Raw genomic sequence first — 56,702 nt, 5'->3', positions numbered from 1 at the left:
GATACATCAGCGCCAAATCCGCATCAATCACCTGTTGAATATTCGGGCGAATGACCTTCAACACCACTTCTTGCCCCGCCAACGGCTGTGAAGCATTGAATTTTGCCGTGTGTACTTGGGCAATAGAGGCGGATGCCAGGGCGTTCTCGTCAAAGTCATCAAACCAAGTTTCTAATTGACCGCCTAACGCCCATTCAATTTCGGCGCGTGCCAGTTTGCCATCAAAGGGATCTACCTGATCTTGCAATAATGCCAGTTCATCTGCGATTTCCGGCGGGAACAAATCCCGTCGGGTGGAGAGCATTTGCCCCAGCTTAATCCACACAGGCCCAAGTTCCTGCAGAGCCAAACGCAAACGTACACCAAAGGCAAGCCCCTTGTGTTGATTGCGTAGCCAAAATAGCGTTTTACGCCAACAGCGCAACGGGCGGGTGTAACCATTATGTGGCAACACCTCGTCAAGACCATAGACGAGAAAGGTATGAATAATTTTGTACAATCGTTTCAGATTTGCCAAATTCATTTGGATTCCGTTAATTGATTTATTTTTTGTTCTAAAAGTGCGGTCTGTTTTTCCAACGTTTTTACTTCATCGGCAAAGTCCGCAAGGGCTAAGGCGGGAGAAATCAGCTGCCATTCTTCTGTTAGGCGTTCGCCCCAATAGCGTTGGCTTTGGCTCAATTTCTGCCGACCGATAGCGGTAATTTTGCGTAAAAAATTGACCGCACTTTGCGCCGCAATGTCGCCCACATAAGGAGATAACAGTTCGGCAGGATCTTTTTCCAAAAATTCCACCAACGCGGCAAAATCCTGCAATACCTGCAAATCGCCTTCCAAAACAATAGATTTATCATTAATCCATTGGCTGATTTGCGATTTTTTTAATGGCGTAAATAACAACTTCAAACTGACGGTAACGGCGCAATCTGGCGTGGCTTCGTATTGCTGTAATATATCGACGCGGCTTTCAGAAAATAGAAAGAACAGCGTGATATCCATGTTTTTTACGTTAACTTGTAAACTTTTACCTGACAGTTTACGTAAATATGGTGCACAATAGGCGGTTCGACCGATGAGATAATTTAACACCGACTCCAAACCGCTATTGAGTAATTGGGGCAACATCCATTGTTGTTTTAGTCCCGCAATGTCTAAATTCATAGCTTTTCCTTAGAATTTATAACCGCGATGTAACGCCACAATGCCGGCGGTGAGGTTGTAATAGCTGACTTCCTCAAAACCTGCTTGAAGCATCATCTCTTTTAGCGGTTCTTGTGCGGGATGCATACGAATAGATTCCGCCAAATAGCGATAACTTTCGCCGTCATTCACTACCATTTCGCCGATTTTCGGCAGAATATTGAAAGAGTAAAAATTGTAGGCTTTGCTGAGCGGGTCTAAAATCGGCTTGGAAAATTCCAAAACTAACAAGCGACCGCCCGGTTTTAACACGCGATACATGGAGCGCAGGGCTTTGTCTTTATCCGTCACGTTGCGTAAGCCAAAGCTGATAATGACACAATCGAAAGTATTGTCGGGAAACGGCAGAGCTTCCGCATTGGCTTGCACATAATTCACATTGCCTACCACACCGAGATTGCGCAATTTCTCACGCCCTACCTGCAACATGGAGTCGTTAATGTCTGCCAACACCACTTCACCGCTTGGGCCCACTAAACGGGAAAATTTCGCCGTAAAATCCCCTGTACCACCTGCCAAATCCAACACTTTTTGTCCTTTGCGCACACCGCTACAATCAATAGTAAAGCGTTTCCACAGGCGATGAATGCCGAAAGAAAGCAAGTCATTCATTAAATCGTATTTGCCGGCCACCGAATGAAACACATTCGCCACCAGTTTTTGCTTGTCTTCTTTCGCCACGGTTTTGAACCCGAAGTGGGTCGTTTCCTGCTGATCGGCTGGGTTAAAGTGCGGTTGATTTTCAGCGTGTTTTTCTGAAGGTTGTGAATCGGAGATGTGTTCGGTCATGGTCGGCTCGGGTAAGTTAAAAATAAGACCTAGCATAGCAAAAAAAGCGCAAGCTTTCTTGGGGAATTTGGGTAAATAATGGGAATGTTAAAAATTCATTGGATTTATTGGCGTCTTCGGCGCTGTTGGCAAAGCAGACTTTCAAAATCCTTCAGATTTTGTGACCGCACTTTTTATACTTAACTAAAACTTGCCGTGCCGCTTAAAGATTCGATAAGAGGTCTTATTACCTTTTACTTTTAAATAGTTACCCGTATACTTTCTAAACAGTGTAGTCATTTTAGCCGATAAAAAGCAGATATGATGTTGCCTGACTTTTTATTTTTCCAAACATTCTTCATCGCGAGTTGTTAGTTGAATCAAGTAAAAAAATAGAGGAGTTACTATGGAAGATCTGAAATACCTTGTTGCCATTGTGGGGTTGGTAGCAACAATTTATCTATTAATTAAAAAATATGAAACCCGAACCGTGCTGATTGGGATGGGGTTGCTGATGGCAATACTGACGTTAAATCCAATGGGGGCATTGGATGCATTTGCTAAAAGTATGACTACAGGTGGTTTGATTATGGCAATCTGTTCCAGTATGGGGTTTGCCTACGTGATGAAATTCACCAAATGCGATTCTCATTTAGTTCACTTACTGACCAAGCCTATGAGTGGCTTAAAATTTCTGCTCATCCCTATCGCTACCATTTTGACTTTTTTTATTAATATTGCCATTCCTTCGGCGGCCGGTTGTGCCGCTGCCGTGGGCGCAACATTAATACCTGTTTTACGCGGTGCGGGTGTTCGTCCGGCAATGGCGGGGGCAGCAATTTTAGCCGGTACTTTCGGTTCCTTAATGAGCCCGGGTTCATCCCATCCTGCGATGATCAGTGAAATGTCCGGTTTAACCGTGACCGAAATTAACTTTATGCATGCGCCTTACACCATGACCGCCGCCTCAATCGGTGTTGTTATTTTGACGTTGTTGGCGCTTTTTCTGAAAGATTATGGGGAAGAACATCGACAAGCTTATTTAGCCGAACAAAGTACGGCTGAGGGAAAAACGAATGTAAATGTATTGTATGCATTAGCGCCGTTAATTCCGCTGATTATCTTGATTATCGGAGGCACATCTTTGCAAAAAACGGCAGGCTTGGAATGGACAAAAATGGGTGTTCCCCAAGCTATGTTAATTGGTGCAATTTACAGCATTATTGTCACCAGAGTCTCTCCCGTGAAAATCACGGAAGAGTTTTTTAATGGAATGGGAAATTCGTATGCCAATGTGCTCGGTATTATTATTGCCGCCAGTGTTTTTGTGGCGGGTTTAAATGCCACGGGAGCAGTCAATTCCGCCATTGAATTTCTTAAACATTCTAATGAATATGTACGCTGGGGAGCCACTATCGGTCCGTTCTTAATGGGGGTTATTACCGGTTCGGGCGATGCGGCGGCAATAGCCTTTAATACGGCAGTGACTCCGCATGCGGCAGAACTCGGTTATACCCAAGTGAATTTAGGCATGGGCGCCGCGATTGCCGGTGCGTTGGGCAGAACAGCTTCTCCGATTGCCGGCGTAGCTATTGTCTGTGCGGGTTTGACAATGGTCAGTCCGGTAGAAATTGTTAAACGCACCGCACCGGGTATGATTTTCGCTCTCTTATTTCTTGCCTTGTTTATGTTGTAAAACGTTATCAAAAGGGACCGCACTTTTTCTGATTGTTTGTATAAAAGTGCGGTGGGTTTTCAGACTGTTTTTTCTTAATGAAGGAGTTCATCATGATATTGGATTATGCTCAGTTAGTGAAATGGCGTCGTGAGTTCCATCGTTTCCCGGAGGAAGGTTGGACTGAATTTTGGACCACCACCCGTATTGCAGATTATCTTGAAAGCATGGGATTTGAGATTTTATTGGGGAGTCAAATTATTCATCGGGACTTTGTGCGCGGACGCAATAACATTTTGGTAGAAAAGGCACTGGTGCGCGCCATAGAATATGGTGCCAATCAAAAATGGTTGGATAAAATGGAGCAGTACACCGGTTGTGTTGCCCTTCTTGATACAGGACGACCGGGCAAAACCGTGGCATTACGCTTTGATATTGACTGCGTTAATGTAGACGAAAGCAAATCGCCTGATCATCTTCCGAATAAAGAGGGATTCGCATCGTTAAATGAAGGCCTCATGCACGCCTGCGGACACGACAGTCATATTACTATCGGTTTAGGTGTCGCCTTATGGGCTGCACAGAATAAAGATAAACTGAACGGTAAAATTAAAATCGTCTTTCAGCCTGCGGAAGAAGGTGTGCGGGGTGCCGCGGCTATCGCTGCCAGTGGCATAGTAGATGATGCGGATTATTTCCTTAGTTCACATATTGGTTTTTGTGCTGATAGCGGAACCGTTGTTTCTAATCCGCGCAATTTTCTTTCTACGTCAAAAATCGACATTCGCTATCAAGGTAAACCGGCTCATGCCGGTGCTGCGCCCCATCTTGGTCGTAACGCACTTTTGGCTGCAGCGCATGCGGTGACGCAATTACATGGTATCGCCCGCCATGGAGATGGGATGTCCCGTATTAACGTAGGTGTATTACAAGCCGGTGAAGGGCGGAATGTGATTCCAAGTTTTGCCCGACTTCAATTGGAAGTACGCGGTGAAAATAAAGCGATTAATGAGTATATGACCCAACAGGTTATACAAATTGCTAAGGGGATAGCCATCGGTTTTGATGTAGCGTATGAAACGGAAATCACGGGTGAGGCCGTGGATATGGTAAATGATCTTGAATTAGTGAAATTGGTTGAGGAGATTGCGTTACAACAGCCACAGGTACACGAAGTGAAAGATGATTACCCATTCAATGCAAGTGAAGATGCAACGGTGTTAGGTCGTCGAGTACAGGAGCATGGAGGCAAAGCTATTTATTTTATCCTTGGTGCTGATCGTACTGCGGGACATCATCAGGCAGAATTTGATTTTGACGAGAAACAATTACTTACCGGGGTAAATATTTATGTCGGCATGATGCAACGCTTATTAAGCCATTAATTGGTTTATGACATAAACCAAAAAGCGACCTTATCAGGTCGCTTTCTTTTTAAATTCCGGAAGCGGATTCTTTCAACTTCGCAATCGCTTCTTTATTGAATAAATAATGGGTGCCGCAGCATTCGCATTGCATATCGATGCTGCCATTGTGTTCTGCAAGGATTTGTTCGATTTCTTCGTCGGAAATGAGCAATAACGCTGCGCCGGAACGGTCTTGGGAGCAACCGCAATAGAAATGAACTGCTTGTGCCGGGAAGAGTTCGACGATTTCTTCGTGGTATAAGCGATAAAGCAGTTCTTCGGCGGTTAAGCCAAAAATTTCTTCGTCTTTGATCGTGGCAGTTAAGGTTGCCAAATGCTCAAAATCTTCCGGTGAGCCGGAACCATCCGGTACGATTTGTAATAGCATGCCTGCCGCTACCGGTTGGCCTTGGTATTCGCCGGTGCGAATGATAAGTTGGGTTTGTAGTTGTTCGGAGCGGATAAAATACTCTTCCAAACATTCGGTAATGGTCGGTTTATCTAAAGGCACAACTCCTTGATAACGCTCGCCTTCTTGTGGGGCGATGGTTATGACTAAAACACCTTTGCCGATCATTTCATGTAGGCTCATGCCGTCTTGGATATCACCTTGCAGACGGGCAAGGGCGCGTATGCGTTGTTGGTCGTCGCCGTTGACGAGAGCGAGTTTTAACGGGCCATCGCCTTGAATTTGCACGGTAATGTTGCCGTTAAATTTTAAGGTGGCAGTGAGTAGGCTGGTGGCGACCATCATTTCGCCCAATAAATTGCGTACGGCTTGTGGATAATGATGGGTGTTTAACGTGTCGTTGAAGGCCTGGTTCAGGCGAACCCATTCACCGCGCACGGCGCGACCTTTAAAGAGATAACGATAAAGTTGGTCATTGTCTTGTGTGTAATTTGTCATCATGTTGTTCCTAATGAATATTGTTCGCTCAAATATAAGGGCGTTTGCGGCCATTACAAGGCGTGCGGTTAATCTTGCTGTTGATGTTTAAATTTGAGTAAATCGCGACGTTCTTTTTTGTCGGGGCGACGATCGGGATGCGGCATCGAAAGGGCGTTCATTTTACGCGCCATTGCAAGTTTTTCACGATTGGTAAGGCTTTGTTCCGTTTCGCGATAAAGCAACTGGGCTTCAGGTGCGCCACGACGTTGGGCGGATAAGGCTAAAATCACCACTTCTTTTTCCTCGTTGCCTTGGCGTAATTTGAGGGTGGCACCTACTTCCACTATTTTGTTCGGTTTGGTACGTTGCCCGTTGTAATGCACTTTGCCGCCGTCAATCATCTCTTTAGCGAGCGTACGGGTTTTGTAAAAACGCGCCGCCCAGAGCCATTTGTCTAGACGAACCGGGTCTTTTTCTTCAGTGGGTTGATGTTTTGCCATGTATGCCGTTCCGTTAAATCAAAGTGCGGTAGTTTTTTACCGAGAAATGACGGGCGAAGGTTTTATCTGATAATGTGCTGTCGGGGTTTTCTACGCCGATGGTATAAGCGATGCCGAATTGTTTGGCGCTGTCCAACACGGGTTCCGTATCGTCAATAAATAAGGTGCGTTGCGGATCAAACGGCGAGAATTGTTGCAAGCTGTGCCACAGGGATTGCTCCACTTTCGGCGCGTTAAACTGATGGCTGGAAAGCAACAAGTCAAAGTGTGGTGCTAAATCGCAGTGTTTTAATTTTTCTTCTAAACTGAACGGGTGACTGTCGGTCAGCAGAATTAATTTTTTGCGGCGCTCGCGGGCGGCTTGTAAAAACGGATAAACATCCGACCGCACTTTGATGTATTCACGCTGTTGTTGCATCAATTCCCGCAAGGGTAAATTCAGGCTTTCTTCCCAAAAATCAATGCAATACCATTGCATGCTGAATTCCACTTGTTGATAACGATGGTGAATTAGTTCGCGACTTTGTTCCACCGAGAGATTAAATTTTTGTGCATAGGCCTGTGGCACCACGTTTTTCCAAAAACGATGGTCGAAATAAAGATCAATTAGCGTACCGTCTAAGTCCAAAATTACGGTATCAATTGCCTGCCAATTTAATTTTTTTCGATTCATTCGTGCCGTTCCTTTTCTTTGTGCAAATAGTGGGGTATGGTATCGCCATTTTAGACGTTTGTAAAATCAGGAATGTAGTATGAGCGACTTAATAAAACCGCAGCTTTTAAATATAAAAACCATAGCAAAATCAACTATTTTTGAGATTCAATCGGTAGATTTAAAATTCGCCAATGGCGAGTGTCGTACTTATGAACGATTTCGTCCCGGTAAGTACGCGGCAGTGATGGTGGTTGCCATTGATGGTGACGATTTATTGCTGGTACGTGAATATGCCGTAGGGACGGAAAATTATGAACTGGGTTTTGTAAAAGGGAGAATGGATGCGGGCGAAACGCCGGAGCAAAGCGCCAATCGGGAATTGCAGGAAGAAATTGGGTTGGGCGCAAGAAAATGGGTGCATTTACGTACTATTAATACGTCTGTCAGTTTTATGAATAACCCGATGCATATTTTACTTGCCACGGATTTTTATCCGAGCAAATTGGAGGGTGATGAGCCGGAACCCTTGCAATTAGTGCGTTTCCCTGTAGCGAAAATAGACGAATTAATTGCCGACTCCACGTTTAATGAAGCGAGAAATCTGACCGCACTTTATTGCCTCAGAGATTATTTGCAACGAAAAGCGTGAGTTAACAAATAAATCGGTGGTTATATTAATCGGTATTTCCCTGGGGAAATGCCGTAATACGATTTGAAGACTTTGGTAAAGTGGGTGTCTGATTGGTAGCCTACCTCCGAGGCAATCACGCTAATCGGTTTTTTCGTGTTTTTTAGCAACATTCCTGCCATGTTCATTCGCATTATAGTCAGAAATTTACCGGGCAAAATCCCGGTTTTTTGTTTAAACGCACGAATAAAATTGGCGCGGGACATGGCGCAACTTTCTGCTAAGACTTCCATGCTCCAGCTTTCTTCAGGATTGGCTATGATGGCGTTCACGGCATTTTTTAAGCGCTTGTCCTGTAATGCGCCGAGAATGCCTTGATTAACCTGATGGTGTTGAAGGTAATCTCTGATCAAATAAGTGAAAAGAATGTTGCATAAAGCATCGACGACAACTTCATTGCCGAGGTTATCTTCTGTTTCTTTGCGCAATAACTTCAGTAAGGCCATGATGGAGTCGTTATTTCCGGCAAGATGCCAGTGCGGTAAATTAAACAGTAAACTTTGCGCAACGTTTAAATAACGGAAATAACCGCAAAACATTTCAAAATCACCGGATTCGTTTGAACTATTGCGATGCAATGTGAAAACACCTTGTGTGGTTTCTGTAATTTGTGTTTCTGTGTCGGCACCATGATAAATAATATGTTCTTCTCCGTAGGGCAGGAAGACGACATCGCCCGGTTTGAGATGGTAGGTTTGATCTTTCAGCCGAATTTGACATGTACCTTGTGACACAATATGAAATCTGCCGATTAAATTCGGTTCCTGTTTATGATGGATTAGCCAGTCACCTTGAAAACGACAGAGGATATTGATTTTTCCCTCAATACCTGACTGTCGGACAAGCTGATCTAAATAATCCATGTTCTATTTTCTCCTGATTAAAATAACAAGCTAAGAAGCCTATCACAGAGTGATAAGCTTCATATAGGCTTTTTAATTAGACGGATGTTTTATATTTTAAGTAGCGATTCGCACATTCGGCAGCGGCAACTAATCCCCCCGCCATCATAATAATATCTTTAATAATCAGCCGTCCCGCAGCGGATAAATATGGAAAGCCGTAATTTGGTGTAGGCAAATCGCCGCCTAAATTAGGCACCCAAGTTTCCGGCGTGAAAATGAGGAACGACAAGGTCACGATGGACATACCGAACGTTAGCAAACCGCCGAATAGCCCTAAGGTTGGAGACCAGATCCCTGCCAATGTTAATAACCCGATGGTCACAATCATAGCGCCGATAATATAAGATGCAGTATAGGTGCCGTTAGCTTTATGCCACTCAATATTTTTCGCCACCATTTTACCTTCGGGATTTTTATAAAGGGTATATTCTTTTACTAATTCGCCTTTATCATTTTGTACTAAATTCGGTCCGTTTTTATAGAGGAAACTTAAAAATGGATTATTCGAAACAAAATGAGCAATACCGTCTGCTTCATATTGACAGACTTTTAACCCGCCAATCCATACCATAACGATACAAATGGCGATGCGTATAAAGTTAATAAATTGGCGTTGCATTGGGGCAACAATTTTTGCGAGTAATTCAACTAATGCGTTCATTTCTTAGCCTCATAGAACTTCATAATTAAGCAGATGATACAAAACCTTGAGTGGTTATTTACCTAAATGGATAGGTCGGCGAACTATATCGGATATTAAAAATAAATAATTTGATAGGATTCGCTATTTTTTATGATTGAGACTAAATCAGATAAATTTGAGATTATAACGACGTTAGGAAGATAGCTTTGCTATTCAATAGTCTGTAATAAAGCGGATTAGCATTGTAAACGGTTTAAAAATACGATTGATATTTAAATAAAATCCAATTTAAGCAAAATAAACCGAATGAATCTTGATTATTCAGCGATTTTTTGCCATGGTAGCGCAGTTTTAATGAAAATATAGGTAATGTTATGCAATCCACAAACTTAAAAGAATTGACCTTTCGGGGGATGTTGCTCGGGGCGTTGATTACGGTGTTGTTTACCGCATCTAACGTTTATTTAGGTCTAAAAGTCGGTATGACCTTTGCGTCTTCCATTCCTGCCGCTGTGATTTCAATGGCGATTCTCAAATTTTTCCATGGTTCCAATATTCTTGAAAATAACATGGTGCAAACGCAGGCTTCTTCTGCGGGGACGCTATCTTCAGTGATTTTTGTCTTACCGGGTTTATTGATGATGGGCTATTGGCAAGATTTCCCATTCTGGCAAACCATGTTGATTTGTGCCGCGGGCGGTACGTTGGGCGTGTTATTTACCATTCCGTTGCGTCGAGCAATGGTGGTAAACAGCGATTTGCCTTATCCGGAGGGCGTTGCAGCTGCGGAAATTTTAAAAGCCGGTAATCATACCGATGGCGACAGTGGCGTCAAAGATATTGCTTATGGTGGCGTATTGGCCGGTTCGGTGGCTTTCTTAACTAATGGTTTACGCGTTATGGCAGATGGCGCTAGCGCGTGGTTTACCGGCATCGGCGGCAAAGCGGTCTTCCAAATTCCGATGGGCTTTTCTTTAGCATTATTAGGTGCCGGTTACTTAATCGGTATCGTGGGCGGTATTGCGATGTTGTTGGGTACCTTTTTCGCTTGGGGCTTAGCTGTGCCGTTCTTTACCATGTCCGGTGATATACCGACCGATGCGACTATCGTCAGCTATGCCATGAGTATGTGGAAAACGAAAGTGCGTTTTATCGGCGTAGGAACGATCGGGATTGCAGCAATTTGGACCTTATTGATTTTGATGAAACCAATGGTACAAGGCATGGTGCATTCCTTCCGTATGTTGAAAGGTACACAAGAGGCTTCGGAACATCGTATTGATATTGACCTTTCACCAAAAACCATGATTTACATTTTAATTGCCACCGTGGCGTTAATCGTCATTTCGTTACATCACTTTATTGCCGCTGCTCCGGTTTCTCCTGAATTGGCGTTATTGTTGGTCGTGGTTTGTACTTTCTTAGCGGTGTTTATCGGTTTCTTCGTGGCGGCAGCTTCCGGTTATATGGCGGGACTTGTAGGTTCTTCCTCCAGTCCGATTTCCGGAATCGGGATTATTTCCGTCATCGTAATTTCCTTGGTGTTGGTTTCTATCGGGAATGCTTCCGGGTTATTTGAAACCGCCGATGGACAGAAATTTTTGACCGCACTTACCTTGTTTACCGCATCTATCGTGTTAACTACGGCAACGATTTCTAACGATAACCTGCAAGACTTAAAAACCGGTTTATTGGTGGAAGCTACTCCTTGGCGTCAACAGGTTGCATTGATTATCGGTTGTTTCGTGGGGGCGTTAGTGATTGCGCCGGTATTGGAAATCCTTTACCACGCATACGGCTTCACCGGTGCGTTACCGCGCCCGGATATGGATCCGTCACAAGCGTTGTCCGCACCGCAAGCGACGTTGATGACCACTATTTCACAAGGGATTTTCTCCAATAAATTGGAATGGACTTACATCTTAACCGGCGTAGGTTTGGGGGCCGTGTTAATTATCATCGACAGCTTCTTGAAAAAAGTGAGTAACAAAAGTTTCGCTTTACCGGTGCTTGCCGTAGGGATTGGTATCTACTTACCGCCGTCCATTAATATGCCGGTAGTGACCGGGGCATTCTTGGCTTGGTTGGTTAATCGCCATATTGCCAAATACGCCGCCCGCACCGGAGATCATGGCGTTAGCAAACGGGCAGAACGCTTCGGAACACTATTCTCCGCGGGGTTAATTGTCGGTGAGAGCTTAATGGGGGTTATTTTAGCCTTTATTATCGCCGCCTCTGTTACCTCAGGCGGTTCTGAAGCACCGTTAGCCTTGAATTTGGAAAACTGGGGCACGATTGGTGAAGTGCTTGGTTTGGTCGTCTTCATTGTTGGCGTACTGATTTTCACCTCTCGCGTGTTGAGAGCAAAAAAATCTGCTTAATCTCGTAATTTCATCTAAAATAGGCTATCTTTTGATAGCCTATTTTTTACTTTGGAAAATTATGCAGTCTAATTACCCTTATCTAAAAGCATTAATTATATTTCCTTTAATCATGCAAATTCTGGGAACCATCATTGCGGTTTGTATTAGCGACAATACTGACGAGATGTTTGGTGTTGTGGATTTGGTGCTATTCCATATGTATGTCACTTTTTTTGTCGCTACCATTCCGGCATTTCTGATTGCATTGTGGGCAAAAGCATATCGTTATATTCGTTACAATGTATTTGCCATTGTTCTGATTTCGGCGATTATCGCGTTTTGTTATAGCAATGTAGCAGGTTTTGTTTATATGACGTTGTTTGAAAAAACAATGACTTTCGGTATTTGGTTGCGTAGCGGTGCTTTGGATGTTGCGCTACTATTCAGTTGCGGTATGGCGTTATATTCCGTACTGACATTACCCTTGTTGTTACCGAAGGAGAGATAATTCAGCAAATACAAGGAGGGGATGCTATGCCTATACTCACAACTCATTTATTGCAGGATGTAGTAGATATCGCACAACAGGCAGGGGAGCATTTACGTCGCTTTTATCAAGATTCCGTTGCCGTTCATCTGAAAGAAGATAACACCCCGGTGACAGAAGCGGATATGTTTGTTAGTCAGTTTTTAACGGAAAAACTGACCGCACTTACGCCCGATATTCCTATTTTGTCTGAAGAAAATTGTCAAATTCCGCTAGAAGAACGCAGTCGGTGGCAATATTATTGGCTTATTGATCCCCTTGATGGCACGCAGCAATTTATTAATCATACCGATCAATTCTCTGTCTTAATTAGCTTAGTAAAGAACGGCCAACCGGTGCTAGGCGTTATTTATGCGCCAATATTGGAGTGCACATACTACGCTATGCAAGGTTTTGGTGCGTATAAAAAAACGGCGAAACAGCACATTAAACTGACATTTCGCGACATCGAACCGAATCGTGCCTTACGCATTGCCGTAGGCTCTTCCTCCGCAGCGGAAAAAGTGCGGTCGATTTTGAACAAGAATTTTGACTATGAATTTCATATTTTCGGCTCCAGTGGACTGAAAAGCACCATGGTGGCCGATGGGCAATGTGATTGCTACATTCGTCTCGGTTTAACCGGCGAATGGGACACCGCGGCGGCAGAAATTTTATTGTCGGAAATGGGCGGCGTGGTTTTCGATTTGAATTATCAAGCCTTAACCTATAACCAACGCGAATCTTTTGTGAATCCGAATTTTATTATGGCGGCGACGCAGGATTTTGCGTGGGAAAAAATCTTTCGCTCCGATTCATAAGAGCGATTGGAAATAAAACATCATCTTATCTATCATAAACACGAATTATTAAAACAAATGTGGTTTAACAAATGAAAGCAGAAAATAATTGTATTGTAATTTTTGGGGCCTCCGGTGATTTGACTCACCGCAAACTGATTCCGGCGCTGTATAACCTGTATAAAATCGGACGTTTAACGGAGAATTTCTCTGTATTAGGCGTGGCTCGTAGCGAGTTAAATGATGAAACATTTCGTGAAAAGATGCGTCAGGCACTCATTAAACATGAAAAAGCCAACGGCGATATGCTGGAGAAATTTTGTTCTCATCTTTATTATCAACCGATTAACACTTCTGATGCGCAGGATTATGGCAAATTAGTGCCGCGTATTGATGAGTTGCATGACAAATATCAAACCTGCGGCAACACCTTATACTATATGTCCACGCCGCCGAGTTTGTATGGTGTGATTCCCGAATGCCTCGCCACACACGGTTTGAACACCGAAGAATACGGTTGGAAGCGGATTATCGTAGAAAAACCTTTCGGTTATGATTTAAAAACCGCGCATGCCTTGGATATTCAAATTCACCGTTTCTTTGAAGAACATCAAATTTACCGTATAGACCATTATCTCGGCAAAGAAACCGTGCAAAATTTGTTGGTCTTGCGCTTCTCTAACGGACTATTTGAGCCGTTGTGGAATCGTAACTACATTGAATATGTGGAAATTACCGGTGCGGAATCTATCGGTGTAGAAGATCGCGGCGGTTATTACGATGGTTCCGGCGCGATGCGTGATATGTTCCAAAATCACTTATTACAAGTATTGGCAATGGTGGCCATGGAACCGCCGGCAATTATCAATGCCAATTCCATGCGTGACGAAGTGGCGAAAGTATTGCACTGTTTGCACCCGTTAACTCAGGAAGATTTAAAAAATAATCTCGTATTGGGTCAATATGTTAAAGCTGAAATCAACGGCGAAACAGTAGCGGGTTATTTACAGGAAAAAGGTGTGCCTGAAGATTCCAATACGGAAACTTATATGGCATTACGCTGTGAGATTGACAACTGGCGCTGGGCGGGCGTGCCATTTTATGTGCGTACCGGAAAACGCTTGCCGGTGCGGGTTACAGAAGTGGTGATTCATTTTAAAACCACGCCGCACCCTGTGTTCAGTAAAAGCGCGCCGGAGAATAAACTGATCATCCGTATTCAACCGGATGAAGGCATTTCTATGCGTTTCGGCTTGAAAAAACCGGGTGCCGGATTTGAATCCAAGGAAGTTTCGATGGATTTCCGTTATGCGGATTTAGCCTCCCCGAGCCTGTTAACCGCCTATGAGCGTTTGTTATTGGATGCAATGAAAGGCGACGCGACCTTGTTCGCCCGTACCGATGCGGTTCATGCCTGCTGGAAATTTGTACAACCTATTTTGGATTACAAGGCCGAACGCGGCAGAGTGTATGAATATGAAGCAGGCACTTGGGGGCCGACAGAGGCGGATAAACTGATTGCCAAAGCAGGCCGTGTCTGGCGCAAACCGTCGGGTGCGATGAAGAAAAAAGTGTAATCATTTGATGGCGCACGCGTTATCGCGTGCGTTAGTGAATAAGGCTCGCGTGAGAAAACGCTCACCATCATTTTAGGAAGAGAAAACATGAACTACATCACCTTCCCCACCGCGCAAAGTGCGGTGGAAAAAATCGCCCAAGAATTTGTGATTTATAGCCACGTAAACCACCCCGTACACATTTCCCTGTCCGGCGGTTCCACGCCGAAATTATTGTTTAAAACCTTGGCGCAAGCCCCTTACGCGGACGCCATTAACTGGAAAAACCTCCATTTCTGGTGGGGCGATGATCGCATGGTGAGCCCGACAGACCCTGAAAGTAATTACGGCGAAGTGCAAAAACTCTTGTTCGATCACATTCAAATTCCAACGGAAAACATCCACAGAATTCGTGGCGAAAATGAACCGCACTTTGAACTAAAACGCTTCGAAGAAGAATTAAGTGCGGTCATTCCAAACAGTATTTTTGATTGGATCATTTTAGGCATGGGAACAGATGGTCATACCGCCTCTCTCTTCCCACATCAAACTAATTTTGATGATGAAAACCTTGCGGTCATTGCAAAACACCCTGAAAGTGGTCAAATTCGTATTTCTAAAACAGCCAAACTGATTGAACAAGCCAAACGCATTACCTATTTGGTGACAGGCGAAGGCAAAGCGGACATTTTGAAAGAAATTCAATCCACGCCAGCAGAAAACTTGCCTTATCCCGCTGCAAAAATTAAAGCAAAAAATGGCGTGACGGAATGGTATTTGGATAAAGCGGCGGCAAAATTGCTATAAAGGATGGTATATCAAACATAGCGGGTTTCACAATATGATCGAATACAAAACCAACTTTCCCATTTCAGTAGAACAATTTATTGAACTACTCAATAAAACCTCGTTAGGCACGCGTCGTCCATTAGAAGATGAAAGACGTGTGGCGGCGATGTTACATCATGCCGATTTATTGGTGACAGCTTGGGATGGTGAGCGATTAGTGGGTGTCGCTCGTTCGGTAACGGATTTTGCTTATTGTTGTTATTTGTCTGATTTGGCGGTGGACGAGCAATATCAAAAACAAGGTATCGGCGTGCAGTTAATTGAACACACCAAACAGGCGTTACATCCACAAGCCAAAATTGTACTTTTATCCGCTCCGCAAGCGGTGGATTACTATCCGCATATTGGGTTTACACAGCACATGAGTGCATGGACGAAGAGTTAATTTATTAGAATGGTATGGAGACAAAAATGAAAAAATTGTTTGTACTACTTACTTCAACTTTGTTATTTGCTTGTTCATCTGGTCCATCTTTAGATCAGTTAGCGGCACAAATGCCAAAAGATAATCGCTCAGTAATGCTTCAAGTTCCAGAAGCAGGAAACCCAGTTTCAAATGGAATGCTTGTAGCAACGATTAGAACCGCAGGTGGTACTTCAGGAAAACGACTCGTATCTCTTTTAGCTACAGATAATTTACACATCGGAATTGCAGGGAACAGTCAATCTGTGAATAAAGCAGTTGCTATGTATGGACTAAATAATGCAGAAAAGGTCGGCAAAGATGTATCTTTATACCTTGTTGGAGATAGTCAAAGTGATAAAGCAGATCTAGAAAAAGCCGCAAAAGCGAAAAATGTAGAAATGCATTACATTATCCAAAAATAAGATACAGATGAATTAGATGCAGAGTGACTTTAATGTTGAATTTAGATAATAAAAAATTTGTTGCTGTTGAAAACACCGTAAATGGTGAGGTGAGTAGCCAAACAGAATTTCATTACCATCAACAAGGTAAAATGATTTGGGCCGAATATGGTGGCGGTGAAATTTTAAAAGGCTTTTTAATTGGGAAATGGGTTGACGATACTCAAATTGAATTTACGTATCAACATTTAAATCAATCTCTAGAAAATCGTTTGGGGCGTTGCTATACAACATTTTCTTTAGAAGAAAGTAAACTCATCGGTCATGAAAAATGGCAGTCGCTAGATACGTTAGAGCAAGGTAGCTCTTTAATTAGAGAAATTTAAAAGAAGTTTTGCTATAGGATATCTGAAACAAGCTTCTTATACCCTTAGATAGCGCGCGTCTCCTGACGCGTGCTGATAACTTACTAAATTTGTAAGGCACGCGTCGGGAGACGCGCGCCAGCGTAAATAAAAAATAATTGAAAAAATGACCGCACTTTTGCGTAGCAAGAAGATAGATTTCTGATAGTGTGCGCTTCATAGCCTGTGCTTGTAGATAAAGGCACACGTTGGGAAACGTGCGCCATCATAGGAAGGTGATATGAAAATATTAGGTATTATCGGTGGAATGAGCCCGGAAAGTACGGCAACTTATTACACTGAGATCAATCGTTTAGTGAATCAGAAAAAAGGCGGGAATATTTCTGCGCCTATTGTCATGGTGAGTGTAGAATTTGAAGAAATTGTGCAATGCCAGAAACAAAGTGAATGGCAACGAGCCGGAGAGATTCTCGCTGAAGCAGGAAAAAAATTAGAGATGATTGGTGCAGAAGGTATTGTGCTTGCAACTAATACCATGCACAAAGTAGCACCTCAAATTGAGTGGGTGCTTTCTATTCCGTTTTTACATATTTTAGATGCTACAGCAGATGCTATTAAATCGCGAGGTTTAAATAAAGTGGCTTTGCTGGGTACAAAATTTACTATGAGCGATAATTTTTATCGTGATGGTTTACAGCAGAGAGGCATTATGCCAATTGTGCCAATTGATGAAACTCAAAACGAAATCCATCGAATTATTTTTGATGAGCTTTGTGTGGGTAAATTTTTACCGACATCAAAAGCATTTTATTTAAAAATCATTGATGAATTGAAAAATCAGGGGGCAGAAGGCGTAATTTTAGGGTGTACGGAAATCGGATTGTTGGTTAATCAAAGCGATTCGCCATTGCCATTTTTCGACACGGCTAAATTGCATTCTCAAATGGCTGCTGATTTTGTTTTAGGTATAAAAAAACATTTAGAAAAATGACCACTTTGATAGCGCGCGTCTCCTGACGCGTGCTGATAACTTATTAAATTTGTAAGGCACGCGTCAGGAGACGCGCGCCATCATGAGGGCGGCAGTGAAAGCGATAAAGCCGATTTAGAAAAAGCCGCAAACAGAAAAAATATTAAATTACATTATTTTATTAACCAAAAGTAATCGGTTTGATAGCAGCTCACTGATAGCGCACGCGTCATAGAGTGTGCTTGTAGGTAAAGGCACACGTTGGGAAACGTGCGCTATCATAGGGCGGTTAGATTTGACGAATTTTTTACAAATTTTCTTTTGGGCATTTATAACATGAAAAAAATTATTCTTCTCTCACTATTACCACTCACTGCAATGGCTGCGCCATCGTTAAAAGGGTTTGAAAAGACTTATCAAGACTGGGATTTAATTTGTGATAATACCGGCACTTGCAATATGGCGGGTTATCAAGAGGGCGATGGTTCTGAACATCCTGTTTCGATTTTATTTACCCGAAGTGCGGGTGAGCAAGCACCTGTGACCGCACAGTTGGCATTATTACGTGAAGATGTTGGTAATAAAACGGCTGAAATTATCTTAAATGGTCAATCACTCGGTATTGTTCCAAATATCTCAGAAGATGGGAACGCAAAATTAAGTGAAAAACAAACAACAGAATTACTCACGGCGTTAAAAGGAAACGCAAGTATTGAAGTGGTGTTTGGTGGGTTTAAGGAAAAAGTATCTGATAAAGGTGCAGCTGCCGCGATGCTCAAAATGGATGAATTTCAACAACGTTTAAATACGCCTTCCGCACTCATTCGCCAAGGCAAAGAAAAACATGCGGTATTAGCGCCACAGGCCGCACCAAAAATTGATGTTGTCAGTGTAAACAATCGCCAAATAACAGAGTTAAAGCACGGGGAAAAACAGTTTGATTCTGTATTAGCGTTATTGCGTAAAAGTAATAAGACGAATGAAAACTCAGAAAATTACTGTTATGACCTTCATGAAGATAATATATCGAATAAACAAATTACACTTTACCCACTAACGAAAGGTAAAGTGCTAGCTGAAACCGTTTGCATAGGTGGCTCGTATCAATACACTGATTACTATGCCGTATTAGACGAAAAATTAAGCAAAGTTGAACAAGTGCTGGCAAATAAGTATAACTATGCTGATTATGATAAAAACACCCACATTTTAAAGGTAAAAGGATCATTTAAAGCGCGTGGTCTTGGAGATTGTTGGTCTGGGCAAGAAGCTGTTTGGAATGGCAAAATCTTTATCCGTACTGAAGAACATACATCTGGCTCTTGCAAAGGATTTACGGGTGGAGCTTGGGGCGGATTACCGATTTTTGTGAGCGAGCTTAACGTTAAATAAAAATTACTGCCCACTTGTAAGCGGGCAGATTTCTTCTATTTTTTGCAAATCTTCTTTTAGGAATTGATAACATGAAAAAAGCGCTTCTTCTCGCATTACTACCACTTACTGCAATGGCTGCGCCATCGTTAAAAGGGTTTGAAAAGACTTATCAAGACTGGGATTTGATTTGCGATAATACCGGCACTTGCAATATGGCAGGTTATCAAAATGGTTCAGATCTGGTTTCCCTTAGATAGCGCGCGTCTCCCGACGCGTGCTGATAACTTGCTAAATTTGTAAGGCACGCGTCGGGAGACGCGCGCCAGCATCAATAAAAAACAATTGAAAAAACAACCGCACTTTTTGCGTGTGGTCATGTGGTGCAACTTATTGCACCAAAGTATTTAAATCGGTACAACAACTTGTACCCTACAACAGGAGAAAACAATGTCAGTAAAAGGCGACATCGGTGTTATCGGCTTAGCCGTGATGGGGCAGAACCTCATTTTAAATATGAACGACCACGGGTTTAAAGTGGTGGCGTATAACCGTACCACATCCAAAGTGGATGAATTTTTACAAGGTGCGGCAAAAGGCACGAACATTATCGGTGCTTATTCTTTGGAAGATTTAGCGAGCAAATTAGAAAAACCGCGCAAAGTGATGTTAATGGTGCGCGCGGGTGAGGTGGTGGATCAATTTATTGATGCATTGCTACCGCACTTAGAAGAAGGCGACATCATTATTGATGGCGGTAACTCAAACTATCCGGACACCAACCGTCGTGTGGCGGCGTTGCGTGAAAAAGGCATTCGCTTTATCGGCACGGGCGTTTCCGGTGGTGAAGAGGGCGCGCGCCACGGGCCATCCATTATGCCGGGCGGTAACGAAGAAGCATGGCCATTCGTAAAACCGGTATTGCAAGCGATTTCCGCTAAAACCGACAAAGGCGAAGCGTGCTGTGATTGGGTGGGCAAAGATGGCGCAGGCCATTTCGTAAAAATGGTGCATAACGGCATCGAATACGGCGACATGCAATTAATTTGCGAAGCCTACCAATTCTTAAAAGAAGGCGTGGGCTTGTCTGATGATGAGTTGGAAGCGACTTTCAACGCATGGCGCAACACCGAATTAGACAGCTACTTAATCGACATTACCGCCGATATTCTTGGCTATAAAGATGAAGACGGTAACCGCTTAGTGGATAAAATTTTAGACACCGCAGGGCAAAAAGGCACTGGTAAATGGACGGGGATCAATGCTCTTGATTTCGGTATTCCGTTGACCTTAATCACCGAGTCCGTGTTCGCCCGCTGCGTGTCTGCTTTTAAAGATCAACGCCTTGCCGCAAGCCAATTATTCGGTAAAACCATTGGCAAAGTGGAAGGCGATAAAAATGTATGGATTGAAGCGGTACGCAAAGCGTTATTGGCGTCAAAAATCATTTCTTACGCACAAGGCTTTATGTTGATTCGTGAAGCGTCTGAAAACTTCAACTGGAACATCAACTACGGCAACACCGCCTTATTATGGCGCGAAGGCTGTATTATTCGCAGCCGTTTCTTAGGCAACATTCGCGATGCGTATGAAGCGAACCCGGATTTAATCTTCTTAGGTTCCGACAGCTACTTCAAAGGCATTTTAGAAAACGCCATGGGCGAATGGCGCAAAGTGGTGGCAAAATCCATCGAAGTAGGCATTCCAATGCCATGTATGGCATCTGCGATTACCTTCTTAGACGGTTACACCTCAGCCCGCTTGCCGGCAAATCTGTTGCAAGCGCAACGTGACTACTTTGGCGCGCATACTTACGAACGCACCGACAAACCACGCGGCGAATTCTTCCACACCAACTGGACAGGGCGCGGCGGTAATACCGCATCCACCACGTATGATGTGTAATTCGTAAAAATACGCTGTAAATCGACCGCACTTTGAGTGAAAGTGCGGTCATTTTTTTCAACGTTTTGGAGGTCAAATGTTATCGAAAGCCCGTTTAGATCAAATCACAGAAATGGAAGGCATTCTGAACGAAGCCAATGATTTTTTAGCGGAAGCCGAAGCATTTTTGGAAAAATGGCAGACGTTTCTACCGAAAATGGAAGCTTTGGAATGCTATTATTTTGACGGTGACTGGCGTGAGGATTATGCCGCTTATGAACAAGGCGAAATTCCACATGATTTGCCTTGCGGCGTATTGGGCGAAGATCCGGTGTTTAATGCGAGCGTTATGCAGCGGGAGTTAGCGGTGCAATGGCTGAAATTAATCAGTCGGATTTTAGACAACACCAAATAGCTTGTTAAAAAAATGTTACTCTGAATACGAAATTACCGTAAAATGAGTACATTGATTTTGTTATCTAATTTTTATGTTTTCTAAAGAAAAGCTGATTGCTTATATCCAACTCATGCGTTTAGACCGCCCTATTGGCACATTATTGTTATTGTGGCCGACATTGTGGGCGTTGTTCTTATCGGTGAAGGGGATTCCTCCATTTTCGATTCTGACGATTTTCATCCTCGGTGTGATTTTTATGCGCGCTGCGGGTTGCGTGATTAATGATTACGCCGATCGAAATATTGACGGACAGGTGAAGCGAACACTCAACCGCCCTCTGGCGACCGCTCGGGCAACGCCGAAAGAAGCAAAAATCTTGTTTATGGTATTGCTTGCCTGTTCGTTGGTTTTGGTGTTATTCCTAAATGTTTATGCCATTGCCTTGTCTTTCATCGGCGCCTTATTAACGCTGATTTACCCTTTCATGAAACGCTACACCCACTTGCCACAGCTGTTTTTGGGCATGGCATTCGGTTGGTCGATTCCCATGGCGTATGGCGCGACTATCGGGCAGTTACCCTTAGAATGTTGGATTTTGTTTATTGCCAATTTGGCGTGGACGGTGGCTTACGATACGCAATATGCCATGGTGGATCGCGATGATGATTTACGCATTGGGGTGAAATCTACCGCCATTTTATTCGCCCAATATGATAATAAAATCATTACCTTGCTACAGCTTATTACCTTGGGGCTGCTTTGTTGGCTTGGCAATCTGAATTATTTCCACGTGAGCTATTTCCTTATGCTTGGCGTGGCCACCCTATTTTTCGTATATCAATGTCGCTTAATCAAAGACCGCAAACGGGAAGATTGTTTCAAGGCTTTCTTGAATAACAATTATTTCGGCATGATGGTGTTTATCGCCATACTTTGCGGTTTATTTATTCACTAACTTCTCTTTATTTCCCCCCGATATTTTGCGTTAGATCACAAAATACAAATTATTCTCAAAAGCATCTGTTCTTTCGATTACTTCTTTTCTATAATTTGCCGCGCAGTTTTTAACTTCAAGGAAGTAAAGTATGAAAAATAATAAACTCCTAATGACAGCCTATGGTCTATTGCCGATAACAATTGGTTTATCAACGGTAAATGTGGCACTTGCCGATGAAAACCTAGAAACCATTAATGTCTCTACGGAATTAGATGATTCCACCAAAGCCAATCATTCTGAAAAGAAAACCGCTGCGGTAATTCAACAGGAACTTATTCAAAATAATAAAGATCTTGTGCGTTATAGCCCAGATGTTGGGGTGGTTGATCAAGGTCGTCACCAGAAAGGTTTTGCCATTCGCGGTGTAGAAGATAACCGTGTCGGAATTAGTATTGATGGTGTGGCATTACCGGATTCGGAAGAAAACTCACTTTATAAACGTTATGGTAACTTGAACACTTCGCGTCAAAGTATCGATCCTGAGCTTGCACGCACTATTGATATTGCTAAAGGTGGTGATTCTTTCAACCAAGGGAGTGGCAACATTGGCGGTGGCGTTAATTATCGTACCCTTGAACCTTTTGATATTGTAAGAAACGGTCGAAAATTTGGTGCGTTATATCGTACCGGTTACGCTTCTCGAAATTCCGAATGGGTGAATACTTTAGGCGTGGCGTATGCAGGAGAACAAGCGGAAGCACTTTTACTTTATTCCAACCGCCATGGACATGAAATGAAAAGCGCCGGTGGTTACACTATTCCTGAAGATTCACGTTATACTCGTTCTCGCGGCTATAGTAAACAAACTCCTGATGATTCAACGCATCACAATAATAGCTACCTAGCTAAGTTTGCTTATCGTTTTAATGATAACCACCGAGTTGGGGCTTCCTATAGTGGTTCACGCAATAAAAATTATATTATTGAAGATTCAGCGGTAACATTATATTCCAGATGGCGAGAGGCGGACGACCGTGCTAAACGAGATACCATCAACGTTTTTTATGAATATTTACCGGACTCAAAAATCATTGCATTAGTGAAAACTGATGTAGATTATCAAAAAACACAAACTGCTGCCTATAACTATGAGGGCTATAGAGCAGAACCTGCAACCAGTTATAGTCCAGCGAAGACAAGAGAGCCTAGCGATAATAATCTTCGTTTCTTTAACACTAAATTTAAACGTATTAATTTTCGTATAGATAGCCAACCAATTGATTTAGGTATAGGTACCCATACTTTTTCATTTAGAACAGCTATTTCTGAACGAAAATTCGATATTTTGCATCAGGATTCTGTTTATGTAGATAATAACAATGATGGTGTTAAAGAGTGGGTGAATTCAAAAGATTCAACAATGATGTATCCAGTTAAAACACGTCATCACAATCTTTCATTGCTTGATAATATTGAGTTTTCTCCTGAATGGAAAGCGCATTTAGGTATTCGTTATGACTGGGCAAAACATTCGCAAGGCAGTTTAGGTGGGTTAGAGTGTAGAACCTGCCAAAAAGCTGATGATGCTAAATTCCATAATATTAGCTGGACAGTGGGAATTGATAAAATAATCAATGATGATTGGAAATTAGGTTACAGTATTGGTACTGGTTACCGTATGCCAAATGCATCCGAGATGTATTTTGATTATCGAGATAATGCTGCCGGTGCTTGGAAGTCCAATCCTCATCTCAAAGCGGAAAAAAGTTTGACCCAAAATCTTAACTTATTAGGAAAAGGGCGTTTGGGAGAACTATCTTTGAATTTACATCATTCCAGTTATAAAGATTTCTTATATGAACAAGAAACATGGGAATACTATAATTATTGGGGCAATATGTGGCGTTGGCGTCCGGTTCAACAAATGCAAAATATTGATTCTGCGAAAATCTATGGCGTTGAATTTACAGGTAAACTTAACCTAAATGAAGTTACCCCAATGCCGAATGGTTGGAAATTATTTGGTTCATTGGGATACAGCAAAGGAAGTATGTCTAATAACGCAAGTTTAATGTCGCTTCAACCGATTAAAGCCATTATTGGGCTAGATTATGAACAGCCTGATGGTAAATGGGGAATTTTTTCCCGCTTGACTTACTTTGGTGCTAAAAAAGCTAAAGATGCCAAATATATTAGAACATCGGAAGAGCGCTGTCTTAGACAAGAATCTAGACCAAATCCTTATTGGCCGTATTGGGGAACAGGCCCAACAGAAACTACATGTGTAGAATATTCTCATGAAACTGAATTAGATACATGGAAACATTTAAATGCAAAAGCTTTTGTGTTTGATATGTTTGGTTTCTATAAAGTAGCAGACAATGTTACTTTACGCGCAGGTGTTTATAATATCTTTAATCGTAAATACCACACTTGGGATACTTTACGTGGACTAAATAACACCGGTGGTGTGGTAAACTCTGTTGGGCTTCGTCCTAATTCAACCTATGGTGGTTACCCAGGTCTCGAACGTTTCTATCAACCGGGCAGAAACTTCTCCGCCTCCATCGAAATTCGCTTCTAACCCAAGCTGAAATTCATTATAAAAACAGACCGCACTTTGAGTATTTCAAAGTGCGGTCAATTTTTTGTGTGTTTTTAAAAATTAATAGCTTGAGTTAATTAACACTTCTTCGTCATAACCACCGAGGGTTGGCATCGGTTGGTAAGTAGAGTTGGCGGCGCGCATGAGGCGGATACCGCGAATGCCTGCTTCTTTGGCGGCAAGAATATCATCATCGCTATCGCCGTAGTGAATGCTGACTTTGTGTTTGATAATGCCCGGGGTTTTGTTGTATTTGGTGCTAAGCTCACGCCCGCCCATGAATTCTACCGGGTGCATATCTTTAATATTAAAGGCTTTTTGTAATACCGGGGTAACGCCGTCTTTATCGCCGGCAGTGCGTCCGGTGATGAAATAAATTTGGTCGCCACGGGCTTGGTGCATATTAATTAAATCCACAGCAATTTGTTTTGGAATGGAATATTGGTCACAACCCGCATTCACTTCATTCCAGAAATCTTGGTTTTTTAAGTAATCATGTTTGCCTGGGGAATATTTTTGTTGTCCGTGATAAAAACAAGGACTACTGAATAGCACGGTATCGTCAATATCAAAACTTACATTGATCGGTGCTTTACCTTCCAATTCTTTTTTCAGTTGCTCAACGGAAATCCAGTGGATTGGTTGTTCCACGAGCATTTCACGGGCATTGGTACCTTGATTGGTGTAAGGTTCGGTTTTGGCCGCCATGGCGGGAATTGCTGCCGCGGTTAAAAGGGCGACAAGAGAAAGTTTAACAAGATTTTTCATTGTGACTCCTGATGAGATTGTGAATATATCGGCGGCAATCCTACCTTTTTTGTTCTATTACGCAATTTCAAGCAATCGTTTGCTATACAAAATTATGATCGTGATCACATTTTTATTATGTGATTGGTGAATAAATGACCAATATTATTTTTCCCCTTGAATTCCCACTAAATTACCTCAATATAACCTCCACATTTTCCATTTTTAAAGGATAGCATTATGACTACGATTGTAAGTGTACGTCGCAACGGCAAGGTGGTTGTCGGCGGTGACGGGCAGGTTTCCCTTGGCAATACGGTGATGAAAGGTAACGCGCGCAAAGTGCGTCGTTTGTATAACGGCAAAGTGTTGGCAGGTTTTGCGGGCGGCACGGCGGATGCCTTTACGTTATTTGAGTTATTTGAACGTAAATTGGAAATGCACCAAGGGCATTTGCTGAAAAGTGCGGTGGAATTGGCGAAAGATTGGCGCACCGACCGTGCGTTGCGTAAATTGGAAGCGATGTTAATTGTGGCGGATGAAAAAGAAAGCCTGATCATTACCGGTATCGGTGATGTGGTACAACCGGAAGAAGATCAAATTCTTGCTATCGGTTCCGGCGGCAACTACGCTTTATCTGCTGCCCGTGCGTTAGTGGAAAACACCGAGTTGTCGGCGCGTGAAATTGTGGAAAAATCTCTCAAAATTGCCGGTGATATTTGTGTATTTACGAATACCAATTTCACCATTGAAGAATTACCCTAATGGCTTGGCTTTGCTTGATTCTTGCCGGTTTGCTGGAAATTGGTTGGCCGATTGGGTTGAAAATGGCAGATAGCCCGGAGACTCGAATTTCCGGTATTGTGATTGCCGTGATATTTATGTTCGGTAGCGGTGTATTATTGTGGTTGGCGCAACGTACTATCCCGATAGGGACCGCTTATGGTGTATGGACAGGGATTGGTGCGGCGGGAGCCTTTATTGTCGGAGTGCTGTTCTATCAAGATCCGCTTACCTTTTGGCGGGTCATGGGTGCATTATTAATTGTTAGTGGCGTTGTCGTCTTAAAAATGGCAGCCTAGTTATAATAAGGAAAAATTATGTCTGAAATGACTCCTCGTGAAATAGTTTCTGAATTAGATCAATATATTATCGGTCAAAGCGAGGCCAAACGTGCAGTGGCGATTGCCCTGAGAAACCGTTGGCGCAGAATGCAATTGCAAGAGCCGATGCGCCATGAAGTGACCCCGAAAAATATTCTCATGATTGGTCCGACCGGTGTAGGGAAAACCGAAATTGCCCGCCGTTTGGCAAAATTAGCCAATGCGCCGTTCATTAAAGTGGAAGCTACCAAATTTACCGAGGTGGGCTATGTGGGCAAAGAAGTGGATTCCATTATTCGTGATTTAACCGACAGTGCCATGAAATTGGTGCGTCAACGTGAAATCGTGAAAAATCGCGCCAAAGCGGAAGAAGCGGCAGAAGAGCGAATTTTAGATGCCTTATTGCCTGCGGCGAAAAACCAATGGGGCGAAGTGGAAAACCGTGATAGTCAAAGCAACACACGCCAAATTTTCCGTAAGAAATTGCGTGAAGGCCAGCTAGATGATAAAGAAGTGGAAATCGATGTCGCCGGCGTGTCTATGGGGGTGGAAATTATGGCACCTCCGGGCATGGAGGACATGACCAGTCAGTTGCAATCCATGTTCCAAAATCTGTCTAGCGGACAAACCAAAAAACGCAAAATGAAAATCAAAGAGGCGTTGAAAACCTTAATTGACGATGAAGCGGCGAAATTGGTTAACCCGGAAGAGTTGAAACAAAAAGCCATTGATGCCGTGGAACAAAACGGCATTGTGTTTATCGACGAAATCGACAAAATTTGTAAAAAAGGTGAATACAGCGGCGCGGATGTCTCCCGTGAGGGCGTGCAACGCGACTTATTACCGTTGGTGGAAGGTTCAACCGTTAACACCAAACACGGTATGGTCAAAACCGATCACATTTTGTTTATCGCTTCCGGTGCGTTCCAAGTGGCTCGCCCATCAGATTTAATCCCGGAATTACAAGGTCGTTTGCCGATTCGTGTAGAATTGTCTGCACTGACGGCTGAAGATTTCGAGCGTATTCTAACCGAGCCGAACGCCTCTTTGACTGAGCAATACAAAGCCTTAATGGCAACGGAAGGTGTGAATATTGACTTCACTCAAGACGCTATTAAGAAAATCGCCGAAGCGGCATTTCGTGTAAACGAAAAAACCGAAAACATCGGCGCCCGTCGTTTACATACGGTGATGGAGCGTTTAATGGATAAAATCTCCTTCAACGCCAGCGACATGGACGGACAAACCGTTAATATTGATGCCGCTTATGTAAGCGAAGCGTTAGGCGATGTGGTTGAAAATGAAGATTTGAGTCGCTTTATTCTTTAATCTTCCGGTTTTATTTAGGGTACGACAAATGTCGTGCCCTTTTGTTTATCCAAAGAGGTAATTTTATCTCGTGCGCCGAACCATCTAGAGAAACTCAAGGTCTTAGATTCGGCACGGGACCGGGTTTTTTGCTATTATGCCTTTGCCTTGTATCAGGTGACGGCTATTGAGGCAACATAGAATATATCGCAACAAGCATGACAACAGGATGGGCAAACCTTGTGTGAGTCGGTTTGTCTGCTCGGCGAACGATGCTGGAACGATAAAGAAAAAATCAATTATTACTCCACCCCTATGTTTATGTTGGTGGCACACAAATAAGCGTTGCGCGTACAGGAGAAATTTATGAAAAAAACACTTTATTTTTTGACCGCACTTTTGACCGCGTGTCCCGCTTGGGCGAATATGCAAAATAACGAGTTGGACTATGCCAGCACGAAAGATATTCGTGACATTAACCCACACTTGTACGGCGGAGAAATGGCGGCACAAAATATGGTGTTTGAGCCGTTGGTGTTAAATACCGAGTTTGGTCCGCAGCCTTATTTGGCGGAGAGTTGGAGTATTTCCCCCGATGGTAAAACCTACATTTTTAAGTTGCGCAAAGATGTGACTTTCAGCGATGGCGAAGCCTTTAACGCGCAGGCGGTAAAACTGAATATTGATGCGGTGTTGGACAATTATACCCGCCATGGTTGGCTTGAGTTGGTGCAACAAATTGACAGTGTACGCGTGATTGATGATTACACGATTGAACTAAAATTGAAAAATGCCTATTACCCGACACTAACCGAACTCAGTTTCACCCGTCCGTTCCGTTTTATTTCTCCACGCGCTTTCATTGCCGGTAAAACCAAAGACGGCGTACGGAATTATGCGGGCACCGGCCCGTGGGTATTGGCGGAGCATAAACCTAATCAATATGCCCGTTTCAAGGTTAATCCACATTATTGGGGCAAAAAGCCGCAGCTAAATGCTGTGGTATGGAATGTGATTCCGGATCGTCAGGCGATGTTGTTAGCTTTACAAAAAGGCGATATTCAACTGATTTTCGGCGCCGATGGCGATATGGTAAATATGGATGCTTTTGATAAATTAAAATCGTCCAAAACCGTTTCTACTTTATTGAGCGAACCTACCGCTACCCGTTCCATTGTATTGAACAGCGGACGTGAAATTACCGGTGAATTGGCAGTGCGTGAGGCATTGCAATCGGCGGTGAATAAACAAAGTATTGCGCAAGGCATATTTGCCAATTCGGAAAGCGTCGCCCCAACCCTGATGGCAAAAAATGTGCCTTATAGTGATGTGGAAGTGAAGGTATATGATTATGATGTGGCAAAAGCCCGTCAATTGTTAGACCTTGCCGGTTGGAAATTAACTGCCGGCAAAGCCATTCGGGAAAAACAAGGTAAACCGTTGTCTTTGTTGCTTTCTTATAATATTCACAATGCGGGAGAAAAAGAAATTGCCGACCAGTTGCAGGCGGATTTGAAAGAGATCGGCATAGAATTGCGTATTTTAGGCGAAGAAAAACAGGCCTATTCGGATCGCCAGAAGAGCGGGGATTTTGACTTGCAGTATGCACTTTCTTGGGGCAAGCCTTATGAGCCTGCATCTTATGTTTCGTCTTTCCGTGTTCCGACGCATGCAGATTATCAAGCTCAAAAAGGTCTGAAAAATAAACCGGAAATCAATTTGATTATCGGTGAATTATTGGTGACGCCTGATGAAACCTTACGTAAAAAACTCTATGTAAATTTGTGGAAAACCTTGGCGGAGCAGGCAGTGTATATTCCGTTGACTTATGCCCGTACCAAAGCGGTGTTTTCCAATGAATTAAAGGGGGTCGGGTTTAATCAATCACAATATGAGATTCCTTTTGAGCGGATGTCTTTCTCGTCAAAATAATGAGAAAAGTCCTGTTCTTTACGCCGACTATGCTAAACCTTGGTTAAGTGCGGTCGGTTTTTAGAAAATTTTTGTAGTTAGAGGTTAAGTTGTTTAAAATGGCCTCATCTTTCATCAGCTTGAGTGTAATTATGCAGACACAGAAACTATTAGCCGCATTATTGTTGGGTTCCGTGGTGTTAACCGGTTGTTCGTCAACCATCGATCCGGAAACCGGTGAGCGCAAAGACGCCTTGGAAGGGTTTAACCGTAAAATGTGGGATTTCAACTATAAGGTTGCTGATCCTTACATATTGAAACCGTTGGCCAAAGGTTGGAAAGAATACGTGCCAAGCCCGGTACGTACCGGGGTCATTAATGTGGCGGACAATTTGGACGAACCCGCCAGTTTTGCCAACCGTTTGGTGCAAGGCGAATTTAAACTGGCCTTAGTTCACTTTAACCGCTTTTGGATTAATACCATCTTCGGTTTGGGTGGTTTAATTGATGTGGCAAGTTATAGCGATCCGTTGAAAAAACAGGGTGATAATCGTTTCGGCGATACATTGGGCAGCTATGGCGTTGGTACCGGACCTTATGTGATGCTTCCGTTATACGGCGCCGCTACGCCGCGTCAGGACATTGGCAATTTAGCCGACACCACCTATCCGATGCTTTCCCTGTTAGGCCCTTGGGGTTTCTTAAAATCCGGCTTGCAAGGCATCGACACTCGCGCCAAATTAATGGACAAAGAAGCACTGCTTGATCAGGCACAAGATCCGTATGTCACCTTCCGCGAAGCCTATTTCCAAAACTTGGAACAACGCATTAACGGCAATAAACAGAAAAAAGCGGATCCGGCGTTATCAGACGATATACTCAATCAAATTGATTAACAGGAGATAGATTATGGAAATGTCATCCACACAACGTTTAATTTTAGCCAACCAATACAAATTAATGGGGTTATTGGACCCGGATAATGCGGCTAAATATCAACGTTTGGAAACCATCGTTAAAGGTGGCTTTGCATTAGAATTGCGCGAACTGGATAAAGAATTTTCCGCCATTTCGGAAGAAGAGTGCCGCACCGTCTTAAACACATTGGAAATGTACAAAGCGTTGCAAATTTCTTACAACAATTTGGCCGATAAATCCGACTTAAGCGAGCATCGCTTACAGTTTGTGGGTTATTGCGCCGTGCGTGAGAAAAAATTCCTTAGCTATCTTCGCTTTATCACCGGCGTGGAGGGACAATATCAAGAATTCATGCGGTGCGAACACGGTTGTGATTCCCAAACCCCAATGTGGGATAAATATTCCCGTATGTTGGAAGCCTGGAAAGCCTGCCCACATGAATATCATTTAAGTATGGCAGAAATTCAAAATATCCTGAACGCTTAAGAAAACGTTAAAAAAAATCACCGCACTTTCGGTTTCAAAGTGCGGTGTTTTTTTATAGTGAATGGGTAACGATTACAAATAGAATTTCTCAACTACTTTTAGGTTGTCGTCTAATTTGTAAACCAACGGCTGACCGGTTGGGATTTCTAAATCCATGATATCTGCATCGGAAATGCCTTCAATGTGTTTTGCCAAGGCACGTAGAGAGTTACCGTGCGCGACCACTAAAACATGTTTTCCGCTTAATAATGCCGGTGCGATTTGGTCTTCCCAGAACGGAAGTACACGTTCTAAGGTCACTTTTAAGTTTTCGCCATCCGGAATCACATCATCCGGCAAGTGTGCGTAACGGCGGTCATTGTGGGCGGAATTCGGGTCTTTCGGATCTAATAATGGTGGTAAGGTGTCATAAGAACGGCGCCAAATATGAACTTGCTCATCACCGTATTTTTCGGCGGTGGCTTTTTTGTCTAAGCCTTGTAATTCACCGTAGTGACGTTCGTTCAAACGCCAGTTTTTCACTTGCGGAATCCATAGTTGGTGGGATTCTTCCAATACGATGTTACAGGTTTTGATCGCGCGGGTTAAAACGGAAGTGAAAGCAATGTCGAATTCAAAGCCGGCATCCAATAATTTTTTGCCTGCCGCTTTCGCTTCTTCCACACCGCGTTCGGTTAAATTTACATCACGCCAACCGGTAAATAAGTTTTTTGCATTCCATTCACTGAAGCCGTGACGAATAAAAACTAATTCCATGATAGATCTCCTAAGATTGATTAAAAAACTACGTCATTTATAGCAAAAAAACGTTTTTTTTGAAAGGGAAAACTCTTTTAATTTCCACCGCACTTGGGCTTAAAAATGGCTAATTCGATTGATATTTGTCATTGTTTGGCAATGGACGGTTTTTACGGGCAATCGATTGCCTTTGAGAGAACTATGAAATAGATCAAATTGTTGCAAATTAATCTGAAATAAACATTTTAATTTTAGTGTTTTTTAGATAGGCTAGGCAGAGTTTTTGGTGTTTTATTTTCTAGAAGGAGGACATGATGACAACACTTTTTGATATTGCACAAAATTGGTTAAACCAAGATCCGGATGCCGAAACACACGCAGAATTGACCGCACTTTTAACGGCGGCGAAAGGTGGAGATGCAAAAGCTGAAGCCGAACTTGCTGCGCGTTTTGACGGACGTTTGCAATTCGGTACCGCCGGTTTACGTGGTCCTCTGCAAGCGGGCTCCATGGGCATGAATCGCGTGTTGGTCGCACAAGCGGCGGGTGGTTTGGCTGATTATTTAAAAGATTATGACAAACAACCTTCTATTGTGATTGGTTACGACGGTCGTAAAAATTCCGATATTTTCGCTCGCGACACCGCTGAAATCATGGCAGGTGCCGGTATTAAAGCCTATTTATTGCCTCGCAAACTGCCGACTCCGGTATTGGCTTATGCCATTCAATATTTTGACACCACGGCAGGTGTCATGGTTACCGCCAGCCATAACCCGCCGGAAGATAACGGTTATAAAGTCTATTTAGGCAAAGCCAACGGTGGCGGACAAATCGTTTCCCCTGCGGATAAAGACATTGCCGCATTAATCGACAAGGTGGCCGCCGGCAGCATTAACAACCTACCGCGTAGCCAAGATTACACCGTATTGGACGACACCATCGTTGATGCTTACATTGCAAAAACAGCTTCACTCGCCAAAGAGCCGCAAACTGACATTAACTACGTTTATACTGCCATGCACGGCGTGGGCTATGAAGTATTAAGCAAAACGTTAACCAAAGCAGGTTTGCCACAACCGCATATCGTAGCTGAGCAAGTTTGGCCGGACGGCACCTTCCCAACCGTGAACTTCCCGAATCCGGAGGAAAAAGGCGCATTAGATTTGGCAATTCAAGTGGCAAAAGAAAAGAATGCCGAATTCATCATTGCCAATGACCCGGATGCCGACCGTTTAGCGGTTGCCGTGCCTGATGCACAAGGCAATTGGAAATCATTACACGGCAACGTAGTTGGTTGTTTCTTGGGTTGGTATTTAGCCAAACAATATCAAGCACAAGGTAAAAAAGGAGTATTAGCCTGCTCTTTAGTGTCTTCTCCGGCCTTGGCGGAAATTGCCAAACGTTATGGATTTGAGTCTGAAGAAACCTTAACCGGCTTCAAATATATTGGTAAAGTGCAAGGCTTGTTATTCGGCTTTGAAGAAGCCTTGGGTTATTTGGTTGACCCGGACAAAGTGCGCGACAAAGACGGTATTTCCGCTGCCATCGTGTTCTTGGATTTGGTCCGTAACTTGAAAAAACAAGGCAAAACATTGGCTGATTACGCTGATGAATTCACGAAAGAATTCGGCGCTTATGTAAGCGGACAAATTTCTATCCGCGTTAGCGATCTTGCTGAAATCGGCAAATTAATGACCGCACTTCGTAACGACCCACCAAGCGAAATCGGCGGTTTCAACGTGGCACAATTTATTGACCACACCAAAACCGAACGCCAAAATGACATTCTCGTCTTTATTTTAGAAAACGGTAGCCGTCTTATTGCCCGTCCATCCGGTACCGAACCGAAAATCAAGTTCTACCTTGATTCCCGCGGTACTGATGCTAAAGATGCAGAACAAGTCTTGGCTAATTTTGACAGCGCCGTCCGTTCCCTTCTTCGTCAAGAGGCTTATGGGAAACAGGATTGTTAATAGATTAATTCCGTGAAATAAAAAACGGTAGGTGAATTGCCTACCGTTTTTTTGTACTACAGCCTAGAAATATCAAACCATATAAAACAATTCAATATTTTGCAGAGAAATCATTGTTTTTATCGCGTAATTAAGCGGTTTTCTTTTCAAATAACTTAATCATTGGTAATACAACCAAACAGCATAGCGCCCCCACGGTTATACCAACGGCAATTGTGGATAGTATTCCCAACCCACCTTCAGCGATTTGGTAATCTGCCAGCAAATGATGCAATGTTTCAACGTTATGTACAAAAATCCCGCCACCTACAAGGAACATGGCAACGGTGCCGATAAAACTTAGGGAACGCATAAATTTAGGCATGATAAATAAAATGCCTTTGCCTATCGTTTCGGCTACGCCGCCTTTTTTTATAAGAAATACACCGAAATCATCTGCTTTCACGATTAAGGCCACAATGCCATAAACCACAAGGGTAATGCCTAGCCCGATAATGATAAGCGAGATAATTTGTGTGAGGATGTCCGCGTCGGAAAGTTCGCCTAAAGCAATAATAATGATTTCGGCAGAAAGAATGAAATCGGTACGAATGGCACCTTTAATTTTGGCTTTTTCATCAAAAGGTTTGTTGTCTTCATGGGGGTCGTCGTGGTGAGCAAAAAAGAATTTGTGCAGAATTTTTTCCACACCTTCGAAACATAAATATGCCCCACCGATCATTAATAGTGGGACAATTAACGCGGGCAGAAAGGCGGATAACAAAAGCGCTATCGGGATTAAAATGATTTTGTTGACTAATGAGCCTTTAGTTACCGCCCACACAATAGGCAATTCCCGTTCTGCGGTAGCGCCGGTGACTTGGTTGGCGTTCAATGCCAAATCATCGCCTACGACGCCGACAGTCTTTTTGGCGGCGACTTTGGTCATCACCGAGACATCATCCAACAATGAGGCAATATCGTCTAATAAAGTAAATAAGGAGCTAAAAGCCATTTTCTTTCCTTGTGTTAAAAATAATCAAAATAAGCGTGTATTGTGGGATGATGCTGAGCATCCGTCAACGGGAATTTTAGGCAGGAAAGTGCGGTGGGTTTTCGTTGAGTTTTTGAGTTGTGAATATTTGCTTAGGTCTGCCGGCAATTAATGGTATATTTAGCGCGTTTTATTAAAGGGAATAAGTAGGTTATGTGGCAACAATTGAGTAAAATTAAGCATGAGCAATCTCTTATCGGCGGGGCGAAAAATATTCGTGCCGTAAGTCGCAGTTTTATTCAATTGAAAAAAACATGTTCAATTTTGACCGCACTTTTCCTTTTTACCTCCTTTTCTTTTGCCGCTCAAGGCGATGACTTATCGAAAATTCATCAGCAAATTAAACAACAAGAACAAAAAATTGCGGGTCAAAAAGCCGAGCAGCAAAAGTTGCAATCCACACTTAAAAATCAAGAAAATCAGATTAACAATGTGATTGGCAAATTACGTCAAACGGAATCTGATTTGAAAGAAATTCGCAAAAGCATTAGCGATACCGATAAGCAAATCAAACAGTTACAAAAACAGGAAAAAGAACAAAAAGCGAAACTGGCGAAGCAGTTAGATTCGGCGTATCGTTCCGGCGCGAATGCTTCGGTTGCGCAGCGAATGTTGTCGGAGAAAGGGCAAAACGCCGATCGCATGAAAGCGTATTATGCCCATTTGAATCAAGCGCGCATGAAACTCATTGAGGATTTGCAGAATACACAAACGCAGTTGGCAAAACAAAAAGATGTGATTGCCGAACAACATAAAGAACAACAGACACAACTTGCCGATCAGAAGAAGCAGCAGCAAGAGTTGCAAAAGGTGCAGAAGGAGCGTCAATCCACCTTGAATCAGCTGAATCAAAGTTTAAGCCGTGACGAAAGTAAATTAGAAGCGCTGAAAGCCAATGAAAATGCCCTTCGTCAGGAAATTCAACGGGCAGAGCAAGCGGCACGTCAACAGGAACAACGTGAGCGGGACGCCTTGGCGCAGAAAAAACAGGCGGAAGAAACCAAAACGCAGAAACCTTATCAGCCCACTGCACAGGAGCGTCAGTTGTTAAGCAGTTCGTCCGGCTTAGGCAAACCGGCTAAACAATATGCCTTTCCGGTGAGCGGAAAAATTGTGAATAGTTTTGGTTCTACACAAATGGGCGAATTGCGCTGGAAGGGAATTGTGATTGCTGCCGGAAGCGGTACGTCGGTCAAAGCCATTGCCGATGGGCGGGTGATTCTCGCTAACTGGTTACAAGGCTATGGTTTGATGGTGATCGTCAAACATGGCGAAAATGATTTAAGTTTATATGGTTATAACCAATCCGTTGCAGTGAAAGAAGGTCAACTAGTGAAAGCCGGGCAGAAAATCGGTGAAGTTGGTAACAGCGGAGGACAATCCAAAAGCGGGTTGTATTTTGAAATTCGTCGTAAAGGCGTGGCGGTGAATCCGGTAGGTTGGTTACGATGAACGTGACAAGAAAAACGTTGTTTTTTTTATTCATAAGCTCACTCGTTCGCTTATTCACCCTGAAAAGGGTCGTTGGCAAAGCCAACGTTGAAAAAACGTTATTTTTTTTGACCGCACTTTTGCTGTCGCCTTCGGTGTATTCTGCCAAACTTGCCATTGTTATTGATGATTTAGGCTATCACCCCAAGGAAGATGCACAAATTCTCGCGTTACCTCAAGCGGTTTCCGTGGCGATTATTCCCGCCGCACCACACGCTAAAGCGCGCAACCAACAGGCACATCAACAAGGACGCGATATTCTGATCCACATGCCTATGGAAACCCTGTCTAAAACCAAGATTGAAGGTGGCGGGCTACATTTAGGCATGACGCAAGATGAAGTGAATCAACGCGTACAAACGGCCAAACATATCGTATCTAATGCCATTGGGATGAACAATCACATGGGGAGTGCCGCCACCGCTGATGTGCCATTAATGACGAAATTAATGACCGCACTTCGTGAACATCATTTATTTTTTCTCGATAGCCGTACCATTGGGCGTAGCGTAGCGGGGAAAATGGCAAAAGAGCAGGGCGTACGCGCGTTAGATCGGCACATATTTTTAGACGATAGCGATGCTTTTGCCGATGTTCAACGCCAATTTCAGGCTGCTGTGCAGTATGCCCAAAAACATGGTACTGCCATTGCTATTGGTCATCCGCGTAAAAATACCATTGCAGTGTTGCAGGCCGGCATTGCCAATTTGCCGTCAGATGTGCAGTTGGTTTCTATGGGCAGTCTTTGGCGGAATGAAAAAGTGGTACCGCCGAAACCGTTTATTTTCCTCTTTAGCGCCACACCCGCCCCAACCTCGGCGCCACCTTATGAAAATGTGCCATCGCTACGTGGCGTGCCTTAAATGTTGCTATATAATACCGCATTTTTATATAGTGAATTGGCTTTGATTTAACCGGATTCTTTCGATAACCTCTGCAACAATCGATCCATTGCCCGATATCCCAATGCTTCCGCTAAATGTCGTTGGGTGATTTGCGGCTCCTCCTCCAAATCCGCGATGGTGCGGGAGACTTTAAGTATGCGGTGATATGCGCGTACGGAAAGCCCTAGTTTGGTCAGGGCATTTTCGAGAAATAATGCGTCTTTGCTTTCCAGTTTACAATCCCGTTCAATTTCTTTACCGGTTAAATGGGCGTTTATTTTGCCTGCACGTTCTAATTGGATGTTGCGGGTTTTTAACACTTTTTCACGGACGATTGCGCTAGGTTCGCCACGCTCCGTATTATTTTGCAAACTGCCTTGTGGCAACAAAGGCACTTCAATGGATAAATCAAAACGATCCAGAAATGGGCCGGAGAGACGATTTAAATACCGCATGATTTGTTGCGGCGACGTACGATTGTGTGTCCCTTGATAATGCCCCGTTGGGCTTGGGTTCATCGCCGCAATAAGCTGAAACCTTGCCGGAAACTGAATTTTGGCATTGGCACGCGAAATAATGATTTCGCCACTTTCTAACGGTTGGCGTAAAGCATCCAGCACCTTACGTTCAAATTCAGGCAGTTCGTCTAAAAAAAGCACACCATTATGTGCGAGAGAAATTTCGCCGGGTTTTGGAATTGTGCCGCTGTCAAAGTTACAAATAAGTGGCATAATCGGCAAAACTTAGAACGATAGAATAAGGCTTTAGCCTATTTTTTTACCCTTAGAAGATACTATTTAATGACATAAAAGCTATAAATAGCTGTCAAAATATATTAAAAGATACCAATAAAGGTCAAATTATTCATGAAAACAGAATCCACTTTCCAACAGGTTCGTAAGATCAAACCAACACGCCTTAGCGTATCAGGTTTACTCCCTTTTAAAGATGGAGTAAGCATTCCTTACGAATCTACGCTTGAGCGAGATCTCTTGCTTTATTTTACTTATATGCCTGCGGTAGAGGAAATCATTTCTCAACCTGTTCGCATTCTGTTTGTGAAAAATAGAATGACTTATCCTTACACGCCTGATTTTTTTATTCGTTTCAATGATGGACGACCATCGCTTTTGATTGAAGTAAAACCGAAATCAAAATGGCAGGAACATTGGCGTGATTGGAAAGAAAAATGGAAAGCGGCAATGGCATTCAGCAAAAAGAACGAGTGCATCTTCCATATTTATGATGAAGATAGAGTTCGTCACCTTGCGTTATTCAACATTAACGCGGTTCAACGTTACAAACGATTACAGTGTGATCCTGAAGATATTGAAGCAATACTTACTCAAGTTAAGTTACACGGCAGTACCACGATAGATTTTCTACTCTCTCGATTATTTACAGGTTCACTTTATCGAACCAAAGGATTGCAAATTATCTATCACTTATTAGTAACCAAGCAACTGACTTGCAACTGGTTTGAACCATTATCTGAATTTACCGAAGTTTGGGGGTATTCAAATGACTAAAGGATTTATTCATCCTCGCTATCACGGTCGATTAGAGCGTGGTCGCCTAATTCTGCAAAAAGGCAACGTTTATGTAAACTGCGAAGATGGCGAACAATATGAGTTGATTGAGTATTTAGATGAAGATGCACAAGTGATGATCCGAAACCTTCATACTCGCCAAAGTAAGATTGCCAGTATTCATCAGCTTGAAAATTTGAAAGTGAATGAACGCGAAGATGTTTCTGTTGATTTAAGTGCCATCAGCGACGAATACTGGGAAAAAGCGTTAGAAAAATACGAAATGATTAAGCCGTTGCTTAATTATGAACAACATTGTCCTGCTTCTGTAAAAGAACGTGCAAAAGAAGTGGGGGTGAGTGATCGAAGTTTATATCGTTGGATCCAAGCGTACAACTCTCTCGGCTCTATCGCTGGTTTAGTAAGTCGCAAGCGTGGCTGGGCGGAAGGTAATTCGCGTTTAAGCAAAGAACAAGATGAGTTGGTGACAGTGGTTATCAATGAGTTTTATCTACATAAACAACGCCCAACGATTGAACAGACGATCCGTGAAGTGCAGCGTGTCGCCAGTCAAAAAGGGCTTGATAGCCCAAGTCGCCGCACAATCCGACAACGTATTTTGCGTATTTCAGAAGAAGAAAGATTGCGTAAACGCGGGCAGAAAGAGAAAGCGAAAAATAAATTTACGCCGAAGCCAAATAGCTTCCCGAACGTAGATTTTCCTTTAAGTGTTATTCAAATCGACCATACGCCTGTTGATTTAATTATTGTAGATAACCAGTATCGTAAGCCGATTGGCAGACCTTACCTAACATTGGCAATGGATGTATATAGCCGAATGATTACTGGATACTATCTATCACTTGATGCACCGTCGGTAACATCGGTTGCAATGTGTATTGCTCGCAGCATTTTGCCGAAAGAACGCCTATTACTAGATCATAATGTGAAAGGTGAATGGGGGGTGTTTGGTTATCCAAATAAAATCCATGTTGATAACGGTGCAGATTTCCGCTCGCTTGATTTATCAAAATCTTGTGAGGCACACGGCATAGCCCTTGAGTTCCGTCCTGTTGGCCGTCCTGAATTTGGCGGACACATTGAGCGTGTGATCGGTACGTTTATGAAAGAAGTTCACGGTTTGAGTGGTACAACATTCTCGAACACGAAAGAGAAAGATACTTATCAATCGGAAGCTGAAGCCGTGATGACCTTAGATGAATTTGAAACATGGCTGGTTAACTACATTGTAAACGTGTATCACAAACGGACTCACTCTGCTTTAGGTATGTCGCCTGTTCAAAAATGGAAATTAGGGATTTTGGGTGATAAAGATCACGTTGGTTGTGGTTATCCGCAACTGCCTGTTGATGAACAAACAGTGTTACTTGATTTCTTGCCAAGTGAAAAACGGACTATTCAGCATAATGGCGTAACGATTGATGGTTTACGTTACTATGATGTGGCACTTAATATGTACATTAACGATTCCGATGAAAGCGGTAAGAGCAAGGAATTTTTATTCCGTCGAGATCCTCGTAATATCGGCAGGATTTGGTTCTATGATCCGAAGTTGAAATGTTATTTCCCGATTCCGTTTGCCGACCAGTCTTTACCTGATATGAGTATTTGGGAATACAAACAGGTTCGTCAGTTCTTGAAAGATAAAGATGAAAAACTCATTCACTCGCAGCAGATCCACGATGCATTAACTGAAATGCGTGAATTGGTTGAACAGTCTGCACTGCGGACGAAGAAAGCTCGGAGACTGGCTCAACGGCAGAAAGTCCACGCGAAAAGTAAGGTAGTGATCCCAACAAGTTTACCCGAAAGCAAACCAACAGAAACAGTCAAAACACCTGCTTCTAACTTGCTTTTAGATAATGAGTTCACGTTTGGAGATATTGAATAATGGAAAAACAATATGAGTATGTTCACGAAAAATTCCGTCATTTAGTGACTGCAAGCAATCAGGAACGGATTGAGTTTTTAGATAAACCACGTTGGGTAGGTTATGCTGTTGCGAATCGAATTATTGAGAATTTAGTTTCCTTAATGAATAAGCCGAAACGCCCTCGTATGTTCAATTTGTTGGTAGTCGGTGATTCTAACAATGGGAAAACTACGCTTATTCGACACTTTTATGATTTGTACGGCATACCTTTCGTGGACAGCCAGTCGGACGGGATACGCCCCATTATTTTGGCAGAAGCACCGCCGAGTGCAAATGAAAAAGAGCTTTATATCTCGTTACTGGAGCGTTTTTATGTTCCATATCGACCAACGGATAGCGTAGCTAAATTGCGTTATCAGACGATTCACTTATTCCGTGAGTACAAGGTGAAAATGCTGATTATTGACGAATTTCATTCATTGCTTGTAGGTACACCGCGTTTACAACGCCAAGTGATGAATGCGATTAAGATGCTATGTAATGAGTTGCAGATTCCGATTGTAGGCGTAGGTACAAAAGATGCAATCCGTGTTTTACACACCGATCCGCAGCACGCCAGTCGTTTTGATGTAGCGGAGTTGCCAACGTGGAAATTGGATAAGGATTTTCAAAAATTACTCTTCCAATTTCAAGGTATTTTGCCATTGAAGAAATGTTCTAATCTTCAATCGCCAGAGTTAGCAACCAAAATCCATACGATTTCAGGTGGTAACTTAGGGAACGTACATCGCTTATTAACTGCCTGTGCTGTTGAAGCTATCAATACAGGTACAGAGCAAATTACTTTAGACATTATTGAGCATAACTCATGGGTACAACCAACACAGGGCTTTCGAAAAATTATCAGGTAAAATCAGGTGTTATCCGAACATCGCTTTACCCAAGTGAAAGCATTAGTTCATGGCTTATTCGTGCTGCATTAGATTGTGGCACAGAGCCTATCATTTTTACTGGCTTTTATTGGGATAAGTGGCGACTATGGATATATGATTTAGATAGAGGGTTTGAACCGATTGCACCGAAGATTTATGAAGATATTAGGGCGTTATCGTTTAATCAGCAGGTAAACTTAGCCAACCATTCGCTTTATTCCGTATTGAGACCGATTAATGGCGAAAGCACCCTTATTAAAGGTCAAGCGAAGTGGGTGATTTCAAGAGGTTCGCGTAATCGCACTTTTCGTGTCGGTCAATCTTATTGTCCTTGTTGCTTAGAGGAAACACCTTATTTGCGTAATGAATGGCGTTTTGCGTGGCATTTTGGTTGTTCGAAACATCAAGTTTTACTTGAATCTAAATGCCCTTGTTGTGGCGAACTGTATCAACCTCATTTGCTTTCCGCAGAAAAACGACACTTAAATTACTGTCATCAATGTGGTGAGAAATTACAGGTTGCTACAACAGCACTTAATGAAATAGAAATCGCAACAATGGAAACGCTTGATAACGTGTTTATGACTAATTCAGGTGAATGTTTTGGAAAACGTGTGGATGCACAAATATACTTTGCTATATTGCGTTCCTTCATCAATTTTGTTCGGTGTGTAGCACTCGCAAAATCTACTCACGCTTTTGCAAGATTTGTGGAAGAATGTGGCATTTTCCAAGCAGAAATATGCCAAACCAAAACCGCCCTTGCGTTTGAACAACTTCCTGTTGAAGAACGTAAAAATTTACTGGTAAACGCGATTAAAATCCTAAATTTATCAAGTAAGGATTTCATTCAGGCTATTCAACAAAGCGGTATAACACAAAAGGCGTTTGCCTTTGAAAACTACCCTACGGAGCTTGATACACTCTTTAAATATGCACCAGAAGGCAAAACCGTAAACCGTAAAACAGTAACCAATAAACCTAAAACCGATTCTGTTTTAAGTCTAAACCGTCAATGGGAACGCTTAAAACGACAGTTAAAAATCGTAGCATGAAAATCACCAAGATTCGCTCTCAAAAGAGAAATAGTTGCTCTATTTGTGGCAAAGCTCAAGTCACACGCAAATTCCAAGAGGAATATTATTGCGCAAATTGCTACGCTCAATGGTTTAAGAAAAATACTTGTAAGCGGTGCGGACAACTCAAGCGTATTCACCGCGAGGGTGAACTTTGTCTTGAATGCGAAAAATTAACGGATTGCGTGCGCTGCGGTAAAGAAGCGGGTACATTTGAAATTGGAATGGTAAGTCGCTACGGTGCAGTATGTAGTTCTTGTATTCGTTATTTTCGAGAGGAAATAGAATGTTCAGAATGTTGTAAAATGACACGCGACAGATACCGTTCACCAGTAACGAACGAATCTATCTGTTTGCAGTGCTATCGTCGATATACCTTTGCAACTTGTAAGAATTGCCGTCGTTATCGTAAGGTTTATAACCAAGAGAAACAGTTGTGCAAGAAATGTGACGAAAAGTTACTTTCAATTTGCCCGAAATGCAAAGGTGAAATGCCATCGGGTTACGGTAATGTTTGCCCTGATTGTGCAAGACGAACCCTGTTATTCAACATGATTCGGTTGAATGTTCATATCTTTCGCAATAAAGCAATAAAAACCGCCTATAAGAAATTCATTTTCTGGTATATGCGAAAGTGTGGTATCGGCGTTGCTTTGCGTAAAAGCTCAGATTTTATGCGCTTCTTCATTGATTGTGATGATATTTGGCAGAAAATTCCTGATTATGCGGAATTGGTAACACACTTTAAACCAAATGGGTTACGTGCCAATTTAACGATATTGCGTTGGTTACTTGATACGAATCAAGTTGTCATTGATGAAGCCTTGAAAGACGATTTAGCGGAATTAGAACGCATACAAGCACTCTTTAATAAACTCAAAAAGTCAGTACATTGTATCGCAAGCTATTATCAGAAATTACAACGGCGATGTGATGAGGGTAAAACTTCACTTAAATCAGTACGATTAGCCTTGCAGCCTGCGATAGACCTAATCAGCGCTAACGAGATTACGGATTACCCGACACAAGACCAATTAAACCAGTATCTTGTGGAAAAGTCAGGTCAAACGGCGGCAATAACAGGTTTTATCAACCACTTGAAATCGGAGTATCACCGAGAACTTGAAATCGACTGTAAATTGATTCAGCAAATTAAGGCTAAACAGCTTAAAAAACATTGTGCTCGACGGTTAGTTGAACTCTACAAAAAGTCCAAGCTTACCGATAACGAACAAATGGAGCTGATTTATGTGGTGCTATATAGTCTGCATAGTATAGAGGTCAAAAAACCTAAACGAGACAGTATCTTACTGGTTAATGGTGTAGCCTACTACCATAGTGGAAATAAGGATTATTTCCTACCGCAAGATATTATATGTAAATTAAAATGATAAAAAAGAAATGTGACATTATCGAATATCACATTTTCTTTTATTATGATTGTACTGGAGGGGTGTCCCTTAATACTTTTTCATGGAAACGACAAAAATGAATAGAGATTTTAAATAGAAACAAATAAAACCCAAACTGGCTTAGGGTAAACACCTTTTTAATTATTTGCGATGATTTCTTACCTTGAAAATAATGCATTGGAAGAGAACGTACATCATCAAAAATAACTATTGATTCAGGAAAGTTTCCCATTGTAGGAAGATAAAACAAAGATGTTACTTTTTGCTTTTTAATTGCCTCAATTTTTGAGTTTATTTGGTTTTCTGCAATTCCTGCTTTTATTAATCTATTCCTATATACTTCTAGCTCTACAATAGGAGCAAAAAGAATATTTGGAGGTAGTTCTCTTTTATTTTCTGTTGAAATATCACAGCTATTGCTTAGTATTATCCCTTTTATAGAGCGCTTTCTTGAAGTTACTACATCAACAATATCCAACCCTTCCCATCCATCACCTTGTAATTCATCATTTGGGTAATATGACGTGTAATAATTAATATTGTTTGGGAAATTTTCTAAGTTCTTTACAAATCCCTCTTTAGCATCTTTATCTTGCGTCAAATAAAACGGTATATGTTCAACAATATTATCTAAAATATTTGCATCCATAAAATCAATTAACTTTGGTATAAATCAAAAATATCATCAAATAGCACTTTGGAGAACTCCTCTCCAAGAGATTCTTGCTCAGAAAGTAAACTTGCCAAAAATACATTCAAATTTTTTAAGATTTCATTTTCATTATGGTCTATTTTTTTATATTTAGAGTTAATTGAAAATGTTTCATCTATACTTTTAGATGAATATGGGCTAGATGATATATTATGTTTGCTTTGATAATGTGAATTTGCTTTTTCTACATAACTAGAATCAATAGTGCTATTTAATATCAAAATAGACAAAATCATATTAAGAAGAATTGAGTTTGTGCTGCTCGTTTTTGAGTTGTAATTAATCATATTCAGCTCCTAATGTCTTTTTAATTGTTTCTTCTTTAAGACAGCTAAAAAATATAGATTTACTTGTTTGATGTATTTCCTCTAAATCATTTTCCAAGTTATCTTTTAATTGTTCAATAGTGCTGTTAATTATCTTTATCGAATCAATATCAATTATTACACCATTCTTTGTTTTGTTTAAATCTTCATATGTTGCATTAGATATAATTTGAATTATATTCATTAAACCATTTTTTATAATATCCATTCTAATTTGGTATGGTTGATTTTCTAACTTCTCATCTCCTATAGATAGGGATATATCAACCAAGTTGACTTGCTCTTCAATACTATCAGCTTCAATTAAATCAATATATTTAATTGAAAATCTTTCAATGCTTTCAATTAAATTATTATCAATAAGTATTGATAATATTGATTTTATTTTTTCTTTAAAACTTCCCCAGCCTTTATATGGTAAAATACAAGAGATGGAAATGCTATTATCACCAATCAGTACATGGTAATCTGATAACTTAACCCTAATTAGTGGGAGATACTTCATGTTAGGTTCATTTTTTCGAATAAACTCTGGTATATCATACTGTGGTAATCTCTCTAAAAATTTTTCTTCATCCTTTATACTTGAAAACAAGATACCTGGAAAAATCCCAGATAAAGGGATGTTTTCTCTTGTAGCTAAACGACATTCGAAAATAGCATCGATTAATGGCTCTGCTTTAAGTTTGGTTGGTAAAGTCATAAAGTAATCCTAGAGTTGGCGTATAACGACATAGTCAATGGCTTGAATGTTAATTTATTGTACTGGGATTTTACTCTAAAAGGCATTCCTCTGTACATAAAAATACGGTTTTTATGTAAAAATTTGTTATTTTTGCGATCTCGCTCGAAAAAAATTGAAATGGATTTCTCGGCAGAAATCGCTCGACTGCTAAAGTAGTGCCCAGTTGTCAACCAAACTAACTGGAGCTTATATGAACAGTACAAACAACGAATCTACTTTGTCTCTTAAACAACAATTCAAACTATGGCTTGAACAAGAGCAAAAAGAGGATGAAATGATTGCCTTTGCAACGATTCCACATATTTTAAGACGGTTTGATCGCCGACTCGCAATCATCAAAGGGAATCATCTTGAAAAACGTTACCTGCGTGAGTGGCGTGAAGCATTCCGTATAGATAGAGAATTTTTCGGATATAAAATTAGAGGCTGCCCTAGATGACAACTAAAACTCCACTTAGGTCAAGTATAACTTGATATTTATCTATTAGCCCCAATATACACACTAGCTAGCTTTAATGAAACTAAAACATTTTTTAGGTGCTAGTTTTTATAGAGGAAATCATCATGTCTAAGCCTAGAGGAAAATACATAAATACGTCTGAAGATTGGGAATTAAATCACTTTTTAAGTAAGCATGGATATCGAGAAACAGAAAATAACCGAGCACAATTAATTGGAATTATTGATAATGTTAAAGATAAATTGGGTGTAAAAAGCTCAGAAAATCTTTCTCATGTTCAAATTGATGAATATCATGAAAAATTCCCAAATACCTTTTCTAAATTAGAAAAAAATAGCTCTAAGTAATTTAGGGTAATAGCCAGAACTTGGTTCAACATCCAATACTAAGTGACACCGTCTGCAAAGCCTTTCCAAACAATATTGTGAAAGGCATTTCTTGGAGTGGCAGATAAAGAGCGTAATTCTATGTTAAAAAAGGATATTTAAAAATATTACATTACAAATATTCCTTTAAATAACTTACAACAAATCTAGCAGACAATATACATCCAGTCTTATGATAATCATCATTTTTCTGTGAATCTCCTAGATCAACAACAGCTTTAGCGCCAAAAAATTTTGGTTTAGATAAAGAACTTTTTGCACTAGCATAAACTGCACTCATTTCCATTTCAATTCCTGATAATTTTTCGAAAGCCCTGTGTTGGTTGTACCCATGCGTTATGCTCAATAATGTCTAAAGTAATTTTCTAACCCCGTTCCAAACCCAATTATTATTTGTCTTTTTAGCCTCCTTGTGTCTAAATAACGACATTTTTCCGTCCTTAGAATCCACATAATCGCTACTTACGCCTTCACTTGATATAATTTCAATAAACAATTTAAATAAGTTCTCACTTCGACTCTCAATATCTACTTCGCTTGATAAGAACTGTTGTATATTCTGCGGTTCGTAGAGCACGCTACTAAAGCCTGAGTTTTCTTTTTCGTTTCTCGCAGGAAAACTTAGTACAAAGAATGTTCTTTGTTGCACATCTACTCGCAATATTAACGTTGCGATGGGATAGTATTGTTCCAGAGAATCAAGGATTTCTTCTAATGAGACTAACGTAAACTTATCGTTTTCGTTAAATCCTAGTTTAGGTGTGTACCAATAGACCTTAGCACCTTGTTCATTGCGTAGACGTTTAGCATGTTCCCAAACGGTATCAAGGCGTGATTTTCCTTTGATTTCATCCGTATTTGGAATATCATAGAAACAGTTGGCAATGCCTGTAAGACCTGTTTTTCCTTGTTTCTCACCTACACCGTAATTTTCTGGTTCATCGTAATTTAAGAATTTAACTTTGCCACCTTTTTCAGTTTCTTGAACAAGCTGAATACGGTTAATTGTTCGCTCTTCACCAAGTAATTTCAGATGTTCAATAACATCAGCCGTTACAAGGTTATTCACGTTATCTAATGCAATATCGAGCTTTTCAAGTTCATGTTCTCGCTCTTGTTTTCGAGTTCTGTATTGAGGTTCTCCGTCTTTTTGTCCTTTACCACCTTTATTTGTTTTTATTGCAGAATGGTAATAAAGGTTAATTGGCTCGCCTTGTGGTTGGCTAATCCCTGTAATTTGGCAGCAAAGCACTGAATTTCCTAACTCAATACCATAGAATGAAAGCATGATTGGTTTGTCGTGCCAGCAAGGAATGCGATAGTGCGGTCTTTCTTGACCTTTAGAAAAGATGATTTTAGTCGTTATATCTTTTACGACTGTTTTTGTGTAAGCGTCATATTTCAAGTGATAAAGAAACACCGCGTCTTTCGTGGAAAGGTTATTCGGTACGAACACGCCTTTTTCTTTGAAAAATTCATTCAGGTGTAATTTCTTCTCAACCTTACTCCAGTTGTCTGTAATCAAGATGCGTTTTAACTCGCTCGAATAACCATAGTGAGCCATAAAGAAGTGTAACGGATGAACAATATAAGACTTACTATCACCTTCAGGCTTAATAACAAGTAACTGATTTCCATCGCTTTTAAATATTTTCAAATAAGCTGAATGAACGTATTTATCTGCTTCAAATGGATGAGATTCCTTATTTACCCAAAGTGGCTCATAGGTTAATCCCTCACTCTTTGAAAAGGTAACTTTAAACTCTTTAAGTTTAAACTTATATTCCGACTCACCATTCTTCCAAATACTGCCGAATGGAATTTTATGCAGGTAGTTGATAGGTAAAGCAATCTTAAAGAAACTTTGGCATTCTTCACCTGTTTTCTTGTTTGTATAGGTAGGATTGGTTAAATTGATAAAAGTGACTTCAACGAGTGTTTTAGATTTATCTAGTGAAAGACGGTTTTCATACCAAGTGGCAACGTACTCATGTTCTTTATTGTAAAAACCGCGAAGAGGTTTTTCAAAATACTTTTCTAAATTAAGTGAACAACGCCAGCGAACTCTCTCTAAATTATTCTTGCCGAAATATGACATAATCCACTTCCTTTTCAGTCAGTTAAATAGACAAGTAGATTATAAATGATTTGGATTATAAGGTGACAATTATTTGTATCTTTTGACAGTTATTTGTCATTTTAACAGCCGCCTCCCACTAAAGCCGGCGTGGACGCGCTGTGATGTGGGGCGCGGAAAGGGCGTTGTTTCCAATTATGAAAATTCAGTTCATTTTGCACGAGACTGGCAACGGAGGCGGTTTCGATGGCCTCTTGGTCGGTCATTTCCGGTAACAGCCCCGTTAAACGACTGGCAAGCATGGTTTTACCGGTGCCGGGTGGGCCCAGAAATAACAAGTTATGTTGCCCGGCTGCGGCAATAATCAGCGCCCGCTTGGCGTGTTGTTGACCGATAATATCCGTGAGATCTTTTTGATTTTCGCCGCTAAAATCCACCGCACTTTGAGCCGTCATGTCCTTTGCTAAAGGCAGTTCCCCTTGATTATTGAGAAATTGCACAACTTCAAGCAATGAATGGGCAAAATACGTTTCTTGATCGGAGACCAATGAGGCCTCATTGGCATTGCCATAAGCGATAATACATTTTCGTTTTGCTTTTTTGGCAGCCAAAATGGCAGGAATTACGCCATGTACCGCGCGGAGTTGACCGGTTAATGCCAACTCACCGATAAATTCAAATTGTTTTAATTTTTCCGCATCAATATAGCCTGAAGCCGCAAGCATACCGATAGCAATAGGTAAGTCAAAACGTCCGCCTTCTTTGGGTAAATCAGCCGGTGCGAGATTGACGGTAATGCGTTTGGCGGGATATTTGAATTCGGCATTCAGCAATGCACTACGAACCCGATCTTGTGCTTCTTTAACAGTTTTTTCCGGCAATCCAACCAACGTAAAGTTAGGCTTGCCGTTACTTAAATGCACTTCAATCGTCACTAAAGGCGCCTGCACGCCCATTGAAGCACGACTGTAAACGATGGCTAAAGACATTTTGTCCTCCGTAAATAATAGGAGTGACAACATAAAAAAAGCGTGTTGTGAAGGCTACTTCAAACACACTTTTTTGGGAGATGGATCGCAAAACAGGGATTTAATTATGCAAAATTCGGAGCAAACCAACTATCTAATTTAGCGGCGAGGCGGTCGATGCCCGTGCGTTTTAGGGCAGAGAAGGCTTCCACTTGAATATCGCCTTGAAACGGCAAAATAGCTTCGCGTACCATTTTGACTTGTTTGCTACGTTCGCTTTGGCTGAGTTTATCGGCCTTGGTGAGGAGCAATAAAATCGGCAGGTCGGCAGATACCGCCCATTCAATCATTTGCTGATCCAAATCTTTTAACGGATGACGGATATCCATTAAAACGATGATACCCGCAAGGCATTCGCGTTTTTGCAAATATTCACCCAAGGCGTGTTGCCATTGCTGTTTCATTTGTTCCGGCACGGCAGCATAGCCATAGCCGGGTAAATCCACCAATTTACATTGCGGTTCCACTTCAAAAAGATTAATTAATTGAGTGCGTCCCGGCGTTTTGGAGGTTCTGGCTAAGTTTTTTTGGTTAGTGAGCGCATTTAGTGCAGTGGATTTTCCTGCGTTGGAGCGTCCGGCAAAGGCGATTTCAATGCCACTGTCTTCAGGTAAGCTTTTTAGATTTGGCGCACTGGTAAGAAAATGGGTTTTATGATAATTCAGTTTGATATCCGACATTTTTCCGTCTCATAGGTGATTGGTCGATGAAATTGGCGGCTAGCATACTTTATCAAGCCTAAAAAAACGATAAAAAAATGCAAAAAAGTATCGATTATGCGAAAATACGCGCTAATTTTTTATTCATTTTTAAACTTAAATAATACCAATGACCGAACAGAGCCTTTATCAATGGCCTAATCCGCTGTTTTTATATCCGGATCAGGGAAAAAAATCTTATCGTATGAAGCGTTTTCGCTATCATTTGCGTTCGCTTTTACATTGGCGAATCATCAAAAAATTCGAGCGTTTTGTGAATCAAGATCCGTCATTAGCCACTTTACTCAATGCTCACCCGAATTTTAGTTATCCGTTGGTACATCGTTTTTTGGATAAGCGTTTTAACACGAAACAACGCTTTGATGAAATGTGCGACAACCTGACGTTTTTACCGAAAAAATTGACCGCACTTGGTTTGCCGCCACTTTGGCAACAGCCGATTTCCTTTGGCGAGGTGATTCCGGAGTTTGAGTTGACCTTGAAACTGAGCGAGCATCAGCCAATGGAGGGATTTTGGACATTGGAATTAACCCATGTGCCAACAGGGGAATTGATTTATTTATTAACCTTCGGGAAAGTGCAGCATGCGCTCTTGATCGCCGTGATTCAAGGTCCGAACTTTGAAGGTTCAAAAGAGATGGTAAAATTGCTCACTAAAAAATGCCACGGTTTGCGTCCGGCCTATTTAATGGTGGAGGCAATGAAAGCTTTAACTGTCACCTTGGGGTATTCCGCGCTTTGGGGCATTCCACATAAATATCAAAACAAATCCCGTTTCGTGCAAAGCAAGCGGTATGTGGTGGACTATGATGCGATCTTTGCCGAATCCGCGGGGAAACTTGGTGAATATTGGGAGTTACCGCTACATTTTGAAACCAAGAACATGGATGATATTCCAAGTAACAAACGTTCTATGTATCGCAAACGTTATGCTATGTTGGAACAGCTACGGGAAAATATGGCGACAGCGTTAAAAGTGCGGTAGGAATTTGTCGTAAAAAACGCGAGGAAAAACGACCGCACTTTAGCGAAATAAGCCCATCAAACGATGGGCTTTTGGTTATCGGTTTAAATTTACTGCGCCTTGATACCCCAGTTGGCGCCAGGCTTCATATATCGTGACGGCAACGGAATTGGAGAGATTCATGCTGCGGCTATTAGCCGTCATTGGAATGCGGATTTTTTGTTCCGCCGGCATGTTGTTTAAAATGTCCATCGGAATGCCGCGGGTTTCCGGGCCGAACATTAAATAGTCGCCCAATTCAAATGTTACTTCGCTATGTGCCGGTGTGCCTTTTGTCGTTAAGGCAAATAAGCGCTTCGGTTGTTCACTTTGCAAAAATGCCTCAAAGGTTTTGTGCTTTTTGATGTCGGCAAATTCGTGGTAATCCAAGCCGGAGCGACGCAATTTCTTGTCATCCCACGTAAAACCCAATGGTTCGATTAAATGTAACCGAAAGCCGGTGTTGGCGCATAAGCGAATGATATTTCCGGTGTTTTGGGGAATTTCCGGTTCGTATAAAACAATATCTAACATGATGTTCCTGATGGTAAAAATAAACGGCTTATTATAGGCGCAAAAAATGGCATCTAAAAGCGCTCATAAAAAAATCCTCGTCAATGTCGCGAGGATTTTTCTTAAACGATTCATTAAACGTTATACCAACCCACTAAATAGGCTTGGTCTAAAATATGGCCTTGCATGGCATAATGCAGGTCATTAAAACGGAAACCTTGTGGCAAGTTGAGTTTGGTATCTAGTGCATAAACATAAAGTTCATAGCGATGGTTTGAATTCGGTGGCGCCATGCCGCCGTAAGCGGAGGCTTCTTTGATATCAAACTTGCCTAATACACTTGCCCAACTGTTTGCACCTTGCACGAAATCCGTGGCGCTTTGGCTTTCGTTTTCCTTAATGGAGGTGCGCTCCAAGTCGGCAATCAGCCAGTGGATCCAAACAAAACCTGAGGCGGTGATGGCGTCTTTATCCTCTAGCACTACCGCGAAGGATTTGGTGCCGGCGGGTGCGTCGGTGATCTCAAAAGGAATGGAGTACGTTGGCATGCCGTTTGGGCTAAATTGATCCCCCCGTTTGCCGTATTTGTCGGCGAAATGTCCATTTTCAATGGCTGAACTGGTGACTTTCATTTTAATTTCCTCCGTAAAAAAACGTGTAAAAAAATGACCGCACTTTTTTACCTCATATTGGCTGAAAGTGCGGTCTCATTTTACGGTGTTTTTACAGTGGCTTCAAATTACCAACCTTTAACCACGCCGTCTTTAAAGTGTTTTTTCGCTTCTTGTTCCACTTCCGGAGTTTGGTAGGCTTTCACAAAATCTTGTACCGCTTTGCTATCTTTGTTATCAGTGCGCGATACGATAATGTTTACATACGGGGAATCTTTATCTTCCACGAACACGCCGTGATCTTGCGCATTCAAGCCAACCTGACCGGCATAGTTGTTATTCACCACAGCCAAATCAACATCGTCTAAGGCGCGTGCCGCAACGGAGGTATCCACTTCTTTCACTTGTAAATGTTTTGGATTTTCAACGATATCCATGGAAGTAGAGAACAGATTGGTTGAATCTTTTAATTTAATGAGTCCTTGTTTTTCCAATAAAATCAACGCACGGGCAAGGTTGCTTGGGTCATTTGGTACGGCAATCACTGCGCCATCTTGCAAATCATTTACACTTTTGATTTTTTTGGAATAGCCCGCTAACGGATAAACAAAAGTATTGCCCACGATAACGAGGTTGTTTAAGCCTTTCGCTTGGGAATCTTTGTCTAAATACGGTTTGTGTTGCATGGCGTTAGCATCTAAATCGCCTTTGGAAACGGCCGTGTTTGGTAAGGCATAGTCGTTGAATAAAACATACTCTACGTCTAAGTTATATTTTTCTTTTGCGACTCTGGCAGCGATTTCGGCCACTTCGTGCTCAGGACCCGCCATTACGCCGACTTTGATTTTTGCCGGCGCCTCTGCTGCCGGTTTGCCTGCCGGTGCGGCTTCTGCTTTTTTCTCTTCGTTACATGCTGTTAGGGCGAAAACAGAGGCTAATGTTGCTACGCCTAATAATTTTTTTAAGTTCATAAAGAATCCTCTTATTTATGATGCTATGTTTGCTTGGTTGATTAACGATGATCTACGCGTTTTGCTAAATCATCGCCCAGTTTTTGTGAAATCATAACGAATACCACGATGATGATCGTGGTTATCCACTTGACGTAAACCATATTGCGATATTCACCGTAGTTGATGGCAAGACTGCCTAAACCGCCGCCGCCGACAATGCCCGCCATAGCGGAGTAACCCACCAAGGTGACTAACGTTAAGGTAATTCCGTTAATTAAGGTTGGTAGCGCTTCCGGTAAATAGAATTTTCGAATAATTTGCCAGTTGGTTGCTCCCATGGCTTTTGCCGCTTCCGTTAAACCTTTTGGAATTTCAACTAATGCATTCGCGGTGAGCCTTGCGACAAACGGCATGGCGCAAATGCTTAACGGGATAATTGCTGCAGTTGTCCCCAACGTAGTATTTAACACAAAACGGGTGAACGGCAATAAGATAATTAACAAAATAATAAACGGGATTGAACGTCCGATGTTAATGATGATATTTAGCATCAGATTGAGACGTGAATTCTGCAGAATTTCACCTTTGCTGGTTAAAAAGGTCAGCACGCCAAAAGGTAAACCGACGACCACTGCTAGAAGGGTTGAGGCGAAACTGATATACACGGTTTCATAGGTGGAAACCCACACCGCTTGCCACATTTGAGGCGTAAGTTGCGTTAAAAAATCATTCCACATAGCCTAATACCTCAACGCGTACATTGTTTTCCATTAAATAAATTTTAGTTTGTGTGATGGCGTCTTCATCACCTTCTACTTCAGCCACCGTGAACCCAAATTTTACACCGCCGGCATATTCAATTTGCGAGGTTAAGATGCTTAATTCCACACCGAATTTTTTGGAAGCTTGGGATAACAATGGTGCATCCACGGAGCGTCCGGTAAATTCAAATTTGATAATTGGGTAGGACTTAGCGTGTTTCGGCGTTTGTAACAGATTATCGAGATATTCATCCGGCAAATTGACATTAAAGGTAGAACGAATAAATTGTTGCGCCAGTTCGGTTTTCGGATTAGAGAAAATGTCGCTCACCGAACCTTGCTCCACCAGTTTGCCGTGATCGATAATGGCGACTAAATCACAAATGCGTTTGACAACATCCATTTCGTGGGTAATTAAGAGAATGGTGATGCCTAAAGTGCGGTTGATTTCTTTTAATAATTTTAAGATGGAATGTGTGGTGGCCGGATCCAAGGCACTGGTGGCTTCGTCACATAATAACACTTTAGGATCGCTTGCTAGTGCACGTGCAATGGCAACGCGCTGTTTTTGTCCGCCGGATAAATTAGCAGGATAAACATTTTTTTTATCACTTAGACCGACTAATGACAGTAATTCATTTACTTTGGCTTCGATGTCCTTTTGGGGTACGCCTTCTAATTCTAAGGGGAGTGCCACATTACCGAAAACGGTGCGTGAGCTTAGCAAATTAAAATGTTGAAAAATCATGCCGATATTACGACGTTCTAATACTAATTCGGCATCACTTAATTGGGTAAGATCATTGCCATCAATGATGACCGAGCCCTCAGAGGGTTTTTCCAATAGGTTTACACAACGAATTAGGGTGCTTTTGCCTGCACCGGACGCGCCGATAACACCACAGATATGGCCTTTCGGAATCTCTAAGGAAACATTATCAAGTGCGGTCAGTTTTTTGCCTGAAACGTTGAAAATTTTGCTTACATTTTTTAGCTTAATCATATAAGCCCTTTGATTCTTTACTTATTTATGAAAATTAAGTTTGTATTCTAGACGTCTAGAATGCCGTGTCAACATTTTATCCGCCATATTATTATAATTGTTTGTTCTTAGCTAGAATAAAATAGCAGGTGTTTGCATGGTGCGAAAATAAAGAAGATAATCGTTAAGGAACTCAACTATAGGAAGAATAAAATGAACAAAGCAGTGTTTTTAGATCGTGATGGCACATTAAATATTGATTATGGATATGTACATAAAATCGATGATTTTCACTTTATTGAAGGAAGTATTGAAGCACTTAAAAAATTAAAGGAAATGGGATATTTATTAGTATTAGTGACAAATCAATCAGGTATTGCCCGAGGTTATTTTACCGAACAGGAATTTTTGCAATTAACGGAGTGGATGGATTGGTCATTGGCAGATCGTGGTGTGGATTTGGACGGCATCTATTACTGCCCGCATCATCCGGAGGCAAAACTTGCGGAATTTAAACAGGATTGTGACTGTCGCAAGCCTAAATCGGGGATGTTGTTGCAGGCGATTGAAGAATTGAATATTGATCCGGCAAGGTCGATTATGATCGGTGATAAAGTCGAGGATATATTTGCAGGCCAAGGCGCAAAGATCAGAACGAATATTTTAGTGAGAACGGGCAAAGAGGTTACCGCAAAGGAGGAAGATGAAGCAGACCATGTTTTAGATTCTATTGCGGAACTGCCAAGTTTAATTTTTAGTCAAAAGATCTAAAAAATAATCAATTGAAAAATATTTTGCAAAAAATTGCAAAAAGGGGTTGCAAGGTTGTGATAAAAACCTATAATACGCCCCACAACGACGCGCCGTTGTAAAGCACTAAACAGCGCGTCGTTTTTTGTTCTTTAACAATCAATCAGACAAACTGTGTGGGCACTTGAAGATTCGTTTTTAAAAGAATTTTAAAATTGAACTGAATAGTGCTACGAAACAATCGTTTATTTATAGATAGATTAATTAGCTAGCAGTATTGAGCGATTAAACTTTTTGAATTGAAGAGTTTGATCCTGGCTCAGATTGAACGCTGGCGGCAGGCTTAACACATGCAACTCGAACGGTAGCAGGTAAGTACTGGTACTTATGCTGACGAGTGGCGGACGGGTGAGTAATGCTTGGGGAGCTGGCTTATGGAGGGGGATAACGACGGGAAACTGTCGCTAATACCGCGTAGAATC

57 protein-coding genes, 1 rRNA gene and 3 pseudogenes (2 of these 61 only partly in view) are annotated in these 56,702 nt (G+C 41.9%); 37 read left to right on the top strand and 24 right to left on the bottom strand.

Going from position 1 to position 56,702, the window contains the following annotated elements; translation table 11 throughout:
• The 3 genes in view from ubiB to ubiE are tightly spaced (at most 9 nt apart) and all read right to left on the bottom strand, a layout consistent with a single transcriptional unit that may run on beyond the window.
• Positions 1-523 carry the start of a ubiquinone biosynthesis regulatory protein kinase UbiB gene (gene ubiB, locus DK428_RS04195; RefSeq protein WP_109064975.1) on the bottom strand. Its footprint begins 1,115 nt before the window's first position, so only the first 523 of its 1,638 coding nucleotides appear in the window; the start codon lies at positions 521-523; the stop codon falls past the left edge of the window.
• The gene (locus DK428_RS04190; protein ID WP_109064976.1) at positions 520-1,161 is read right to left on the bottom strand and encodes a ubiquinone biosynthesis accessory factor UbiJ; all 642 of its coding nucleotides are present in this window, start codon (positions 1,159-1,161) and stop codon (positions 520-522) included. Before DK428_RS04190 ends, ubiB begins: the two co-directional genes overlap by 4 nt.
• A gap of 9 nt (positions 1,162-1,170) precedes the next feature.
• Positions 1,171-1,989 carry a bifunctional demethylmenaquinone methyltransferase/2-methoxy-6-polyprenyl-1,4-benzoquinol methylase UbiE gene (gene ubiE / locus DK428_RS04185; RefSeq protein WP_109064977.1) on the bottom strand — a complete coding sequence of 273 codons (819 nt, stop codon included), beginning with the start codon at positions 1,987-1,989 and terminating at the stop codon, positions 1,171-1,173.
• Between the two features lie 385 nt (positions 1,990-2,374).
• On the opposite strand from ubiE, the gene dcuC reads away from it, so the two are divergent.
• Positions 2,375-3,664 carry a C4-dicarboxylate transporter DcuC gene (dcuC, locus tag DK428_RS04180; protein ID WP_109064978.1) on the top strand — a complete coding sequence of 430 codons (1,290 nt, stop codon included), beginning with the start codon at positions 2,375-2,377 and terminating at the stop codon, positions 3,662-3,664.
• Between the two features lie 92 nt (positions 3,665-3,756).
• Entirely contained in the window at positions 3,757-5,028 is a 1,272-nt protein-coding gene (locus DK428_RS04175) for a M20 family metallo-hydrolase (RefSeq protein WP_109064979.1), read from the top strand.
• 49 nt (positions 5,029-5,077) lie between these two features.
• Here DK428_RS04175 and hslO read toward each other — a convergent pair whose 3' ends face one another.
• The 3 genes from hslO to yrfG all read right to left on the bottom strand — a co-directional run bounded on the left by hslO (position 5,078) and on the right by yrfG (position 7,111).
• Positions 5,078-5,956: an Hsp33 family molecular chaperone HslO gene (gene hslO / locus DK428_RS04170; protein ID WP_109064980.1), complete on the bottom strand. Its 879-nt coding sequence runs from the start codon at positions 5,954-5,956 to the stop codon at positions 5,078-5,080.
• Positions 5,957-6,024: 68 nt separating this feature from the next.
• A complete protein-coding gene (gene hslR, locus DK428_RS04165) occupies positions 6,025-6,438 on the bottom strand; it encodes a ribosome-associated heat shock protein Hsp15 (RefSeq protein WP_005702511.1) in 414 nt (137 codons plus the stop codon).
• A 13-nt stretch (positions 6,439-6,451) separates the two neighbouring features.
• Positions 6,452-7,111, bottom strand: coding sequence for a GMP/IMP nucleotidase (gene yrfG, locus DK428_RS04160; protein ID WP_083016052.1), 660 nt, complete (start codon positions 7,109-7,111; stop codon positions 6,452-6,454).
• A gap of 79 nt (positions 7,112-7,190) precedes the next feature.
• Between yrfG and nudE the strand changes: the two genes are divergently transcribed.
• Positions 7,191-7,742 (top strand): ADP compounds hydrolase NudE, encoded by a 552-nt coding sequence (nudE, locus tag DK428_RS04155; RefSeq protein WP_109064981.1) that lies wholly within the window; start codon positions 7,191-7,193, stop codon positions 7,740-7,742.
• A gap of 20 nt (positions 7,743-7,762) precedes the next feature.
• Here nudE and DK428_RS04150 read toward each other — a convergent pair whose 3' ends face one another.
• Together DK428_RS04150 and DK428_RS04145 are read right to left on the bottom strand one after the other, a co-directional pair.
• Entirely contained in the window at positions 7,763-8,644 is an 882-nt protein-coding gene (locus DK428_RS04150) for a cupin domain-containing protein (protein WP_109064982.1), read from the bottom strand.
• Between the two features lie 76 nt (positions 8,645-8,720).
• Positions 8,721-9,347, bottom strand: coding sequence for a YkgB family protein (locus DK428_RS04145; RefSeq protein WP_109064983.1), 627 nt, complete (start codon positions 9,345-9,347; stop codon positions 8,721-8,723).
• Positions 9,348-9,703: 356 nt separating this feature from the next.
• Here DK428_RS04145 and DK428_RS04140 point away from each other — a divergent pair, with 356 nt between their 5' ends.
• The 15 genes and pseudogenes from DK428_RS04140 (at position 9,704) to DK428_RS04075 (ending at position 24,738) form a co-directional block, all read left to right on the top strand.
• A complete protein-coding gene (locus tag DK428_RS04140) occupies positions 9,704-11,710 on the top strand; it encodes an OPT family oligopeptide transporter (RefSeq protein WP_109090104.1) in 2,007 nt (668 codons plus the stop codon).
• Positions 11,711-11,771: 61 nt separating this feature from the next.
• Entirely contained in the window at positions 11,772-12,200 is a 429-nt protein-coding gene (locus DK428_RS04135) for a hypothetical protein (protein ID WP_109064985.1), read from the top strand.
• A gap of 26 nt (positions 12,201-12,226) precedes the next feature.
• Positions 12,227-13,039: a 3'(2'),5'-bisphosphate nucleotidase CysQ gene (cysQ, locus tag DK428_RS04130; protein ID WP_109064986.1), complete on the top strand. Its 813-nt coding sequence runs from the start codon at positions 12,227-12,229 to the stop codon at positions 13,037-13,039.
• Positions 13,040-13,110: 71 nt separating this feature from the next.
• A complete protein-coding gene (gene zwf / locus DK428_RS04125) occupies positions 13,111-14,595 on the top strand; it encodes a glucose-6-phosphate dehydrogenase (RefSeq protein WP_109064987.1) in 1,485 nt (494 codons plus the stop codon).
• Between the two features lie 87 nt (positions 14,596-14,682).
• Positions 14,683-15,381 (top strand): 6-phosphogluconolactonase, encoded by a 699-nt coding sequence (pgl, locus tag DK428_RS04120; protein ID WP_109064988.1) that lies wholly within the window; start codon positions 14,683-14,685, stop codon positions 15,379-15,381.
• Positions 15,382-15,415: 34 nt separating this feature from the next.
• Positions 15,416-15,808 carry a GNAT family N-acetyltransferase gene (locus tag DK428_RS04115; RefSeq protein WP_109064989.1) on the top strand — a complete coding sequence of 131 codons (393 nt, stop codon included), beginning with the start codon at positions 15,416-15,418 and terminating at the stop codon, positions 15,806-15,808.
• A gap of 26 nt (positions 15,809-15,834) precedes the next feature.
• The gene (locus DK428_RS04110; RefSeq protein WP_239493796.1) at positions 15,835-16,251 is read left to right on the top strand and encodes a hypothetical protein; all 417 of its coding nucleotides are present in this window, start codon (positions 15,835-15,837) and stop codon (positions 16,249-16,251) included.
• Positions 16,252-16,283: 32 nt separating this feature from the next.
• Positions 16,284-16,616: an avidin-fold protein gene (locus DK428_RS04105; protein WP_109064991.1), complete on the top strand. Its 333-nt coding sequence runs from the start codon at positions 16,284-16,286 to the stop codon at positions 16,614-16,616.
• Positions 16,617-16,875: 259 nt separating this feature from the next.
• Positions 16,876-17,586, top strand: a complete 711-nt coding sequence (locus tag DK428_RS04100) for an aspartate/glutamate racemase family protein (RefSeq protein WP_109083485.1) — start codon at positions 16,876-16,878, stop codon at positions 17,584-17,586.
• Positions 17,587-17,901: 315 nt separating this feature from the next.
• Positions 17,902-18,957 (top strand): DUF1176 domain-containing protein, encoded by a 1,056-nt coding sequence (locus DK428_RS04095; protein ID WP_109064992.1) that lies wholly within the window; start codon positions 17,902-17,904, stop codon positions 18,955-18,957.
• 71 nt (positions 18,958-19,028) lie between these two features.
• Positions 19,029-19,178, top strand: a pseudogene (locus DK428_RS11580) (DUF1176 domain-containing protein); the annotation flags it as partial.
• Between the two features lie 208 nt (positions 19,179-19,386).
• Positions 19,387-20,841, top strand: coding sequence for a decarboxylating NADP(+)-dependent phosphogluconate dehydrogenase (gene gnd / locus DK428_RS04090; protein WP_109064993.1), 1,455 nt, complete (start codon positions 19,387-19,389; stop codon positions 20,839-20,841).
• A 76-nt stretch (positions 20,842-20,917) separates the two neighbouring features.
• Entirely contained in the window at positions 20,918-21,235 is a 318-nt protein-coding gene (locus DK428_RS04085) for a DUF4298 domain-containing protein (protein WP_109064994.1), read from the top strand.
• A gap of 67 nt (positions 21,236-21,302) precedes the next feature.
• Positions 21,303-22,172, top strand: a complete 870-nt coding sequence (gene ubiA, locus DK428_RS04080) for a 4-hydroxybenzoate octaprenyltransferase (RefSeq protein ID WP_204352455.1) — start codon at positions 21,303-21,305, stop codon at positions 22,170-22,172.
• Between the two features lie 130 nt (positions 22,173-22,302).
• A complete protein-coding gene (locus tag DK428_RS04075) occupies positions 22,303-24,738 on the top strand; it encodes a TonB-dependent hemoglobin/transferrin/lactoferrin family receptor (protein WP_109064996.1) in 2,436 nt (811 codons plus the stop codon).
• An 81-nt stretch (positions 24,739-24,819) separates the two neighbouring features.
• Here the strand turns inward: DK428_RS04075 and aphA are convergent, their stop codons facing one another.
• Entirely contained in the window at positions 24,820-25,527 is a 708-nt protein-coding gene (gene aphA, locus DK428_RS04070; protein ID WP_109064997.1) for an acid phosphatase AphA, read from the bottom strand.
• A 219-nt stretch (positions 25,528-25,746) separates the two neighbouring features.
• Between aphA and hslV the strand changes: the two genes are divergently transcribed.
• The 6 genes from hslV (at position 25,747) to DK428_RS04040 (ending at position 31,232) form a co-directional block, all read left to right on the top strand.
• The gene (gene hslV, locus DK428_RS04065) at positions 25,747-26,271 is read left to right on the top strand and encodes an ATP-dependent protease subunit HslV (RefSeq protein WP_100296120.1); all 525 of its coding nucleotides are present in this window, start codon (positions 25,747-25,749) and stop codon (positions 26,269-26,271) included.
• Positions 26,271-26,588, top strand: a complete 318-nt coding sequence (locus tag DK428_RS04060) for a DMT family transporter (RefSeq protein ID WP_109064998.1) — start codon at positions 26,271-26,273, stop codon at positions 26,586-26,588. The genes hslV and DK428_RS04060 overlap by 1 nt, the downstream gene beginning before the upstream one ends.
• An 18-nt stretch (positions 26,589-26,606) precedes the next feature.
• The gene (hslU, locus tag DK428_RS04055; protein WP_109064999.1) at positions 26,607-27,938 is read left to right on the top strand and encodes an HslU--HslV peptidase ATPase subunit; all 1,332 of its coding nucleotides are present in this window, start codon (positions 26,607-26,609) and stop codon (positions 27,936-27,938) included.
• A gap of 345 nt (positions 27,939-28,283) precedes the next feature.
• The gene (nikA, locus tag DK428_RS04050) at positions 28,284-29,849 is read left to right on the top strand and encodes a nickel ABC transporter substrate-binding protein (protein WP_109065000.1); all 1,566 of its coding nucleotides are present in this window, start codon (positions 28,284-28,286) and stop codon (positions 29,847-29,849) included.
• A gap of 131 nt (positions 29,850-29,980) precedes the next feature.
• Positions 29,981-30,724 carry an MlaA family lipoprotein gene (locus tag DK428_RS04045; RefSeq protein WP_109083517.1) on the top strand — a complete coding sequence of 248 codons (744 nt, stop codon included), beginning with the start codon at positions 29,981-29,983 and terminating at the stop codon, positions 30,722-30,724.
• Between the two features lie 13 nt (positions 30,725-30,737).
• Positions 30,738-31,232: a YfbU family protein gene (locus DK428_RS04040; RefSeq protein WP_109065001.1), complete on the top strand. Its 495-nt coding sequence runs from the start codon at positions 30,738-30,740 to the stop codon at positions 31,230-31,232.
• 72 nt (positions 31,233-31,304) lie between these two features.
• On the opposite strand, the gene DK428_RS04035 is transcribed toward DK428_RS04040, so the two are convergent.
• Positions 31,305-31,988, bottom strand: a complete 684-nt coding sequence (locus tag DK428_RS04035) for a 2,3-diphosphoglycerate-dependent phosphoglycerate mutase (RefSeq protein ID WP_109065002.1) — start codon at positions 31,986-31,988, stop codon at positions 31,305-31,307.
• 296 nt (positions 31,989-32,284) lie between these two features.
• On the opposite strand from DK428_RS04035, the gene DK428_RS04030 reads away from it, so the two are divergent.
• A complete protein-coding gene (locus DK428_RS04030; protein ID WP_109065003.1) occupies positions 32,285-33,943 on the top strand; it encodes a phospho-sugar mutase in 1,659 nt (552 codons plus the stop codon).
• A 130-nt stretch (positions 33,944-34,073) separates the two neighbouring features.
• Here the strand turns inward: DK428_RS04030 and DK428_RS04025 are convergent, their stop codons facing one another.
• Entirely contained in the window at positions 34,074-34,937 is an 864-nt protein-coding gene (locus DK428_RS04025; RefSeq protein WP_109065004.1) for a DUF808 domain-containing protein, read from the bottom strand.
• 192 nt (positions 34,938-35,129) lie between these two features.
• On the opposite strand from DK428_RS04025, the gene envC reads away from it, so the two are divergent.
• The gene (envC, locus tag DK428_RS04020; RefSeq protein ID WP_239493795.1) at positions 35,130-36,428 is read left to right on the top strand and encodes a murein hydrolase activator EnvC; all 1,299 of its coding nucleotides are present in this window, start codon (positions 35,130-35,132) and stop codon (positions 36,426-36,428) included.
• Complete coding sequence (locus DK428_RS04015; RefSeq protein WP_239493794.1) at positions 36,425-37,330, top strand: divergent polysaccharide deacetylase family protein; 906 nt, start codon at positions 36,425-36,427, stop codon at positions 37,328-37,330. The genes envC and DK428_RS04015 overlap by 4 nt, the downstream gene beginning before the upstream one ends.
• Positions 37,331-37,377: 47 nt before the next feature.
• Here DK428_RS04015 and DK428_RS04010 read toward each other — a convergent pair.
• Positions 37,378-38,055: pseudogene (locus DK428_RS04010) on the bottom strand (ATP-binding protein); the annotation flags it as partial.
• A gap of 162 nt (positions 38,056-38,217) precedes the next feature.
• On the opposite strand from DK428_RS04010, the gene DK428_RS04005 reads away from it, so the two are divergent.
• Genes DK428_RS04005 through DK428_RS03985 form a run of 5 tightly spaced genes read left to right on the top strand, consistent with a single transcriptional unit; the run spans position 38,218 to position 44,173 of the window.
• Entirely contained in the window at positions 38,218-38,880 is a 663-nt protein-coding gene (locus DK428_RS04005) for a TnsA endonuclease N-terminal domain-containing protein (protein WP_109065005.1), read from the top strand.
• On the top strand, positions 38,873-40,792 hold the full coding sequence (locus tag DK428_RS04000) for a Mu transposase C-terminal domain-containing protein (protein ID WP_109065006.1): 1,920 nt from the start codon (positions 38,873-38,875) through the stop codon (positions 40,790-40,792). Before DK428_RS04005 ends, DK428_RS04000 begins: the two co-directional genes overlap by 8 nt.
• On the top strand, positions 40,792-41,685 hold the full coding sequence (locus tag DK428_RS03995; protein ID WP_109065007.1) for a TniB family NTP-binding protein: 894 nt from the start codon (positions 40,792-40,794) through the stop codon (positions 41,683-41,685). The genes DK428_RS04000 and DK428_RS03995 overlap by 1 nt, the downstream gene beginning before the upstream one ends.
• Positions 41,643-42,761: a TniQ family protein gene (locus DK428_RS03990; RefSeq protein ID WP_109065008.1), complete on the top strand. Its 1,119-nt coding sequence runs from the start codon at positions 41,643-41,645 to the stop codon at positions 42,759-42,761. Before DK428_RS03995 ends, DK428_RS03990 begins: the two co-directional genes overlap by 43 nt.
• Complete coding sequence (locus DK428_RS03985) at positions 42,722-44,173, top strand: hypothetical protein (protein ID WP_109065009.1); 1,452 nt, start codon at positions 42,722-42,724, stop codon at positions 44,171-44,173. Before DK428_RS03990 ends, DK428_RS03985 begins: the two co-directional genes overlap by 40 nt.
• Before the next feature lie 43 nt (positions 44,174-44,216).
• On the opposite strand, the gene DK428_RS03980 is transcribed toward DK428_RS03985, so the two are convergent.
• The 3 genes from DK428_RS03980 to DK428_RS03970 are packed head-to-tail and all read right to left on the bottom strand — an operon-like array spanning position 44,217 to position 45,935.
• The gene (locus tag DK428_RS03980; protein ID WP_109065010.1) at positions 44,217-44,843 is read right to left on the bottom strand and encodes a hypothetical protein; all 627 of its coding nucleotides are present in this window, start codon (positions 44,841-44,843) and stop codon (positions 44,217-44,219) included.
• 8 nt (positions 44,844-44,851) lie between these two features.
• The gene (locus DK428_RS03975; protein WP_109065011.1) at positions 44,852-45,193 is read right to left on the bottom strand and encodes a hypothetical protein; all 342 of its coding nucleotides are present in this window, start codon (positions 45,191-45,193) and stop codon (positions 44,852-44,854) included.
• Entirely contained in the window at positions 45,186-45,935 is a 750-nt protein-coding gene (locus tag DK428_RS03970) for a TIGR04255 family protein (protein WP_109065012.1), read from the bottom strand. The genes DK428_RS03975 and DK428_RS03970 overlap by 8 nt, the downstream gene beginning before the upstream one ends.
• Before the next feature lie 232 nt (positions 45,936-46,167).
• Here DK428_RS03970 and DK428_RS03965 point away from each other — a divergent pair, with 232 nt between their 5' ends.
• A complete protein-coding gene (locus tag DK428_RS03965) occupies positions 46,168-46,416 on the top strand; it encodes a tRNA delta(2)-isopentenylpyrophosphate transferase (RefSeq protein ID WP_109065013.1) in 249 nt (82 codons plus the stop codon).
• Between the two features lie 125 nt (positions 46,417-46,541).
• On the top strand, positions 46,542-46,784 hold the full coding sequence (locus DK428_RS03960; RefSeq protein WP_109065014.1) for a hypothetical protein: 243 nt from the start codon (positions 46,542-46,544) through the stop codon (positions 46,782-46,784).
• A 151-nt stretch (positions 46,785-46,935) separates the two neighbouring features.
• On the opposite strand, the gene DK428_RS11575 is transcribed toward DK428_RS03960, so the two are convergent.
• The 4 genes and pseudogenes from DK428_RS11575 to yihA all read right to left on the bottom strand — a co-directional run bounded on the left by DK428_RS11575 (position 46,936) and on the right by yihA (position 50,608).
• Entirely contained in the window at positions 46,936-47,109 is a 174-nt protein-coding gene (locus DK428_RS11575; protein ID WP_157952195.1) for a hypothetical protein, read from the bottom strand.
• Between the two features lie 66 nt (positions 47,110-47,175).
• Positions 47,176-48,921 (bottom strand): hypothetical protein, encoded by a 1,746-nt coding sequence (locus tag DK428_RS11630; RefSeq protein ID WP_162616592.1) that lies wholly within the window; start codon positions 48,919-48,921, stop codon positions 47,176-47,178.
• Positions 48,922-49,028: 107 nt separating this feature from the next.
• Positions 49,029-49,889 (bottom strand): annotated as a pseudogene (locus DK428_RS03955) (YifB family Mg chelatase-like AAA ATPase); the annotation flags it as partial.
• Positions 49,890-49,993: 104 nt separating this feature from the next.
• Positions 49,994-50,608: a ribosome biogenesis GTP-binding protein YihA/YsxC gene (gene yihA / locus DK428_RS03950; RefSeq protein ID WP_109065016.1), complete on the bottom strand. Its 615-nt coding sequence runs from the start codon at positions 50,606-50,608 to the stop codon at positions 49,994-49,996.
• Positions 50,609-50,756: 148 nt separating this feature from the next.
• On the opposite strand from yihA, the gene DK428_RS03945 reads away from it, so the two are divergent.
• Complete coding sequence (locus DK428_RS03945) at positions 50,757-51,632, top strand: VirK/YbjX family protein (protein ID WP_109065017.1); 876 nt, start codon at positions 50,757-50,759, stop codon at positions 51,630-51,632.
• A 75-nt stretch (positions 51,633-51,707) separates the two neighbouring features.
• On the opposite strand, the gene trmL is transcribed toward DK428_RS03945, so the two are convergent.
• From trmL to metN, 5 genes are all read right to left on the bottom strand, one after another.
• On the bottom strand, positions 51,708-52,184 hold the full coding sequence (gene trmL, locus DK428_RS03940) for a tRNA (uridine(34)/cytosine(34)/5-carboxymethylaminomethyluridine(34)-2'-O)-methyltransferase TrmL (RefSeq protein WP_005702559.1): 477 nt from the start codon (positions 52,182-52,184) through the stop codon (positions 51,708-51,710).
• Positions 52,185-52,297: 113 nt separating this feature from the next.
• On the bottom strand, positions 52,298-52,795 hold the full coding sequence (locus tag DK428_RS03935; RefSeq protein ID WP_005702560.1) for a YbhB/YbcL family Raf kinase inhibitor-like protein: 498 nt from the start codon (positions 52,793-52,795) through the stop codon (positions 52,298-52,300).
• A gap of 107 nt (positions 52,796-52,902) precedes the next feature.
• Entirely contained in the window at positions 52,903-53,745 is an 843-nt protein-coding gene (locus tag DK428_RS03930; protein WP_109065018.1) for a MetQ/NlpA family lipoprotein, read from the bottom strand.
• Positions 53,746-53,786: 41 nt separating this feature from the next.
• A complete protein-coding gene (locus DK428_RS03925; protein ID WP_109065019.1) occupies positions 53,787-54,464 on the bottom strand; it encodes a methionine ABC transporter permease in 678 nt (225 codons plus the stop codon).
• Positions 54,454-55,491: a methionine ABC transporter ATP-binding protein MetN gene (gene metN / locus DK428_RS03920; RefSeq protein WP_109065020.1), complete on the bottom strand. Its 1,038-nt coding sequence runs from the start codon at positions 55,489-55,491 to the stop codon at positions 54,454-54,456. The genes DK428_RS03925 and metN overlap by 11 nt, the downstream gene beginning before the upstream one ends.
• Before the next feature lie 192 nt (positions 55,492-55,683).
• Here metN and gmhB point away from each other — a divergent pair, with 192 nt between their 5' ends.
• Together gmhB and DK428_RS03910 are read left to right on the top strand one after the other, a co-directional pair.
• Complete coding sequence (gene gmhB / locus DK428_RS03915) at positions 55,684-56,241, top strand: D-glycero-beta-D-manno-heptose 1,7-bisphosphate 7-phosphatase (protein WP_109065021.1); 558 nt, start codon at positions 55,684-55,686, stop codon at positions 56,239-56,241.
• 275 nt (positions 56,242-56,516) lie between these two features.
• Positions 56,517-56,702: ribosomal RNA gene (locus DK428_RS03910) — 16S ribosomal RNA — on the top strand; it runs 1,354 nt beyond the window's last position.

The organism is Aggregatibacter kilianii (genome assembly GCF_003130255.1).
GTDB classification, from domain to species: domain Bacteria; phylum Pseudomonadota; class Gammaproteobacteria; order Enterobacterales; family Pasteurellaceae; genus Aggregatibacter; species Aggregatibacter kilianii.
The sequence above is the reverse complement of the archived record's forward strand: the minus strand, read 5'-3'. Positions and strand labels throughout refer to the sequence as shown.

What these genes read in the sequence shown, in the direction of transcription:
- DK428_RS04035 (WP_109065002.1), bottom strand. Translation starts at nt 31,988, where the DNA reads ATGGAATTAGTTTTTATTCGTCACGGCTTCAGTGAATGGAATGCAAAA.
- DK428_RS11630 (WP_162616592.1), bottom strand. Translation starts at nt 48,921, where the DNA reads ATGTCATATTTCGGCAAGAATAATTTAGAGAGAGTTCGCTGGCGTTGT.
- DK428_RS03995 (WP_109065007.1), top strand. Translation starts at nt 40,792, where the DNA reads ATGGAAAAACAATATGAGTATGTTCACGAAAAATTCCGTCATTTAGTG.
- DK428_RS04030 (WP_109065003.1), top strand. Translation starts at nt 32,285, where the DNA reads ATGACAACACTTTTTGATATTGCACAAAATTGGTTAAACCAAGATCCG.
- DK428_RS11575 (WP_157952195.1), bottom strand. Translation starts at nt 47,109, where the DNA reads ATGGAAATGAGTGCAGTTTATGCTAGTGCAAAAAGTTCTTTATCTAAA.
- DK428_RS03970 (WP_109065012.1), bottom strand. Translation starts at nt 45,935, where the DNA reads ATGACTTTACCAACCAAACTTAAAGCAGAGCCATTAATCGATGCTATT.
- DK428_RS04145 (WP_109064983.1), bottom strand. Translation starts at nt 9,347, where the DNA reads ATGAACGCATTAGTTGAATTACTCGCAAAAATTGTTGCCCCAATGCAA.
- DK428_RS04135 (WP_109064985.1), top strand. Translation starts at nt 11,772, where the DNA reads ATGCAGTCTAATTACCCTTATCTAAAAGCATTAATTATATTTCCTTTA.
- hslV (WP_100296120.1), top strand. Translation starts at nt 25,747, where the DNA reads ATGACTACGATTGTAAGTGTACGTCGCAACGGCAAGGTGGTTGTCGGC.
- DK428_RS04060 (WP_109064998.1), top strand. Translation starts at nt 26,271, where the DNA reads ATGGCTTGGCTTTGCTTGATTCTTGCCGGTTTGCTGGAAATTGGTTGG.
- DK428_RS04140 (WP_109090104.1), top strand. Translation starts at nt 9,704, where the DNA reads ATGCAATCCACAAACTTAAAAGAATTGACCTTTCGGGGGATGTTGCTC.
- DK428_RS04095 (WP_109064992.1), top strand. Translation starts at nt 17,902, where the DNA reads ATGAAAAAAATTATTCTTCTCTCACTATTACCACTCACTGCAATGGCT.
- DK428_RS04115 (WP_109064989.1), top strand. Translation starts at nt 15,416, where the DNA reads ATGATCGAATACAAAACCAACTTTCCCATTTCAGTAGAACAATTTATT.
- DK428_RS03930 (WP_109065018.1), bottom strand. Translation starts at nt 53,745, where the DNA reads ATGAACTTAAAAAAATTATTAGGCGTAGCAACATTAGCCTCTGTTTTC.
- DK428_RS04005 (WP_109065005.1), top strand. Translation starts at nt 38,218, where the DNA reads ATGAAAACAGAATCCACTTTCCAACAGGTTCGTAAGATCAAACCAACA.
- DK428_RS03980 (WP_109065010.1), bottom strand. Translation starts at nt 44,843, where the DNA reads ATGGATGCAAATATTTTAGATAATATTGTTGAACATATACCGTTTTAT.
- DK428_RS04000 (WP_109065006.1), top strand. Translation starts at nt 38,873, where the DNA reads ATGACTAAAGGATTTATTCATCCTCGCTATCACGGTCGATTAGAGCGT.
- DK428_RS04015 (WP_239493794.1), top strand. Translation starts at nt 36,425, where the DNA reads ATGAACGTGACAAGAAAAACGTTGTTTTTTTTATTCATAAGCTCACTC.
- DK428_RS03935 (WP_005702560.1), bottom strand. Translation starts at nt 52,795, where the DNA reads ATGAAAGTCACCAGTTCAGCCATTGAAAATGGACATTTCGCCGACAAA.
- pgl (WP_109064988.1), top strand. Translation starts at nt 14,683, where the DNA reads ATGAACTACATCACCTTCCCCACCGCGCAAAGTGCGGTGGAAAAAATC.
- trmL (WP_005702559.1), bottom strand. Translation starts at nt 52,184, where the DNA reads ATGTTAGATATTGTTTTATACGAACCGGAAATTCCCCAAAACACCGGA.
- nikA (WP_109065000.1), top strand. Translation starts at nt 28,284, where the DNA reads ATGAAAAAAACACTTTATTTTTTGACCGCACTTTTGACCGCGTGTCCC.
- DK428_RS03960 (WP_109065014.1), top strand. Translation starts at nt 46,542, where the DNA reads ATGTCTAAGCCTAGAGGAAAATACATAAATACGTCTGAAGATTGGGAA.
- DK428_RS04110 (WP_239493796.1), top strand. Translation starts at nt 15,835, where the DNA reads ATGAAAAAATTGTTTGTACTACTTACTTCAACTTTGTTATTTGCTTGT.
- envC (WP_239493795.1), top strand. Translation starts at nt 35,130, where the DNA reads ATGTGGCAACAATTGAGTAAAATTAAGCATGAGCAATCTCTTATCGGC.
- gnd (WP_109064993.1), top strand. Translation starts at nt 19,387, where the DNA reads ATGTCAGTAAAAGGCGACATCGGTGTTATCGGCTTAGCCGTGATGGGG.
- DK428_RS04045 (WP_109083517.1), top strand. Translation starts at nt 29,981, where the DNA reads ATGCAGACACAGAAACTATTAGCCGCATTATTGTTGGGTTCCGTGGTG.
- yihA (WP_109065016.1), bottom strand. Translation starts at nt 50,608, where the DNA reads ATGTCGGATATCAAACTGAATTATCATAAAACCCATTTTCTTACCAGT.
- cysQ (WP_109064986.1), top strand. Translation starts at nt 12,227, where the DNA reads ATGCCTATACTCACAACTCATTTATTGCAGGATGTAGTAGATATCGCA.
- DK428_RS04100 (WP_109083485.1), top strand. Translation starts at nt 16,876, where the DNA reads ATGAAAATATTAGGTATTATCGGTGGAATGAGCCCGGAAAGTACGGCA.
- ubiE (WP_109064977.1), bottom strand. Translation starts at nt 1,989, where the DNA reads ATGACCGAACACATCTCCGATTCACAACCTTCAGAAAAACACGCTGAA.
- DK428_RS03945 (WP_109065017.1), top strand. Translation starts at nt 50,757, where the DNA reads ATGACCGAACAGAGCCTTTATCAATGGCCTAATCCGCTGTTTTTATAT.
- DK428_RS04040 (WP_109065001.1), top strand. Translation starts at nt 30,738, where the DNA reads ATGGAAATGTCATCCACACAACGTTTAATTTTAGCCAACCAATACAAA.
- aphA (WP_109064997.1), bottom strand. Translation starts at nt 25,527, where the DNA reads ATGAAAAATCTTGTTAAACTTTCTCTTGTCGCCCTTTTAACCGCGGCA.
- hslR (WP_005702511.1), bottom strand. Translation starts at nt 6,438, where the DNA reads ATGGCAAAACATCAACCCACTGAAGAAAAAGACCCGGTTCGTCTAGAC.
- nudE (WP_109064981.1), top strand. Translation starts at nt 7,191, where the DNA reads ATGAGCGACTTAATAAAACCGCAGCTTTTAAATATAAAAACCATAGCA.
- DK428_RS03990 (WP_109065008.1), top strand. Translation starts at nt 41,643, where the DNA reads ATGGGTACAACCAACACAGGGCTTTCGAAAAATTATCAGGTAAAATCA.
- hslU (WP_109064999.1), top strand. Translation starts at nt 26,607, where the DNA reads ATGTCTGAAATGACTCCTCGTGAAATAGTTTCTGAATTAGATCAATAT.
- DK428_RS03965 (WP_109065013.1), top strand. Translation starts at nt 46,168, where the DNA reads ATGAACAGTACAAACAACGAATCTACTTTGTCTCTTAAACAACAATTC.
- DK428_RS04190 (WP_109064976.1), bottom strand. Translation starts at nt 1,161, where the DNA reads ATGAATTTAGACATTGCGGGACTAAAACAACAATGGATGTTGCCCCAA.
- metN (WP_109065020.1), bottom strand. Translation starts at nt 55,491, where the DNA reads ATGATTAAGCTAAAAAATGTAAGCAAAATTTTCAACGTTTCAGGCAAA.
- DK428_RS03985 (WP_109065009.1), top strand. Translation starts at nt 42,722, where the DNA reads ATGGGAACGCTTAAAACGACAGTTAAAAATCGTAGCATGAAAATCACC.
- DK428_RS04075 (WP_109064996.1), top strand. Translation starts at nt 22,303, where the DNA reads ATGAAAAATAATAAACTCCTAATGACAGCCTATGGTCTATTGCCGATA.
- zwf (WP_109064987.1), top strand. Translation starts at nt 13,111, where the DNA reads ATGAAAGCAGAAAATAATTGTATTGTAATTTTTGGGGCCTCCGGTGAT.
- DK428_RS03925 (WP_109065019.1), bottom strand. Translation starts at nt 54,464, where the DNA reads ATGTGGAATGATTTTTTAACGCAACTTACGCCTCAAATGTGGCAAGCG.
- yrfG (WP_083016052.1), bottom strand. Translation starts at nt 7,111, where the DNA reads ATGAATCGAAAAAAATTAAATTGGCAGGCAATTGATACCGTAATTTTG.
- DK428_RS04175 (WP_109064979.1), top strand. Translation starts at nt 3,757, where the DNA reads ATGATATTGGATTATGCTCAGTTAGTGAAATGGCGTCGTGAGTTCCAT.
- DK428_RS04150 (WP_109064982.1), bottom strand. Translation starts at nt 8,644, where the DNA reads ATGGATTATTTAGATCAGCTTGTCCGACAGTCAGGTATTGAGGGAAAA.
- DK428_RS04085 (WP_109064994.1), top strand. Translation starts at nt 20,918, where the DNA reads ATGTTATCGAAAGCCCGTTTAGATCAAATCACAGAAATGGAAGGCATT.
- DK428_RS03975 (WP_109065011.1), bottom strand. Translation starts at nt 45,193, where the DNA reads ATGATTAATTACAACTCAAAAACGAGCAGCACAAACTCAATTCTTCTT.
- DK428_RS04105 (WP_109064991.1), top strand. Translation starts at nt 16,284, where the DNA reads ATGTTGAATTTAGATAATAAAAAATTTGTTGCTGTTGAAAACACCGTA.
- DK428_RS04025 (WP_109065004.1), bottom strand. Translation starts at nt 34,937, where the DNA reads ATGGCTTTTAGCTCCTTATTTACTTTATTAGACGATATTGCCTCATTG.
- hslO (WP_109064980.1), bottom strand. Translation starts at nt 5,956, where the DNA reads ATGACAAATTACACACAAGACAATGACCAACTTTATCGTTATCTCTTT.
- gmhB (WP_109065021.1), top strand. Translation starts at nt 55,684, where the DNA reads ATGAACAAAGCAGTGTTTTTAGATCGTGATGGCACATTAAATATTGAT.
- dcuC (WP_109064978.1), top strand. Translation starts at nt 2,375, where the DNA reads ATGGAAGATCTGAAATACCTTGTTGCCATTGTGGGGTTGGTAGCAACA.